The organism is Rania fehmarnensis (assembly GCF_056494185.1).
The window spans coordinates 9,301,723-9,357,046 of sequence record NZ_CM151398.1 but is presented as its reverse complement, the minus strand read 5'-3'; the positions used below and the strand labels follow the sequence as shown (position 1 = coordinate 9,357,046).

The 55,324-nt window shown below is 55.3% G+C and carries 39 protein-coding genes (1 of these 39 cut by a window edge); 21 read left to right on the top strand and 18 right to left on the bottom strand.

Features of this window, described 5'->3' with window-relative positions; all coding sequences use genetic code 11:
- Positions 1–79 precede the first annotated feature (79 nt).
- Together SH573x_RS31620 and SH573x_RS31615 are read right to left on the bottom strand one after the other, a co-directional pair.
- Positions 80–1,258, bottom strand: coding sequence for a cysteine desulfurase family protein (locus SH573x_RS31620; protein ID WP_479352230.1), 1,179 nt, complete (start codon positions 1,256–1,258; stop codon positions 80–82).
- A gap of 2 nt (positions 1,259–1,260) precedes the next feature.
- Positions 1,261–1,986, bottom strand: a complete 726-nt coding sequence (locus SH573x_RS31615; RefSeq protein WP_479352229.1) for a hypothetical protein — start codon at positions 1,984–1,986, stop codon at positions 1,261–1,263.
- 133 nt (positions 1,987–2,119) lie between these two features.
- On the opposite strand from SH573x_RS31615, the gene scpB reads away from it, so the two are divergent.
- The 3 genes from scpB to hemA all read left to right on the top strand — a co-directional run bounded on the left by scpB (position 2,120) and on the right by hemA (position 5,624).
- The gene (scpB, locus tag SH573x_RS31610; RefSeq protein ID WP_479352228.1) at positions 2,120–3,274 is read left to right on the top strand and encodes an SMC-Scp complex subunit ScpB; all 1,155 of its coding nucleotides are present in this window, start codon (positions 2,120–2,122) and stop codon (positions 3,272–3,274) included.
- 176 nt (positions 3,275–3,450) lie between these two features.
- Positions 3,451–4,332, top strand: coding sequence for a hypothetical protein (locus SH573x_RS31605; RefSeq protein ID WP_479352227.1), 882 nt, complete (start codon positions 3,451–3,453; stop codon positions 4,330–4,332).
- Complete coding sequence (gene hemA / locus SH573x_RS31600) at positions 4,320–5,624, top strand: glutamyl-tRNA reductase (RefSeq protein WP_479352226.1); 1,305 nt, start codon at positions 4,320–4,322, stop codon at positions 5,622–5,624. Before SH573x_RS31605 ends, hemA begins: the two co-directional genes overlap by 13 nt.
- A gap of 281 nt (positions 5,625–5,905) precedes the next feature.
- Here hemA and SH573x_RS31595 read toward each other — a convergent pair whose 3' ends face one another.
- The 6 genes from SH573x_RS31595 to SH573x_RS31570 form a co-directional block, all read right to left on the bottom strand.
- Positions 5,906–6,346 (bottom strand): hypothetical protein, encoded by a 441-nt coding sequence (locus SH573x_RS31595; protein ID WP_479352225.1) that lies wholly within the window; start codon positions 6,344–6,346, stop codon positions 5,906–5,908.
- Positions 6,347–7,120: 774 nt separating this feature from the next.
- A complete protein-coding gene (locus SH573x_RS31590; RefSeq protein ID WP_479352224.1) occupies positions 7,121–9,406 on the bottom strand; it encodes an exo-beta-N-acetylmuramidase NamZ domain-containing protein in 2,286 nt (761 codons plus the stop codon).
- A 1,325-nt stretch (positions 9,407–10,731) separates the two neighbouring features.
- Positions 10,732–12,099, bottom strand: a complete 1,368-nt coding sequence (locus tag SH573x_RS31585; RefSeq protein WP_479352223.1) for an outer membrane beta-barrel protein — start codon at positions 12,097–12,099, stop codon at positions 10,732–10,734.
- An 803-nt stretch (positions 12,100–12,902) separates the two neighbouring features.
- The gene (locus SH573x_RS31580) at positions 12,903–13,829 is read right to left on the bottom strand and encodes an ABC transporter ATP-binding protein (protein ID WP_479352222.1); all 927 of its coding nucleotides are present in this window, start codon (positions 13,827–13,829) and stop codon (positions 12,903–12,905) included.
- A gap of 25 nt (positions 13,830–13,854) precedes the next feature.
- Complete coding sequence (locus SH573x_RS31575; protein ID WP_479352221.1) at positions 13,855–16,464, bottom strand: hypothetical protein; 2,610 nt, start codon at positions 16,462–16,464, stop codon at positions 13,855–13,857.
- Between the two features lie 223 nt (positions 16,465–16,687).
- Complete coding sequence (locus SH573x_RS31570) at positions 16,688–20,167, bottom strand: PVC-type heme-binding CxxCH protein (RefSeq protein ID WP_479352220.1); 3,480 nt, start codon at positions 20,165–20,167, stop codon at positions 16,688–16,690.
- A 121-nt stretch (positions 20,168–20,288) separates the two neighbouring features.
- On the opposite strand from SH573x_RS31570, the gene SH573x_RS31565 reads away from it, so the two are divergent.
- Positions 20,289–20,966 (top strand): hypothetical protein, encoded by a 678-nt coding sequence (locus SH573x_RS31565; protein ID WP_479352219.1) that lies wholly within the window; start codon positions 20,289–20,291, stop codon positions 20,964–20,966.
- Positions 20,948–22,360: a vacuolar protein sorting-associated family 26 protein gene (locus SH573x_RS31560; protein WP_479352218.1), complete on the top strand. Its 1,413-nt coding sequence runs from the start codon at positions 20,948–20,950 to the stop codon at positions 22,358–22,360. Before SH573x_RS31565 ends, SH573x_RS31560 begins: the two co-directional genes overlap by 19 nt.
- 641 nt (positions 22,361–23,001) lie before the next feature.
- Here SH573x_RS31560 and SH573x_RS31555 read toward each other — a convergent pair.
- Entirely contained in the window at positions 23,002–24,489 is a 1,488-nt protein-coding gene (locus tag SH573x_RS31555; protein WP_479352217.1) for a vitamin K epoxide reductase family protein, read from the bottom strand.
- Positions 24,490–25,065: 576 nt separating this feature from the next.
- Between SH573x_RS31555 and SH573x_RS31550 the strand changes: the two genes are divergently transcribed.
- Both SH573x_RS31550 and SH573x_RS31545 read left to right on the top strand, forming a co-directional pair.
- Positions 25,066–25,494 (top strand): RrF2 family transcriptional regulator, encoded by a 429-nt coding sequence (locus SH573x_RS31550; RefSeq protein WP_479352216.1) that lies wholly within the window; start codon positions 25,066–25,068, stop codon positions 25,492–25,494.
- Between the two features lie 9 nt (positions 25,495–25,503).
- On the top strand, positions 25,504–26,058 hold the full coding sequence (locus tag SH573x_RS31545) for a c-type heme family protein (RefSeq protein ID WP_479352215.1): 555 nt from the start codon (positions 25,504–25,506) through the stop codon (positions 26,056–26,058).
- Positions 26,059–26,203: 145 nt separating this feature from the next.
- Here the strand turns inward: SH573x_RS31545 and SH573x_RS31540 are convergent, their stop codons facing one another.
- The 4 genes from SH573x_RS31540 to SH573x_RS31525 form a co-directional block, all read right to left on the bottom strand.
- The gene (locus SH573x_RS31540) at positions 26,204–26,665 is read right to left on the bottom strand and encodes a hypothetical protein (protein ID WP_479352214.1); all 462 of its coding nucleotides are present in this window, start codon (positions 26,663–26,665) and stop codon (positions 26,204–26,206) included.
- 121 nt (positions 26,666–26,786) lie between these two features.
- Positions 26,787–27,167, bottom strand: coding sequence for a pentapeptide repeat-containing protein (locus SH573x_RS31535; RefSeq protein ID WP_479352213.1), 381 nt, complete (start codon positions 27,165–27,167; stop codon positions 26,787–26,789).
- 257 nt (positions 27,168–27,424) lie between these two features.
- A complete protein-coding gene (locus SH573x_RS31530; protein WP_479352212.1) occupies positions 27,425–28,066 on the bottom strand; it encodes a hypothetical protein in 642 nt (213 codons plus the stop codon).
- Between the two features lie 179 nt (positions 28,067–28,245).
- Positions 28,246–28,698: a hypothetical protein gene (locus SH573x_RS31525; RefSeq protein ID WP_479352211.1), complete on the bottom strand. Its 453-nt coding sequence runs from the start codon at positions 28,696–28,698 to the stop codon at positions 28,246–28,248.
- A 187-nt stretch (positions 28,699–28,885) separates the two neighbouring features.
- On the opposite strand from SH573x_RS31525, the gene pepF reads away from it, so the two are divergent.
- Positions 28,886–30,685, top strand: a complete 1,800-nt coding sequence (gene pepF, locus SH573x_RS31520) for an oligoendopeptidase F (RefSeq protein ID WP_479352210.1) — start codon at positions 28,886–28,888, stop codon at positions 30,683–30,685.
- A 153-nt stretch (positions 30,686–30,838) separates the two neighbouring features.
- Entirely contained in the window at positions 30,839–31,588 is a 750-nt protein-coding gene (locus SH573x_RS31515) for a sugar phosphate isomerase/epimerase family protein (RefSeq protein WP_479352209.1), read from the top strand.
- A 692-nt stretch (positions 31,589–32,280) separates the two neighbouring features.
- On the opposite strand, the gene SH573x_RS31510 is transcribed toward SH573x_RS31515, so the two are convergent.
- Together SH573x_RS31510 and SH573x_RS31505 are read right to left on the bottom strand one after the other, a co-directional pair.
- Entirely contained in the window at positions 32,281–33,843 is a 1,563-nt protein-coding gene (locus tag SH573x_RS31510) for a transposase (protein ID WP_479352208.1), read from the bottom strand.
- 113 nt (positions 33,844–33,956) lie between these two features.
- Positions 33,957–35,627 (bottom strand): sigma-70 family RNA polymerase sigma factor, encoded by a 1,671-nt coding sequence (locus tag SH573x_RS31505; RefSeq protein ID WP_479352207.1) that lies wholly within the window; start codon positions 35,625–35,627, stop codon positions 33,957–33,959.
- Between the two features lie 711 nt (positions 35,628–36,338).
- Between SH573x_RS31505 and SH573x_RS31500 the strand changes: the two genes are divergently transcribed.
- The 3 genes from SH573x_RS31500 (at position 36,339) to SH573x_RS31490 (ending at position 40,784) form a co-directional block, all read left to right on the top strand.
- Positions 36,339–37,829, top strand: a complete 1,491-nt coding sequence (locus tag SH573x_RS31500) for a hypothetical protein (protein ID WP_479352206.1) — start codon at positions 36,339–36,341, stop codon at positions 37,827–37,829.
- Positions 37,830–38,085: 256 nt separating this feature from the next.
- Entirely contained in the window at positions 38,086–40,320 is a 2,235-nt protein-coding gene (gene recQ / locus SH573x_RS31495; protein ID WP_479352205.1) for a DNA helicase RecQ, read from the top strand.
- A gap of 62 nt (positions 40,321–40,382) precedes the next feature.
- The gene (locus tag SH573x_RS31490) at positions 40,383–40,784 is read left to right on the top strand and encodes a hypothetical protein (protein WP_479352204.1); all 402 of its coding nucleotides are present in this window, start codon (positions 40,383–40,385) and stop codon (positions 40,782–40,784) included.
- 119 nt (positions 40,785–40,903) lie between these two features.
- Here the strand turns inward: SH573x_RS31490 and SH573x_RS31485 are convergent, their stop codons facing one another.
- Entirely contained in the window at positions 40,904–41,671 is a 768-nt protein-coding gene (locus SH573x_RS31485) for a DUF1444 domain-containing protein (RefSeq protein WP_479352203.1), read from the bottom strand.
- Between the two features lie 387 nt (positions 41,672–42,058).
- Between SH573x_RS31485 and SH573x_RS31480 the strand changes: the two genes are divergently transcribed.
- From SH573x_RS31480 to SH573x_RS31455, 6 genes are all read left to right on the top strand, one after another.
- Positions 42,059–44,191, top strand: coding sequence for an SHD1 domain-containing protein (locus SH573x_RS31480; RefSeq protein WP_479352202.1), 2,133 nt, complete (start codon positions 42,059–42,061; stop codon positions 44,189–44,191).
- Positions 44,192–44,415: 224 nt separating this feature from the next.
- Entirely contained in the window at positions 44,416–45,240 is an 825-nt protein-coding gene (locus SH573x_RS31475) for an amidohydrolase family protein (RefSeq protein ID WP_479352201.1), read from the top strand.
- A 147-nt stretch (positions 45,241–45,387) separates the two neighbouring features.
- On the top strand, positions 45,388–46,320 hold the full coding sequence (locus SH573x_RS31470; RefSeq protein ID WP_479352200.1) for an aldo/keto reductase: 933 nt from the start codon (positions 45,388–45,390) through the stop codon (positions 46,318–46,320).
- A gap of 9 nt (positions 46,321–46,329) precedes the next feature.
- Positions 46,330–47,361 carry a zinc-binding alcohol dehydrogenase family protein gene (locus SH573x_RS31465; protein ID WP_479352199.1) on the top strand — a complete coding sequence of 344 codons (1,032 nt, stop codon included), beginning with the start codon at positions 46,330–46,332 and terminating at the stop codon, positions 47,359–47,361.
- Positions 47,362–47,427: 66 nt separating this feature from the next.
- Positions 47,428–48,660, top strand: coding sequence for a cation:dicarboxylate symporter family transporter (locus tag SH573x_RS31460; RefSeq protein ID WP_479352198.1), 1,233 nt, complete (start codon positions 47,428–47,430; stop codon positions 48,658–48,660).
- A gap of 75 nt (positions 48,661–48,735) precedes the next feature.
- Positions 48,736–49,374, top strand: a complete 639-nt coding sequence (locus tag SH573x_RS31455; RefSeq protein WP_479352197.1) for a DedA family protein — start codon at positions 48,736–48,738, stop codon at positions 49,372–49,374.
- A 122-nt stretch (positions 49,375–49,496) separates the two neighbouring features.
- Here SH573x_RS31455 and SH573x_RS31450 read toward each other — a convergent pair whose 3' ends face one another.
- Together SH573x_RS31450 and SH573x_RS31445 are read right to left on the bottom strand one after the other, a co-directional pair.
- On the bottom strand, positions 49,497–51,263 hold the full coding sequence (locus tag SH573x_RS31450) for an FG-GAP repeat domain-containing protein (RefSeq protein WP_479352196.1): 1,767 nt from the start codon (positions 51,261–51,263) through the stop codon (positions 49,497–49,499).
- Between the two features lie 75 nt (positions 51,264–51,338).
- Positions 51,339–52,256: a sugar phosphate isomerase/epimerase family protein gene (locus tag SH573x_RS31445; protein ID WP_479352195.1), complete on the bottom strand. Its 918-nt coding sequence runs from the start codon at positions 52,254–52,256 to the stop codon at positions 51,339–51,341.
- 235 nt (positions 52,257–52,491) lie between these two features.
- On the opposite strand from SH573x_RS31445, the gene SH573x_RS31440 reads away from it, so the two are divergent.
- The 3 genes from SH573x_RS31440 to SH573x_RS31430 all read left to right on the top strand — a co-directional run.
- On the top strand, positions 52,492–52,848 hold the full coding sequence (locus SH573x_RS31440; protein ID WP_479352194.1) for a hypothetical protein: 357 nt from the start codon (positions 52,492–52,494) through the stop codon (positions 52,846–52,848).
- 114 nt (positions 52,849–52,962) lie between these two features.
- Positions 52,963–54,240, top strand: coding sequence for an ATP-binding protein (locus SH573x_RS31435; protein WP_479352193.1), 1,278 nt, complete (start codon positions 52,963–52,965; stop codon positions 54,238–54,240).
- 126 nt (positions 54,241–54,366) lie between these two features.
- A protein-coding gene (locus SH573x_RS31430; protein WP_479352192.1) for an AAA family ATPase crosses the window boundary here: on the top strand, positions 54,367–55,324 show its 5' portion. 56 nt of this gene lie beyond the right edge of the window; only the first 958 of its 1,014 coding nucleotides appear in the window; it begins with the start codon at positions 54,367–54,369; its stop codon lies beyond the right edge, outside the window.

Genomic DNA, 55,324 nt, shown 5'->3' with positions numbered 1-55,324 from the left:
CAATGCGAATCCCGTCCGATATCTCACCGTGACCTAAACACTGTGACATAAATATTGTGGTCAAGATTTACTCGGGTGACTATTTTGTTTTGGAAAAAATGTTGGCAATCCGCTCAACGGCCGAGCAGATCTCAGTTTGTGTCGTCAGATGGCTGAAGCTGAAACGGATGGCTCCAGCTACCCAGTCGGCCGGCAGCCCCATAGCAGTCAGCACATGCGAAGGTTGGCTACTGCCCGAGGCACAGGCGCTACCAGAACTACAGTGAATCCCAGCCAAATCGAGTGCCATCAGCAACGCCTGGCGATCCCAGCCAGGGAAAGCCACAGCGGAGATATGCGGCAGGCGCGGTGCCTGGCCGGCAATTACGTGGGCGGCCGGCACTGTCTGGCATAGCCGCTGTTCAAACTGAAGGCGCAGGTTGTTCAACAACTCGATATCCCCGGAGGAGCGTCTAGCTTCAGCCAATTCGCAAGCCGCAGCCAGGGCGGAAGTCATGAGCACCGACTCGGTGCCGGGCCGAATACCCAACTGCTGACCACCTCCGTAGAGCATGGGCTGAGGCTTGGCCGAGGACCGCACGATAAAAGCCCCCACACCCACCGGCCCGTGCAATTTGTGACCGCTGATCGTCAGCGCATCGACCATGGGCAATAGTGCAGGTACGTCGACTTTGCCAAAGGCTTGAACGGCGTCGGTATGCAACTTGGCCTGGAAGCGGCGACACAGACCGGAAATTCGAGGAATGTCAGCCAAAACACCGGTTTCATTATTACCGATCATGATGCTCACCAGCGACTTCCTCTGCCGGCCAGCTTGCTCGCTCAACAATTGTTCAAGCGCATCGATGTTCGGCAAACCGGTCAGCGGCTCGACCGGCAAGAGCAGCGTCCATGGAGACAGCTCCGGATCCAACTGCGCCGGTGTCAAAACGCTGGGATGTTCGGTAGCCGCCACGATTAAAGGGTCTTCACGGCCCCGTAGTGAGCGCAGGGCAAGATTGTTGGCTTCTGTGCCACCGCTAGTGATGACGATGTGCCAAGCCTGCCAAAGGGCATAGCCGTGAGAGCCTGGTCCCAAGCAAATCGTCTTGATGCGATCCTTGGCATCTTCCAGTTGTGTCAGAGCGCGGCGGCCGGCGGCATGCAGACTGGCCGGATTGGCCCAGGGCTGACTGATCAGCTCGGTCATCTGCCGAGCGATGCTCTCATCCAGCGGTGTCGTGGCCGCGTAGTCCAGATAGATTGACTGACCAGTCATATTTATGTGCTCGGACCAAGCAACTGCTGCAGCTCTTTGGAATTGGGATCATACAGCAAACCCAATTTAGCAGCCCGAGCAGCGGCTTCCGGCTGGCCCGCAGTTGCTTGAGCCCGGGCTTCATCGATGGTCACTTGCACCATAATCGTGTTGAGGGCTGCGCGCAATTTGACCGGGTCGGTTTCTACGCGGGCAGCTTCGAAGAGTTCGGGTAACTGGTCGTAGCGTGGCAAATGAACGCAGTCTCGCACAGCAGCCCACAGGATGGGAGCCGCTTGAGGATGGTCCGAGGTCCACATGGCCCAATAGGGTTGCGAGTTTATATCAGTGGCTTCTAAGTAATCGAGCAGTACTTGGGCGTTACCCGTGGTGAAGGCTGAACCGCGGTAGAGCGATACCAAATCCCAACGATCGAGTTGAGGAGCGAGGCTGCCACCGGCAATATGCGGGGCGATGATAGGATTTAGTTTATAGTCGACTTCATGGTATATGCCGGTAACCTGGAGGCCGGTGATTGGCTCTCTGGTAAAGGAGAAAGTGCGTGTGGACCAAGACAAAGCGCTGAACTCCTTGCCCGAGACGCTGCCGAAGAAGGCTAATAGCATCAGCAAAAATAATCCTAACCCAATCAGGATTAGTAAGATCGCCAAAAAGATCTTCCAGAAGGCGGTGTTCTTTTTGCCGGACGGTTGCCCGCTCTGAAGGACTGCCGTAGCATCACTACTCATAGTGGCGATTCTTTACTGAAGCTAAGCAGAAGTGGGATAGGCGGCTAAAGCCTGTTAACCTGTGGCCGTCCAGCGACCGACGGAGTAGATACAACAACCAGTATAGACTACGAGTATAGGTGGTACGGCCAACATGCAACCATGGAAACCGGCGGGCAATCTGCAACCGGCCTTAAGAAACTGGGTAAATATTTCATCTACCCCAGTTTCCCAGTCTGCTCGGTTTTTTATACACTTTTTGTCGACCGACTCCGAGGTGGCGAGCGTAGCTGAGGAGCCAGCGGTCAGCCAGGCAGAGAAACTGCAAGTGGTGGAGGCCGTGCTGCTGGTATCGAAGGATCCGCTCTCCAGCCGTAAGTTAGCGCAAGTAGCTGGCTTGGCGGATGCTACGGAAGCGCGTACACTGGTCCGACTTTTGAACCACCGCTACGATAGCAGAGGTCGAGTATTTCGAATCGAAGAAGTGGCAGGAGGATTCTGCTTACTGACGCGACCGCAGTTCGCGCCCTGGCTGAGGCGAATGCGGCATGTACCAGGGGAACAACGATTGACTCAATCGGCTATGGAAACCTTAGCGATTGTGGCTTACCGACAACCGGTACCACGGGCGGACATCGAAGCCATTCGGGGTGTTAGTTGCGGCGAATTGTTAAAACAGTTAATGGAACGCGATTTGGTAAGAATTTGTGGGCGTAGCGAAGATCTGGGTCGACCGTATCTTTACGGGACAACTCGGAACTTTTTACAAATGTTTGGTTTGAGAAGTGCCGATCGGTTACCCCGGTCGGAATGGATCAACGCGCCAACCGGCATAGCGCCCTCGGTCAACGTAACAAACATCTCAGAACCTTCTATCGAACATGACTCAGGGACAGGCACAGACGCAAAGGAGTCCACGGTGAAACAGAGTTTTTCGGTTGCTACTCTTCTTGAAGATTCGGTCGCTCAGGCCGACGAGCTGTTGCTCGGCGCGCCATTCATCCGCGCTGTAGATGATGATGACGACGAATTCTTCGATGACGACGAAGAAGATGATTTCGATGACGACGAGGAAGACGACCTCGAGGATGAGGAAGATGACTTGGAAGAGGATGAAGAGGACGTCGAGGGTGAGGAACTAGACGAAGAGGAAGCATTCGAAGACGAAGACGACGAATGGGAAGAAGTCGACGACGAAGAGGAAGAAGATACTGAAGACGACGAGGAATGGGACGACGAAGAAGACGAAGACTGGGATGACGACGATGACGACGTCGAGGAAGACGAAGAAGACGAGGATTGGGACTAGTAGAGACCGCCGGCGTCTTTGCTCAATGGTATTTTGGTAGCCGATCTCGCCAGAGATTGGATGTGACATAGGGTACCCCCGGACTCCATTCCCAGCCATCCAACTGACAAGCATCATCCATGGCCAGTCTTTCACCCTTGAAAGACTGGCCTTTTTCCTTCAGAGATTAGTGTGCCATGACCTTTGGCGTCACAGTTTGGTGCTTTGTACTCAGCTACTTCATCGTAGCCGTGCTCGAGTATTCGCGCCCCCTGTTTGCCTTTCGTGCTCGCCCATACCTGATCATCGGGTGGATGGTTCTGGGTTGGCTGACACACACGATGTTCCTGGCTGACCGCATGTGGTTGGACATGCAAGCCCAAGGTGTGTTGGCTTCGTGGTATCAGTGGGCGCTCTTGGTGGCCTGGGGCATCGCTACGCTCTATATCGTATTATTGCTACGGAGATCCGATAACGCCCTGGGCACCTTCATGTTGCCACTGTTGATGGGGTGCATAGCGCTGGCCTTTTTATGGAAGAATGCCGAACCATTTCAGCGCGAGGCTGCGATCAGTCTCTGGGGACGTATTCACGGATTCAGCTTGTTGGTCGGTACGCTGAGCATCACCTTCGGACTGGGCACGGGCCTGATGTACCTGGTGCAGTCTTATCGGCTGAAACACAAACTGAAAACGGTTCGCAGCTTTCGACTGCCATCGCTGGAGTACTTGCAGTCGCTCAATCGCATGAGCCTGTTTGTTAGCTGCGCTATGCTGACTGCGGGTTTACTCTCAGGCATCGTGCTGAATCTCAATCAAGACGGGCACATTGCCTGGTTGAGCGCGGGCATACTAACACCCTTTGCCCTGTGCGCTTGGTCGGTGATGGCGGTGATCTTGGAATTGACCACCTATCGACCAATCGGTGGCAAACGCACAGCCTATTTGACTTTGGCAAACTTCATCTTCTTGGCCGTGGTGCTGGGTTACTTTTTTATGGCGCCGCACCAGCGTACTGAAACCTCGACGCTCGATCCTGACAGGGCTGATCAAGGAGCGATCATCGCATGCATTGGTTGATGATCGGGTGCAGCCATCATCGAACACCGCTGGAGTTGCGAGAGAAGCTGGCATTCCCGTCGCACAAAGTCTCTGAAGCGCTCATGCAGTTTTCACAGCAGGCGCCCGAGGCGGAGGCCGTGCTGCTCAGTACCTGTAACCGCGTCGAATTCTATGCGGCCGCCGACGCTGCCGAAACACTACCGACCAAAGATGCGGTCACTCAATTTCTAGCCAACTATCATGGGCTGGTCGCGGGTGATATCGGACCGCAGTTGATCGAGCTGCACGGCGAGCAAGCGATCAAACATCTGTTCTCGGTCGCGGCCAGCCTGGACAGCATGATCGTCGGCGAAGCTCAAATACTTTCGCAAGTCAAACAGGCCTACGAGATCGCCTCGGCCAGCCAACGCACCGGCGTGCTGACCAATAGCGTCTTCCAACGAGCGGCCTACGTGGCTAAGCGTGTCCAGAACGAAACCTCAATCCATCGCCGCCGCATCAGCGTCCCCAGCGTGGCTGTCAGCGAAATAGCATCCGAGTTCTTCGAGCGCTTCGATGATAAACGTATCGTGCTGGTCGGTGCGGGCGAGATGGGCCAAGAGACCTTGCGTTACTTGATCGACGCGGGCGCTCATCACATTACAATCGTTAACCGCAATCCCGAACGAGCCAAGGAGTTGGCGGCCGAGTTTCAATCTGGCCCCGCCGGCAACTTTGATATTCGCGTCGCGTCTTGGAGTGAACTGGATCAACATTTGATCTCTGCCGATTTAGTGGTCTCAACCACCAGTGCCACCGAACCGATTGTCACGCTGGATATGTTTCGTGGCATTTGGCAAAAGCGTTCCGCGCGACCTCTGCTGATCCTCGACCTGGCTGTGCCGCGAGACTTTGATTCCAGGATCAGCGAGCTATCCGAAGTTTATCTCTACAGTGTCGATGACTTGCAGCAAGTCTGCGATCGCAATATTCAGTTGCGCCGCGCCGAATGGCCCAAAGCCGAACGGATCATCGACGAAGAGACCAAGAAGTTTTTAGGCGAGATGGTCCATCGCGGTACCGGCTCGACCATCCAGCGCTTGCGCGAACAGGCCGATAAGACTCGCGAAGAAGAGTTATCGCGCTTGCTGAATCGGTTGCAAGCGCATGGCACTGACGAATACACGGAGAAAGAAGTCCGTCAATCCTTCGAACGCCTGGTCAACAAACTCCTCCACCCTCCCCTGCAAGCTCTGCGCGAGCAAGCCGATCAACCTCATCATCATGCCACTCTGCTTGATTCGCTCCGTCGATTGTTCAAACTAGACTAAGCCGAGGGCGCTAGCCGGCGCTAGCCCCGGTTATCTTCGGCCCCACCGAGCTCGTCTCGGTGGACCGATGACTGATTGGCTAGGTCGTCAGGCCCTAGCCCACCAGTCGAGCTTCCACCGACACAAGGTCGGTGGAGAGCAACTCGCGCATAGTTTATGCGTAAAGTATTTGACCGGCCTGAAGGGCCGATACAACCTCTGCCGGTCGCCGTAAGGCACCGGCAGGCCGGCGGCGCAAACGTCGGCACTTTCCTGGTAATTCTGGGATGAGTGTAGGCCAGTTATCGCTTTAGATTTCGTTTCAATGTCAATCGTGCAAAAGGTGAAGCCTTCTCGGACTTGTCAACGTTATCGATTTCCCACGTCCAAGTTTCGCTCGCACGGTCGTATTTGAAAGTGTTGTGAATGCCGCTCCCATCGGCGGATTTCCAAACGAAAGGGATCCGGTCTCCATCTGGTTTTCCATGGCCAACTCCTTCAGGTGCAAAATTGGTCGTGGCCGTGTTGTCTAGCCACATCACCACATACTCAGCGTTTTCTTTGTCCCATGCGATGTGTATCCACGCTTCGTATTCCGGCTGTCCGTCGGCATCCTTCTCGCGTGAGACTTCGTGGATTCGCAAATACTGGCGCTTTAGAATGCAGTCGACATTGACGTCATGTGTCACCTCTTTATCGTCGATGGTTCCCGTCATTACCCATTCGCCACTCATTTTGTCCATGAGGAAGTCAGATCTCGGCGTCGCGGAGTCCTGGGCATGAACGATGGGTGAAGAGAGAGGTATCGACGTTAATACTAGAAAGGTGCACGATAATGAAAGTACGTGTTGGCATACTCGTTGAGTCATTAGAAAGGCTGACCTCTGTTGAAGGGAGTTCTCAGTTATGTCAAGCGGACGAACGGCGGAGATCACCCAGTCGCCGCCAAGAGACTTTGCGTTGAGGAAATGCCCGATCGGCAACTCGGGTGCATTTTTGGGTTCGCATCACCATTTCGTTTCTGTCGAGCAAGGCTCCCATGCGTTGAGTAAAGCATTGTATCAAGGTTTGAGTTGTCTGTCGCTTCAATAACAAAAGGTAACCACGGCCTTCTCCTGCACCGCAGCACTCTGAAGGAACTTGATAAAGCGCGTTCGCAGAGTCTTTCGCCATTTCTCCGAAACCTGTTCAGTACCCTTCGAAAACTTTTCGAACTCGCCTTGCACCTCTTTCGGGGTCAGGTAACTGATGCAGGGGAACCTTCCGCAGTCCTTCCGTGTAATGCGACCCATCACCAACTCCAACGCGGCCTGTTCTGTCGACAACTCATCGTCACTTTCGCTCCAGTCCCCAAGCCACCCAAGGCAGCTCATTTTGGTTTTCGGGTACAGATTCTCGATGAGTAACGGGGCCGCCGCCAATCGACATTGATTTGAAATTCAGCGTTACCGGCGGCCGGAGTTAACGTCACGAACATCCAGTAACCGCGGCTAATAACGCCGTCGGCTTAGTGACACTCAATCGTACAACAGCACAGCTGCCCGACGTTTTAAGAACTCGTTTAGACCAGCTTCGTTTTCGCGCATGATGTCTTCGTACTTGGCTCCGCTGGCGGCCAGGTCGCTGAACTTTTTGTTGACCATCAGCACATCCAGCTTGCTGCTGTCCCAACTCTCCTTGTGCAGTTCCACCAGGCCGCGGGCTACCGTCAGTCCCAGCGCCAGGGCATCGAACTGAGCCATATCGGTAATGACAAACTGAACCCCTGAGCACTCCTGGCCGCTGTGCTTGCTGGCATCAGGTGTTATCTTGCGCGGCACTGCCAAAACGCCAGGCAGCTTCTGAGCGTTCAACCAGAGCGCCAATTTCTGCCCATCCATCCATGGCGCGCCGATCCATTGGAACGGTCGATCGGTGCCGCGACCGACCGAGATGTTGGTCATCTCCAATAGTCCAATACCCGGATACAACATGGCAGCTTCGAGCGTGCGCATGTTGGGTGATGGATTGAGCCACCATAATCCTGTACTGGCAAACGAATCACTGTGCTTCCAACCGCGCACTGGAATGACTGTAGGTTGCATATCCAGCTTGCCTTCGCGGGCGAACATCAAACACAATTCACCCACCGTCATGCCGTGCTGAACAGGCAACTCATGGCAAGCCACAAACGTCGAGCGATCCGGATCACGCATCGGCCCGGCTACGCGTCCACCAATGGGATTAATACGATCCAGAACCATGAATTCCTTGTGCTGCTCGGCACAGGCTTCCAGGCAGTTCTTCATGGTGGCGATGTAAGTGTAAAACCGCGTGCCGATATCTTGGATGTCGTATACCAACACATCAATTTGCTCGAGCTGTTCAGGTTTGGGTTTGCGCGTCTCGCCATACAGACTATAGATAGGCACATTCAGTGAACTATCGCGCGAGTCACCGATCTTGTTCACATCCAGCTTGCCTTCGATACCGTGTTCGGGACTGAATAGCGCGGTCAGTTTGACGTTGGGTGAATTGGAGAGTAGCGAGAGCGTGGTTTTTCCACTGGCATCAATGCCGGTCTGGTTGGTGACCAGACCCACACGCTTGCCGACCAGGTCTCGGAAATCGCGGGCGGCCAGGACGTCGATACCATTCATTACCGGCGCGTCTGAAGCGGTCTGGTGTTTGGCCTCTTTGATTTGTTTCACTGCCAGCGTTGCAATGTTGCCGGCCAACTTATTGACGTTGCCCTTGCCGTCGGGATGCAGACGATTGCTGAGAAACACAAAGAACAAATTCTGATCGGGATCAATCCACAGGACGGTGCCGGTAAAGCCACCGTGACCGAAGGCGGCGCTTGATAGTTCACGGCCGCCGTTGTAACTGTAGCCACTGTGGTGATCCCAACCGCGCGTCCGCGAGACCGGTCCGAACTCATCGCGCGTCTCAATCACATAGGGTCGTGTCATGTGCCAATAGATGTCCGATCGCAGAAAGACCTGGCCATCGGCGAGGCGCCCTTGGCGGAGCATCATTTGCGCATACTGCGAGAGGTCATCGAGCGTCGAAAACAAACCGGCATGGCCAGCGATACCGTTCAAAAGTGCGGCTCGAGGATCATGCACGCGACCGCGCAGCATCTGACCGTCGACCTTTTCCGTGGGGGCAATGCGAGCAGCCAGCTCTTCCCTGGGCACGTAGCCAGAATCCTGCATGCCCAGCGGCTTGAAGATGCGCTCAGCTGAAAAATCTTTTAGCGATTGACCACTGATGGTTTCAACGATTTTGCCGAGTAGTAAAAAGCTGACGTCGCTATAAGCGAACTTCTGCCCCGGTGTGGAGAGAATCTTCATCTTCATCAACCGTCGCCAGGCTTCATCAGGGCCCGACTGATAGTCAGCCAGAGCATTGTCCGGAATCAAACCACCAGAATGTGTCAGCAAATGCCAGACGCGTAAATCATCGCGACCTTCGCCGGTAAAGTCCGGCAAGTAGTCGGTCACGCGTGCATTGAGATCCAAGCGACCATCTTGAACCAGCAGCATGGCGCTGGTGGCCGTGGCCACCGGCTTGGTGATCGAAGCCATATCGAAAACTGTATCGAGCGTCATGGGTTCCTGAGTTGGTTCCACAGCCCGATGGCCGTAGGTTTCGCGCAAGACCCACTGCCCGTCATGCCACAGAGCGACGATTGCGCCCGGTAAATCCCCAGCCTCGATGGCGGCTTGGACCATTTGCTGGACGTCGCTTTTCAAATCGCCACCGCGACTGGGGGAAACCAATGTGGCCAGGGCCAGCAGACAAGCAAATAGATATCGCAAGTTTGTAGTATCCAATTCTCTGTGCCCCGATGAATTTAGGCTGGTAAAGTTTTCCGGTCAGCTAAAGAGTACGTCCAACCAAATTTTCTTTCAACCTAAAAATGTACTACGTCGATAACCACCGGAGTCGAGTCACAGCATACGATTGGCTGAACGCCGATCGAGGTTACTCGCTGCCGGGTTGTTATCAATCTTTATTCACCATAGCCAAGAGATGACGACGGCAAACGACAGGAAGTTTCAGCGCACGCTGGAAAGTCGTTTGAGGTAGCTAGCGAGTAGTTGCTGATTGACGGAACAGAAAAATAGTCTGGCCAGGAATTCGGCCGGACTGGGAACGCGCAGGGACGACGCTGTAAGAAAGAAATTTCGAAAGCGCAGGATTCTAATTATGTTGTCCCTCGAATGGTTCCATGCCATGCTTGGCGCGGTCTTCGTTGGCGTTTGGATTATGGTCGGCCAGATCGTAGCCATGGATCGCTCGTGATCGCTCAACCCGTAGACGCCGGGCGAGGCGCACCTGCTAACCACGGCTTGCGATTACGTGAGCATCCTCGTTTAACCCGTAGCCGCTAGGCGAGGCGCACCTGCTAACCACAGCTTGCTATTACGTGAGCGTCCTCGTTTAACCCGTAGCCGTCAGGCGAGGCGCACCTGCTAACCACAGCTTGCGTTTACCTGAGCGTCCTCGTTTAACCCGTAGCCGTCAGGCGAGGCGCACCTGCTAACCACAGCTTGCGTTTACCTGAGCGTCCTCGTTTAACCCGTAGCCGTCAGGCGAGGCGCACCTGCTAACCACAAGCTTGCGTTTACCTGAGCGTCCTCGTTTAACCCGTAGCCGCTAGGCGAGGCGCACCTGCTAACCACAGCTTGCGTTTACCTGAGCGTCCTCGTTTAACCCGTAGCCGTCAGGCGAGGCGCACCTGCTAACCACAGCTTGCGTTTACCTGAGCGTTTGTTGGCTTAAGGCGATCACGTGTTATGGACGTGCGCTATTTGTTCCTACTCGAACTCGAACTCGAAAAATCTGCGAGTAGGAGTACGAGTAGACCCTTGGCAATTTAATAGTTAATAGCTGTACGATCTTCACAGCTAGCGATTACCTGAGCATTTGCGTGCTTAATCCAAAGACTTTGCACTGAGTATGCACATCTTCGATTGCCTCGCCTTCGGCTACGGGTTAAACGAGGTGGCCGTCGGGACTATGCCACAATTACACAGGCTGGAAGCCTATGCCACACACGAAAAAACCGGCTGGGCGATCTTGCGATCGGCCCAGCCGGCTTAAAGTTTTTCAAGGGAACTTCGTTCAGGCGGTCACCGACTTAGAACGTGAAGACCATGTCGGTACCGAACGAAGTCTGGCTTGGTAGCGGCAGACCGTCGTTGGGGCTGATCTCGTTGTAGCCGAACGATTCCTTGTCCCATACCCAGCGAACTTCTGGACGGAAGGTCAGGTTGGCGTTGGGTTTGTAGTTCACACCAAACGTTTGATTGTAGTTGTCAACGTTGTGGACCGTGTTGTTGGTCAGGTTGAACCATTCCGAACGGCTACCCAACGACCACTTGTCGTTCAGTGAGTAGATGAAGTAGTTGATCATACCGAACGTATTGCGGACAACGTCTTGATTGGCGTTGTGCGTGTTCAGGTAGTCGATCTGATAGATGTGGCTCAGCTTGTCGCTCAGCGAAGTGGTGAGGATCGCGCTGTGGATCTGACCACGTTCGCCAAAGTTGGCGCTGGCACTGTCGTCGTTGAAGCGACCCAAGGCATTGGTGTAGATCAACGAGGTCGAATCGGTCAGCTTGCGCTTGAAACCGCTGATGTACGAATCGCCGTTGTCTTCAAAGCCGCTGTCCCAACCCATAACGTAGCCGTTCCAAAGCACCGTGTCTTCGTCGACGTTGTAGGTCGACAGAATACCGGTGTGAGTGAAAGGCTCAGCGTTGTAGAAGGTGAATTGACGGCTGTAGAAGAAGTTACCGGTCGCTTGAACCACTTCGTTACCAATGATGGTGAAGAAGTGGCCCATCTTGATCGACAGGTCGCCCATGGCCACTTCGCCGTACAATTGAGGAATAGCGTGGCCATAAGCGCCACCATTATCCCACGAATTGTCCCAGTGACGATTGGCGATACCGAAAGATTGAGTGTCAGGAGCATCGGTACCGTACAGGTAGTCGATGCGTGCACCGAAGCCCAGGCCTTCGCTGCCATCAGCTACCTTTTCGGCATACAACCACTGCTGTTGCAACTGAACGCGGTCAGCATAGTTGTTGAAGTTGAGGTTGTTGTTCGCGGTGTGGTAACCAACGTTCGACCAACCGCCAATATTGAAACCCAGCACTGGGCACTGGAACAGTTTCCATGCTTCGCTGCCAGCGGCATCGCAAGCATCGTCACAGGAAATGCTGCCCGTGCCGATGTCGCAGCTGCTGGAGCAAGCTGCTGGAGCAATGTAGCTCATCGAAGGATCAACACTCGGAGTCGAGTGGTTTGAGCCACTGACGATCGGTGCTGGTGTGCCTTCGTCGGCAGCAGGTGCCTGATCGCTGGGCGACTGAGTGTAATAATTCGAATAACCAGTCGAGCGATAAGTAGTCGCTCGTGCATCTCGCACCTGCGCGTCTGCAAAGCTGCCCATTAAGGAGCTCGCAATCGCGGCAGCAAATGCTAGCCTTGAAAGTTTCATTTTTCCATCCTTGAAAAACACTTTTGGATTCAGGAGTAGGCCCCGACGGACCAGAGCTCCGGGCACCGCACGCACCGGAGCCCACTAGTCACACAGGCAATCCAAGACCGCCGTTATGGATCCGAGCCGAACTCCGTCGCCTCGCACCTGTGTCAATGCTGTGCGTATGTATCGGTGCGACAGATGCAACTCTTTGAGCACGAATACGTTGGTGGCACAAATGAGTCTTAATCAGATTTTTAGGCGCCGGTAAAATTTATCGAATTTATGCATTTGAAGGCGCTCCAAGAATGCTAGCTAAACCGAGGGCGTTAGCCCTTGGAGTGCGGTGCCCGCGGCACCGCTTTGATGTAAGTAAAGTCTCATGCCGCAGCTTGAGTCACCCTGAACGCCGGCATCACCAAGTGCATGCAGGCTGCGGTACAGTCGGGTTAGGACATCAAAGCTGTGGCTAACGCCACAGCACTCCATATGGAGTGCGGTGCCATCCGGCACCGCTTTGATGTAAGTAAAGTCTCATGCCGCAGCTTGAGTCACCCTGAACGCCGGCATCACCAAGTGCGTGCAGGCTGCGGTACAGTCGGGTTAGGACATCAAAGCTGTGGCTAACGCCACAGCACTCCATATGGAGTGCGGTGCCATCTGGCACCGCTTTGATGTAAGTAAAGTCTCATGCCGCAGCTTGAGTCACCCTGAACGCCGGCATCACCAAGTGCGTGCAGGCTGCGGTACGGTTGGGTTAGGACATCAAAGCTACGGCTAACGCCACAGCACTCCAAAAAACCGAGGCTGACGCCTACGGCTTAGGTGACCAGGCCTTTGGTGACCATCATGAACACGTCCTCCAACGTCGGCTCTTTGTCGTTGAAGCTGCGCATGGGGATGCCCTGCTGTACCAGGTACTGCATGATCTGGGCGATGCGATCGTCCTCAGCTTCCATCTCTACGACCACGCGGTTACCTTCGATGTCGATCGAGCGCAATTCGGGACATGAACGCAGGATGGAAACCCCCGCTTCGGCTTTATCGATGAACCGAATATCGAGCGTGCGGTTGCGGCGAAGCTGACGATAGACCGATTCGATTGGGCCATGCATCAGCAATTGACCACGTTCGATAATCCCGATCGAAGTACAGCAGTCGGCCAGTTCCGACAGAATGTGACTGCTGATCAAAATCGTCTTGCCCATCCGCCGCAGCTCTTTCAGCAAGGCTTTTACCTCGATGCGGGCACGAGGATCCAAGCCGCTGGTCGGTTCGTCCAGAATCAGTACCGGTGGATCATGCACCAGCGTCTTGGCTAAACACAACCGCTGCTTCATCCCGCGCGACAGACCGTTGACGTAATCCTCGCGTTTGTGCGACAAATCCAGCAACTCCAACACATCGACGATCACTTGCTTGCGCTGCGAACGACCGATCTTGTAGGCTACGGCAAAGAAGTCCAGGAACTCCCAGACTTTCATACCGTCATACACCCCGAAATCGTCGGGCATGTAACCGATGCTGCGGCGCACGGCTAGCGGATCTTTATTGACGCTGTGACCATTGACGGTCGCATCCCCGCGCGACGCCTTCAGCAGCGTGGCCAGGTACCGAATCGTGGTACTCTTGCCCGCCCCATTGGGACCGATGAAGCCGAACATTTCGCCCGCTTCGATCTTCAGGGACAAGTTGCCCACGGCGGTAAAATCACCGTAGTCCTTGCCGAATTCGTACAGTTCAATCATGTGAATTTTCTATCGAGGGGGAGGACTATCTTTCGTCGGGAAATTCATCTTTTAAAGTGCTGTCTTCGATGACGTTTGGCAGCCGGCCAATGACGGCCGTATCGCGAGTAATCGGAGTCCAATCGGCTGGATGCAAGTGAGCCATCACCAGGCAGCGCGTATCCAGCCGGCCATCGTTGGGCTCGGTCTCCATCTTACCTGGTCGGTCATCGGTATAACCAAACAATCTGACTTGCCCGTTGACCAGCGGCACAGAGTCGAGCATCTCCGACAATGGACCACCCACTAACAGCTCATTGGCTTTCGCCCTGGATTCAGCTTCCGTGTCGGTCTGAGTCTCTTCATCTTCAATCGAGGGATGGCGCGTGGTCGCGGATTTATTCCAGTACTCCCAAGGCGTGTCGAGCGTAGCCGTAGCGAACCGCGCGGTGCGCGAGCCGTCATCGGGCATATCGCCAATCCACGCAAACTCAATTCCGTTGGCGGCGGATTTACGAATCACACCGCAGCTCTTTAACTTCAAGCCCGTAGTATTCTTCAGCGCAGCCACCTGCGGATCGCTGGCATCAGGGATGCCATACAGCAAACCGCCCGCCAGGCCGACCATCTGCTCGGCATGCAACATCTCGAGTGAATTGGAACGCACGTTGACCGGTTCCAAGCGAATACCTGCCGAGGTGCCGTATTTCGCACCAATGACTTGCATGCCCGCACCAATGCGCTTGGCCCCTTGGGTTACATTGCCAAAGGGCAGAGCTACGCTGCCGCGCTCAGGGAATTCGAGCGCATAAGGTGTCGAGAGCGAAGTATACAAAGCCGTGTAAGTGGTCACGTGACCGCGCGGATATTCACCTTGTAACTCCAGCAATCCAATCTCGGTGGTCCGCCGCGCAAAACCAATGTCCAGGCGAGCCACTCGCGTGACCACCAGCACACCAGCAATCGCCAAGATGGGCGCCACGACCCAAGCTAGTTCTAGTCGCCCCAGCAGACGAAAAACCAGCCAGTTCAGCGGCACCAGGATCGCCAGGTAAGCACCGATCAGCGTGATGATCGTCGAGCGCGAAGGCAACACGATGCCAGCAGCGTTGCGCAGGGTGGACAAGGCGCTGAAGGCAAACCCAGAAGTATCGGACCAGGCGCAACCATTGGGCGCCCACTGAATATGTTCCGGAGCCGCGGCACCATAACGGCCGAACTGTACCGGTGGGTCTGGTTCGCCAGGAGCCATCAGGTTCCGCGAATTGACGCGACGCTGAATGTCTTCGGTGCTACGCTGTGCGAACTCTTCAGCCACTTCGGACTTTTTGGCGCCCAGTGGCATATCTCGCGACGCGATCCGCAACTGCGAGTTGAACAGCGGATTCTTGCTCTCACGTTGATACGGAGCAGACCACAATTGAATCAGCGATGATTCGCCTTGCAGTTTGGCTACGTCGCGGGCCGGTCGTCTGAGCAGCCCCGTAGAGAAGAAACTCGAATAATACTTCCACCGATACAGCCGCTGTTCGCGCAGCGGAAAACTGGTCATGACAATCCGCCCGCGGCCCACGGCTTTCTCAGCCACCAGCTCTTTGGTGTGAGGCAACCAGGCACCACCGGTGGCCAACTGCATGCTCAGGCCAGCCACCTTGGCACCGACAATTTGCAGAGGCTCTTGAGGCTGACCAGCTCGATCGGGCACAACCCAGTGATTCAAGCCATCCAAATCCTCTGTACCCAACTCCTTCGATTCGGCACTCTGCACGGGGATATAGGGACTGAGAAAACTGTTCTGCAAGCGTGACCAACTGCCAGGTCCGCTGATAATTAATTGTCCTCCCCAGTGCAACCAATCGACCAGCGCCGTCTTTTGATCTTCAGACAAATCATCCGGTGCCAGGTCATCCCACACAATCACGGCCATCGCCGTCATCGTTAGCAGCGATGTAGGCAACTCGATCTTACCTTCCTTGCTGCCGCATAAGATGACGCGATAACTGCGAGTGCGTTCTTCTTGAGCTAAATCGCTACCCCGCCACAGCACTGTATCAGTGGCCGACAGGAATGCATACTCTTGTGGCCGAGGTGAGACAACGGTCAACAAGAATTCACCGTAGCTGAGCTCGGCCGTAGAAAACGGCTCTTGCGTAATTGGCGTCAACAGTGAACGCGACAACAAACTGCTACGCAAGCGCAAGGCGGTCGACACGGGATTAAATTGATCAACCGCAACGGTGGTCGTCGGTACGAAATACTGCAGATCGATCGTCTTGGTTTGTCCTTTGGGCAGGACCGTCGCCCGGGTAAACTCGGTGGATATACTGGTGAAAGGGATATTCATCACGCGGTCTTGGCCACGTAACACATCGCCCGTAGCAATGACTTGCAAGTCTTCGCGATTACTTTTTACTTGCCGAACCGTTTCAACCCAATGTCCAGGTTTGGCCGTCGCAATCTTGATCTCGGTGTCAGCCGGTAATGTCAACAGCGGCGAAGTAACTAAAGCTTCCTTCTGCTCCTTGGCTTTCTTCTCCAATTCTTCGCGCGTCAGTTTCTCTGTATCGCTGCGCAGACAACCTCGACAGCCCACACTGGTTACAAGGCACAACATGCCAACTATCCACAGAGGCAACCAGGTCCAACAGGATTTCATCGCTTATTACCCGTGAGTTGAATATCGAGAGCACCCCAGCATTTTAACGTGATTTGAAGACCACAGGCGCGCGAGCGGCCGATAAAAAGCCGTATGCCGGTAGAGGTAGCGGAAGCCGTCAAGGCTTTCGATTCAGGGCCGGGACCGAAATGCTTGACGCATTCCGCTACGAGCTGGGATCGAAATGCTTGACGCATTCCGCTACGAGTACAAACGCAATCCGTTAGCGCACGATACAGCCGAAACTGGGCGCGACCTCTTTGACGCGCAAACCCAAGACAAACCGATGTGCACCGGCACCTAACTGAAGGGCTTCGTCGGGAGCGGGCAATTTGCGGGGGCGACCATCGACCCACAGCGAAACCGCTTCACCACCAGCGGTCATCTCTAAATGCACCTGCGCCGATTGCTGCAAATCGACATCAAAGCGCACGAAGGCCATCGTGGGCAGGTCGCGAAAGAGCTGAAAGGTCGGCAACTCGGCGATCGGCAAGCGGCCCGATACCAGGCTGGTGATCGGTGCCCAGATCAGTTCCGGAGGACTGGTGGCAACCGTATCGAGACTGGTGCGATTGATCATTTGCGTGGCTGCGGGTGTATTGGTCAGCATCGACCAACTGCGAATGCGCGGCACGGTATCGATCGTATACTTGGGCGACTTGCCAAGCTCGATCAAGAACCGGGTCAGGTCCACCAGCTCCTGTTCCTTCAGCGCATCGACCAAACCGGCAGGCATCAGCGAGCGACCATTCTGAACCGATTCGATCGCCTCGGTGGCCAGCGTCTTGAGCGTGCCGTCGGCCAACAGCAATTGCAGCTGGGCATCGGTCTTCGCTTTCTGCAAACCGCTGATCACCTGCCCATCATCGGTTAGCACAGCCAACGTTTGAAAGCCTTCTTTCAACTTGGCGTTGGGATCGATCAACGATTGCAGAATGTACTCAGGCGTCGAACTGCCACCCAGGCTGACGAGGTTGGGACCAATCGTGCCTCCGGCGGTGCCGATCGCATGACAGCGCACGCATTGCAATTGCCCTTGACGATAGACCGCTTCGCCGCGGGCCGGGTCACCACTGGTATAAGCCTTTTCGATAATTTGCTTGGCCCAGTTGTCCGACCATTTCCAACCCTGCGCAGCCAGACCGGTGGCCGTCATGACTTCGTTCAGCAGTACATCATCGCTGCCGGGCGCATTGCGCAGGGCAGCTACTAAGATGCGCGCGCCATCGGCTTGCCACGTGGGCTGTTCGTGTCTGATGAACTTCCTCAATGCTTCGATGCCCGCTGGTCTGGCGACCAGGGCATTGGCCACCGCTTCGCCATCGCTCAGCTTGTCCGCATCGATCGTGGCCAGAAACGCCAGCGTGGCTCGCGTGGCCTGTTCGGTATCGAACACATGCAGCGCAGACAGAGCTGCAGCCCGTATAGCGCTCTCGGCGGTAACATCTTCGGCCAGTTGACGCACGCGCATGCGCCCTGCATCCTCTGGAATGCGGGCCAGCGCCAGCAAAGCACGCGGCAGCAACGCGCGATCAGGCGCGTCTGGGGCCACGTCTAACCAACGCACGACCAGCGACCCACAGGCCGAGCATTGCCACTGTCCGCTCAGGTCAATTAGCCCTGCCGCATATGCCTGTTGGCCGGCCGCGGGACCGCGCGTATCCGCAGGCAAGCGGTCCAGCAGCGACTGCAAAGCAGTAGCCAGCAGCGGTTCGCTCCGATCAGGTTTTAGATTGCGAGCTGCGGTCACGCGGGCCAATGTTTCCAAGTGCCCTGCCCTGGCTGAATCGCTCAGCATGGTAGCTGGGCCCAGAATCCACTCCAGTAAATCGCTCAGGCCACTGGCATCGGCTTTCTCGGCGACCAGTTCGACCACCGAACCAGAAACGCTCTGGGCCGTGGTTCCGGAGCGCAGCAAATCCAATAATGGACCGGCGATCGCCGATTGCGTCGCCGCGTCGGCCAACAGTCGCAGTTTGGCAAGATCGTTGCGTACATCCAATTGGCCTTCGCTCAATTGCTTCATCCATAAAGTTTCGGTTGCCCGCACCGCATTCCAGAGAGCGAACTTCAGAAACTGATCCTGGGCAGGCCGAGAGGCCACTGCCAGAAGTGGCTCGACGCAGGCGGGCAACTGCAGCTGCCCCAAACCCGTGACGGCTTCCAACACTACCTGGTCATCTGGATCGCTGGCCGCTAGCGTCAGCCACTCGATTGCAGAAGGCAGTTGTGAATGCAAACGACTGATCGTGCGCACAGCGATGGCACGAATCTGCGGTTCATCATCTTGACGCAATTGATCGACCAACTGAATAACATCATCATCCACTTGCCGCGCACTTAGCTTGACCCACAGACTTTCCAGGCGTCGCAGCGAACGCTGGTCAGCTCGACGGGCTCGATCGATGTATTCAGCCAGAGCCGCATCGCGCTTGCTGCGTTGCCGGGTGGCCAGTTCCATCCGCGCGAACTGACGTACCCACAGGGCCGAGTCATGCAGCAAGTTACATAGGGCTTCTTCTTTCAGTTGGTCATAGCGCGGCGGAACCAACGGCGTCTTGCCCTTGGCGGTGATTCTCCAAATGCGACCATGCTCGGTGTCGCGCCGGGGGTCGCGAAAATCGACTTCGCCGTGCTGAATGATCGGGTTGTACCAATCGGCTACATAGATGGCACCATCGGGACCCATCTTGACATCGATTGGTCGAAAGGCGACGTGCTGTGTGCGAATGAGTTCCGGCAACTGAGCGCTGCGATAGCCACTGCCCTGCCGCGCAAGCTCGAATACACACACGCGATGCGAACGAAAGTCGTTGGTGATCATGCGGCCTTGCATCTCGGCCGGCATCGCATCGCCGCTGATGATTTCCAAGCCGCAATGTTTGGGGCTGCCTGGATTCAAACCGGCCAGCCAACGCGTCGCGCCCGGATGAAACACAAAGACCGATTCGGGAAAAGCATAATTGACGCCTTCATAGTAGGCACCGTCGGTTACAAACGATTGACCAAAGCCGTCGATCGCATGTCCCCAAGGATTAACGAAGCCTTTGGCGAAGATCTGCAACTGCGTCGTCGTCGGATCAAATCGCCAGATGCCACCGCCGTCCAGTCGCTTGATACCGTAAGGCGTCTCTATGTGACTGTGAATGTAGATCGATTGATTCAAATGCATCCAACCATCTGGCGCCCAACGCAACGTATGCAACAGATGGTGCGTGTCTTCGGTACCAAAACCGCTCAGGATCGTGCGTCGCTTGTCGGCTCGGCCATCTCCGTCGGTGTCCTGCAGATGAATCAGTTCGGTACTATTGGCTACATAAACGCCACCATCGCCCGGTAACACGCCGGTGGGTATCAACAGGTTATCTGCGAAGACCGTGTGATTATCCGCTACGCCATCGCGATTGCGATCTTCGAGCACCACAACTTGATCGGTCGGTGGCGCGCCGGGTTGGATGTGGGGATAGTTGCGACTGCTAGCGATCCACAAGCGTCCTTTTTCATCAAAGTTCATGTGGATTGGCTTGGCGAACATCGGATCCGACGCGTATAGATTGACTTCGAATCCGTCGCCAACTTGCATGGCAGCTTGTTCGGCCACCGGGTCCGGCTCGGGAATATCGCGCAAGTCGCGCTGCGCCCACAGCGCAGAGTTTAGGCAGATTAGAATCAGCAGCGTAACGAATCGGATAGGAAGCGGCATTATGATCGTAGGCCCATACGAAGTGGTAGAGACCGGGTTATTCTAACGAGCGACCACAGCGTCGACGTAATCGTTGGGCAAAAAATGCCAGAGCCTGGCAGGACTAGGGACCTGCGGAATTATGAATCACTCGCCATTTGCGCGTTATCACCTGTATCGCAATCCGTTCGGCGAACTGACACGTCAGGAGCGAGCCCAACTGGCGGTCGTCGACATCGAACCCTGGGTCGAGTGGCTACATGGACCAAGCAATCGTCCAGCCCGTCATGGTCGCGTGCTGCAAATCATTGGACCCTGCGGCCATGGCAAGAGCACTCACCTGCTCGCCCTCCAGCAAGCCATCTTGACCCGCAGCATGAATGCAGAGTGCCGTTATGTCTATTTCCCTGAAGATGGCACACAACCTCAGCTGCCGCGCACTCGGCCGTTGTTGGTCGATGAAGCCCAGCGCATGAGTTGGTGGCGTCGTCGGCAACTGCTGCGCGTCCCAGGGGCGGTGGTGTTGGGTACCCATGTCGATCTGACCCGAGCCTGTCGGCGCGCGGGATATGAAGTGAAGTCACTCGATCTGAGCCAGCCACTTTCTCCACAACGGTTGCAGCGCGTATTCAATCTTCGCATACTAGCTAGCCTTGAGCGCCCGGCACCTGCTCAGTGGCATCCGCTGTGCCTCTCGCTCGCTCAGGTGGTGGCTCTGCAGCAGCGATTCGGTTCCAATGTGCGGCTCATCGAGCAGTACCTCTACGTCGCGTTCCAAAGCTTTGCTGAAAAAGGTGAGCCATGGCTGCCTGCCAATTGAGAATCAAGTTGGATGATTACGACCCGCGTAGCGGCGGCGCGCCGCTCTCGGGCAGCGTGATCGTTAATGCCGAGAAAGAAACCAACTGCAAAGGTCTGGTGGTCCGGACCCTCTGGAGCACGCACGGACAGGGCAATGTGGATACCGGCCAGGTCGCCGAGCAAACGCTCTTTCAAGGCACCTGGCAAGCTGGTCAAGAATACAGCTATCCATTTAAACTAGAGACAGCCAGCTGGCCACCAACCTACTACGGTTCCTACTTGAACGTTGGGCACTACGTATCGGCCCAAGCCAAGTTGTCATGGGCCATCGATCCCAAAACGCAAGTCGAATATCGCGTGATCGCCCTGGATGCTCCGGCCGATTTGAAACCAACCACGGCAGCCGCCAAGCCGACGGGTATTGTCGTAGGCGCGGTGGTGGTCGTAGTGGTGGCCATCTTCGCCTTTCTATTTTCGCCGATCGTCTTGTTCCTGGCGATCGTGGGTGGTCCGATTGCGGGGCTGGTCTACTTGTTCAAAGTCGTGTTACCCAAACGCGTAACTGGTCCGGTAACCTGTGCCTTGAAATCGCCCAAAGTGCATGCCGGTAACCCGGTCGAAGCCAATTTGACCTTCACGCCCGCTAAGAACTCGACAATCAATGGTATCGAATGGACCGTGCGGTGCGCAGAAGAATGCGTTTCGGGATCAGGCAGCAATCGCAAGACGCACACCAATCAACTCTTTCAACAAACGCTTCGCAGTGCAGAGACATTGAATCTGACGGCTGGTCAGAAGCAATCGTTCGATTTCAGTTTCCCGATCGCCAACACCGCCGCCCCATCGCTCAAGTTCACCGATAATAAAGTGCAATGGACCGTGAAGTGCCGGATCGACATACCTAAATGGCCTGACTGGACCAAGACGCTGGAAGTTGTGGTGGTCCCCGACCCAAAGATACCCCTGGGGACTCAAGCCGGCATTTATGACTACGACGAAGACGAAGATGCCGACGAACCACCCATGATTGCTCCCGCGGTCGCTTCACCTGCCAAGACCGCGGCCGACGACGCGTGGTTGCGTCAGGTGCTCGTACAGATCCAACAATCTCAACACGATGCCGATCAACTGTCGATGGTGTTGGAAGCGGTGGCCGATTTTGAGTTTCCAGTCACGCTGACCATCGAAGAAGAAATCGACACTCCCGAGTTTTCTGAAGAAGCCGAGTTTGGTCATTGGGATGGAGCCGAGTGGTGGAGCGGATTCCTGCCGTCTCACAATATCGATGTGGCCATCGCCTGGCCCGATGGTACACCCAATCACGTCACCGAAGGCTCAACGTGGTCCGGCAAGGTCAGCATCATCGGCTACAACGTAGAGAACAAGAGCGTGCTGCTGGGGGCCAACACGTAGGCGAGTCTCTCCGAGACTCGCAAGCTAAAGCATCGACTGATGACGGTCTAAAGCATTGGACAAAAGAATCGCGGCGGACAATCTATGGCGGTGATGCAACCGAGTCTCGGAGAGAGACTCGGATACATGGGCGAGTCTCCGAGACTCGCAAGCTAATGGATCGGCCGACGATGGTCTAATGCGTTGGACAAAAGAATTGCGGCGGACAATCTATGGCGTTGATGCAACCGAGTCTCGGAGAGACTCGGCTACGTGGATGAGTCTCTCCGAGACTCGCAAGCTAAAGCATCGACTGACGACGGTCTAAAGCATTGGACAAAAGAATCGCGGCGGACAATCTATGGCGGTGATGCAACCGAGTCTCGGAGAGAGACTCGGATACATGGGCGAGTCTCCGAGACTCGCAAGCTAATGGATCGGCCGACGATGGTCTAATGCGTTGGACAAAAGAATTGCGGCGGACAATCTATGGCGTTGATGCAACCGAGTCTCGGAGAGACTCGGCTACGTGGATGAGTCTCTCCGAGACTCGCAAGCTAATGGATCGACCGACGACGGTCTAATGCATTGGACAAAAGAATCGCGGCGGACAATCTATGGTGGTGATGCAACCGAGTCTCGGAGAGACTCGGCTACGTGGACTATTTGGGCTGCTTGTTGATGGTCGAGATCAAAGTCTCGGCCGAAGTCATTTCGCCGGTCATGACTGCGTTGGAAAAGACCAGCTTGGGCACTGGGCCCGCACCCAAGCGTCGATAGATATCGACATGCTTGGGCAGGTACTTGGCAGCAGCAGGCATCTCGGCATTCAGCTTCTCAGCGCCCACCATTTCGGTGGCTTTGGTGCGAGCTTGCGCGGCAGTAGGAATGGAAGGCGTGGTCATCAGCCATTCATGGTACTCGGCAAACTTAGACGGATCGGCTTTCCACACGGCCAAAGCGATCTTCGAGATCTCGCACGACTCGCGATGACCTGAGTGTTCGTTGGTTACGGTGTCGTTGCATTGACGGCTGAGTGGCACGGGCAGCACGATGATGGCCAATTGGTCACCCATCTTTTCGCGGGCACCCTTGATGGCGCGCTGCGTAGCCCGGCAGTGCTGGCAAGTGTAATCGAACAGCTCAACAAAGATGTGGGGTGCGTCGGGTGAACCGACAATCGGCCATTGATGCGGACGCAGCTTTACATTGGCACCCGATAGGTGAACGGTGCGTTCGGCTGGTTTTTCTTCGGCTTTGGGCGCATCTGCTGGCTTGTCATCGCTTTTCTTTTCGTCAGCTACTTGGCTGACCAGGATGATCTGTGGGCTGGCTAGCAGGCCAAAAATCGCGCCCGACTTGACCAGTTGTTGACGAGTCCAAGCGGCCGGACGAACTTGCAAACTGGCCTGTTCGTCAGGAGCCAAGAAGACTTCTTCACCTTCCGAGGGTGCATCGAACATTTCGGCATCATCGGCAGGCTCACCGGCAGCCGGTACCGAAAAGGTTTCGATGGTATACGTCGGCGGTGCGGGTGTCGCTATTTGAATGATGACCATACCCAAGGTTCCCACCGAGCCAGCGGCGGCACACAGACCTTTAATGCGTCCGCTCAACGGGCTGAGGGTCAATGTCGACAGGCACAGCAAAATACCGCAGGTGTGGGCACCCAAGCACCATGGACACAGATGCTCTAGCACAAACACTTGCAACCAGATGAACCACAGGGCGGCCAGACCGGCCGAGACCCCGGCGGCTGTGACGATGCCCCATGTCCATTGGCGGACCTGCGAAGAATGTGACGAAACAGCCGACTTGGCCGAAACCAGCAGCGCAGCCAAGACACTTAGGTAAAGACTGCTAGCCCAGGCTGCCACGGGCACGCCGAGCATGGTGGACCACTTGCTATGCAGCACGTGATCGCAATCAAACAGACCACCACCGCAGCCCAGAATCTTCGAACTGGTAAAAGCGACGTAGCTCAAATAACCCGAAATGGTCAGAGCCGTCGTGCTCAACAATAGCGCAGCGCTGAATAGCCACGGCAAGCGATTCTTGACCGCTGCTTCCGGACGCACCGCAAAGGTGGACGAAGGAGCATAGGAAGCCGCAGGTTGTTTCGACGCCGTCGAAATCTTGGAGGTAGCCATGGTGAGTGTCTATATGTGATTTGGTTTCTGACAGCGCAAGAATGAGAGGGGCTATCAGTGGTCAGAAACGGCAAACGTCGCGCCATTTCTAACTATATGAATGAACCTACCACCGGGCGACAGCAAAATTAATCGAAATACAAGTTTTTCTGTAAATAGCTTTTAAAAATTCTGAGCCGCAATGCATGTAAAGCCGGCTTGGTAAAAGGATCATTCTGAGTCGCCTATTCTCAACGCGAGACAACTAAGCCGAGGGCGTTAGCCCCGGTTACTGGAGTGCCGTAGGCGTTAGCCACAGTTTTGATGTGCTAATCCAGCGTTACCGTAGCCTGCATGAACCACTGGTCATCAGCGCTTTAACGTTCCTACTCCTACTCCTACTCCTACTCCTACTCGAAAAGGAGTACGAGTAGGAGTACGAGTAGGAGTACGAGTAGGAGTACGAGTAGGAGTACGAGTAGGAGTACGAGTAGGAGTAGGAGTTAGCAGGAAACGGACGTCACTGTGTACACTTGACCATCGAGCCTCCTAAAGGTAAAAGAGGTAATAGTGGTACCTGTTTAGCGAGTTTAGTTGATGCGTCTAGCGCTGCATACCGATTACGGATTGAGAACGCTCATGTATCTAAGCGGCATTAAGGAGCGCGCGACAGTGGGGCAGATCGCCGAGTTCTTTCAGATCTCGAAGGATCATTTGTCCAAAGTCGTGCAGAGCCTTACCCGCTTGGGCTTGGTCCGCACGGTCCGCGGTGTCGGTGGCGGTTTGGAACTGGCCACCGGGCCCGAATGCATCACCATTGGCGACGTGATCGAGAAACTGGAAGGGTCAACCCAGTTACTGGAATGCGTGGGAGCCGCCACACAGATCTGCGTCATTCAACCCAACTGCAAACTCAGACGAGTGTTGGCTGAAGCCGAACGCATCCAGATGGAATATCTCCGCTCGGTCAAACTGTCCGATATCGCCAAACCAGGTAGCCAGCTAGTCAACCTCACCAAACCTTAGGAGAGACTTATGGTTTCAAGTTACGCACTTCGCTCGTCGCTGGTTCTCAGCGCAGCTGCCCTGTGGCTGATCACCGGCGGACTGCCCATGTTGGTCAGTCCCGTACACGCTCAGTCAAAAGAGCAACCGCAAGACGCCGCCGTCCAACGGGCCCGCAAGACCGTCAAGATGCTCGACGGCATCTACAAGAACGCCATTGTGCTGGTGACCACACATTACGTCACCGAGAAATCCGACGTGCCAGCCGGCACCGCTTTCAAGAAACTGTTCGAGGTCGCCAAGCAAGAAGGCTGGCATGAAACGCGGTTGATCGACGCCACAGGCGAACCGTACGAACCGGACAACGTTGCCAAGAGCGACTTTGAGAAGAAAGCCATCAAGGAGATCGTCGGCGGCAAGCCTTACGTCGACCAGGTCATTGAAAAAGACGGCAAACGATATCTCTTGGCGGCCACCGCCATTCCAGTCGTCATGAAGAAGTGCGTCATGTGCCACGAAAACTACGCCAAAGTCCCCGAGGGCCAAGCCATCGGCGCCCTCGGTTACGTCGTACCCATCGAGTAAAGCCCCCTCACGTAGGCGAGTCTCTCCGAGACTCGCAATCGAAGGACTTCATTCTTTATCTGCGAACGATAGTCTAATGCGCTGGATTAACTAATCGCGGCGGACAATCTATGGGGCCCTGAAAACGAGTCTCGGAGAGACTCGGCTACGTGGGCCGATTGGTTCGGCGTTTGCCTTCTGACGATATAGCCATAGTATCGCTTCGAGTCAGCGACTTTATGTGCTGCGTTCGTCGGAAACGTAGAGCCGACCAGTCTTCGTCAATCGCGACCTGGCGAACCGGTTCGAAACCCGCATCGCCCAGAACAGTCCAGCCAGTATCGCGATTAAATTCGCACTTGTACTTCTTCGACGAACCTTTGGGATAGGCGATCCAAACAATTGCATCACCTTCTGTCGCTTTGGCGAAGGTCGACGAGACAAGATCGCATTCAGCCTGCGTAATTGCAAAACCAATTGCAAATGGCGTTTTCAATTTGGCCGTTGCTTTACGGAGTAATTTTACTCCGACGAGTTGCGAAAGCTCGGCTTCGAAAGATCCGGGGGCGTTGAGCGCCAGGATTGTATCGCTAACGCCCAGATTAAGCTTCTTGAATAGCGGCGTCATTTCAGTTTCTCTCTGGGCTTGGTTCGCATTGCTTATCGTGTGGATGTTTGCGTTTCAGGTATTCGAAGATCGCAAGATGCGGGTCATCGATCGTATCGAAGTTTTCCATCGAGTCATGCTACTAGCGCCCGCGGCAATTGACAAATTCTACGTTACTCAATTCCGCGTCGTCAAAGTAAGTTCGGCCGCCAATCGCATCGTTACCGAGATCGCAACCAACAAAACGGCAGTCGCAGAGTTTCGCACGCTTGAAGTCGGCCCCACGCAGGTCGCAGTACTCAAAAATCACGTTACACAATTGGGCGCGGAAAAACGACGCCCAGTACAAATCGCATCGTAAAAAAGAAACTCTAGTAAGCTGCGAATCATCGAAGGTCACGCCTTCGGCTGTGCGATCTGCAAATTGCAAATCAGCAGCGATCAGTTCGCTGTGATCGGAGCAGTTCTCAATCGTGAGAGGTGCATTCACGATAAACCTTACCGCTAAAGAACAAACGCTCATCGAGCTAGATGTCTTGTAGTATAGGTCGAAGGCAAACGCCGAACCACGTAGCCGAGTCTCTCCGAGACTCGGATTACTACGCATCAGCGTCACGGAGAGACGCTGCAACGTGAACGTTCAACCTAGTTGCTGCCGACGCAGGCAGAGCCTGCAAGGCAGTGGGTTACCAGGCAGAGCCTGGTAACCAGGCCGCACCACGTAGCCGAGTCTCTCCGAGACTCGGATTACTAGAATCGTAATGTGTGCCTTGAAACACATCAGCGTCTCGGAGAGACGCTGCTACGTGAACGCCCTTGGCTTGGTGGGGCAGCTTTGAAACGCTCGGCTTCGCTCTGTGGTACGGGAACAAGTTGGTTGAAGATGTCCTTTAGCTTATCGTTGGTGTCCAGCCACTCGGCGCCATCGGGGTATTCGAAGCCAAAGTTGCTGCAAGCCCAGCAGAATGTTCCGCAGTAGACGAGCTTAGGGCCCCAGGGCTCGCCATTGGGTTCGTCTGAATAGATACGCACCCCGTGGATTGGGAAATGGCAGAAGGCACCGCCCTGATGTTCCGGCAAGGCGATCTGATTGGCCAATTCAGACAACAGCGGCTCCATTTCCTTTTTGCTTAACTTGCGCTGCGAGATCACCGAGGTCGTAGCTTCGTACGGAGCAACGGGAAATCTTTGCTCTTCGTCGTCCTTCAAGACGTCAACCTTCCGCACATCATCGAATTTGAGCAAGAAAACTTCGACGACTTTAGCTTCGCGAATTTGCTTGGCAATCGCCACGCGATAGTCAGCTCGAGCTTCTCGAATCCGCTCGTCATACACCTTCTTAGGCGACTCGACTTGCGCAATCGCGTCCAAGGACAAACAGAGCGTCAGCAAAACAGGGATGGTCAATTGATTGATGTGCATTGGACTAGTCTCCAACGTGCTCGACTAAAAACTAGAGGTTTGTTAGATGTCTCAAGGGTAGTCGATTTACACGTAGCCGAGTCTCTCCGAGACTCGCGAATACTAATGGAGGATTTTGTTCTGGATCGGCGGATGATTGTCCAATGTGCTGGATGAAACAATCGCGGCCGGGCAATGAGTTACTCTGCCTCGCTGTTGTGTTGAGCACTCGACCCCGCAGGAACATTTTCAATTCCGCCCGACAAGAAGCCGTCCATAGTCTTCTGCCGAAACCAATAATACCATACGTATACAGATGCAAAGACAACGCCGCGGATCATTCGTGACACAGCCATCTGCGCGGCACGGCTGCCTTCGGGGAAATCATTCATGTTCCATGCGTTTGTCGCAGTTAGTCCCAAGTAGTTGATAGCCACGAGCAATCCAAAGATTTTCGCTACAGAGTAGTCTCCAGCAAATACGCGGACGCCGTAGTAAACGATCGCTCCCGACAATGAAATGACACCCAGTGCCGATGGCAGGGAAACGACACCATTTACAACTGCGATCGCCAAAAGCGTTGCCTGTGCTAAGCCAGCAAAAAGTACCGCGTAGGCTGACAGTATTCTTGAACCAACTGGCGATGGCTTCATTGTGCCGCGATTTGCTTAGAAGGAGCTATGAGGGAGTAGGTAATATACCCGATCACTCTCCGCCGCTAAACGAATTAGACAGAGGAAGACAAAAACTCTTTACCCCGAAGCCACCGATTGACTCCAAGGCGATCCTACGCGAAAACGGGACGCTGTTCGTCACTGCCCCGTCTATCAGGAGAGAGCTTTGGCCACTGTAAAGCGTGTTCCGGCCCGTAGCGAAGTCGACCCCAAGGATTGCTGGGATCTATCAAGTCTCTACGCAAACGATTCCGATTGGGAACAAGATCTCAAAAAATTCAAAGAACTTATCGGTGGCTTTGAAAAGTTTCGTGGCCAACTGGCTAGCCCGGCCAAATTGTCCGAATGTTTGAGATTCGATACGCAAGTCGATCTGCTCTCGGAACGCCTGGGCACCTATGTCTTCTTGAAAACCACCGAGGATCAGGCCAACGATCTGTACCAGGGCATGATGGGGCGTTTTCAGAACCTGGCCGTCAAAGCCAGTCAGTTGGCGAGCTACATTCGGCCCGAAATCTTGTCGCTCGATCAAACCACCATCGATGCCATGATGGCTAGCGAAGAACTGGCCGATTATCGTTTGGTGCTCGAGCGCATCGCCCGCTTCAAACCGCATACGCTTTCCGACAAAGAAGAATCACTGCTGGCCATGCAGGGCGAAATGGCTCAAACGGCCAGCAAAATCTTTCGGCAACTAAACGATGCCGATCTGAAATTCGGCTTTGTGACCGATGCCAAAGGCGAAGCCGTCGAGCTGACCAATTCTACGTTCAGTCAACTCTTGATTTCGCCTGATCGCGGTGTGCGGCGAACGGCTTTTCACCAGTACTACGAACAGTTTCATGCTCATGAAAATACCCTCGCCGCTACCTTGGCCGGCAGCATCCATACCGATGCCTATTACGCCAAAGCTCGCGGCTACGCTTCGTCGCTCTCGGCAGCCCTTTTCCCAGATAACGTCCCGCAAGCTGTTTACGACAACTTGATCGGTACGGTGCGGAGCCAATTGCCGGCAGTGCATCGATATCTGGAAGTGCGTCGGTCGAAAATGAAGCTACCGGATCTGCACCACTACGACACCTACGTGCCGATCCTGGCCGACATGGAACAAACCCGCCAGTGGGATCAGGCGATCGAAACGGTTATCGATTCGCTATCGCCGCTGGGTGAAGACTACTGCCGCCAGCTGCGCACAGGGTTAGCTAGTGGTTGGTGCGACCGTTATCCCAACCAAGGCAAGCAGAGCGGAGCCTTCAGCTGCGGCAGCTTCGAAGGCAATCCCTACATCATGATGAATTACAAGCCGACCGTGCTGAACGATCTATTTACGCTCACGCACGAAGCGGGTCACTCGATGCACAGTCATTATTCCGCCGCCAATCAGCCCTTCCAGTATTACAACTACACGATTTTCGTAGCAGAAGTGGCTAGTACCTTCAATGAGCAACTGCTGACGCATTATTTGCTCAAGAGCACCAGCGATACGCGGCTGAAGGCCTACTTGCTCAACCATGAAATCGACAGCATTCGGGCCACCATCGTGCGGCAGACGATGTTCGCTGAATTCGAAAAGCTGACGCACGAAATGGCTGAGCGGGGTGACGGCCTGACCGTGCAGGCGTTCCGCGATTGTTACGGAGAGCTGCTGAAAGCTTACTTTGGCAGCAATTTTGTGATCGACCAGCAGCTGACGCTCGAGTGCTTCCGCATTCCGCACTTTTACCGGGCGTTTTATGTTTACAAATACGCGACCGGTCTGGCGGCGGCAATTGCCTTGTCGCGCCGCGTGCTGGAAGGTGGCACGGCCGAACGAGCCGACTACCTGCGATTTCTCAGCAGCGGCTGCTCCCAAGATCCGCTGGACCTGCTGAAGGACGCGGGCGTCGACATGACCACCCCTGCCCCGATCGAAACCGCCCTGCGGCACTTTGACAGCCTGGTCGCCGAACTGGACGCCTTGCTTTAAGTTCGGGGGCGGGCCATGAACGCTGCACCCCGCAGCGGCTCCCGGCGGCTGAGCACTCCTGGAATTACCGGGTTGCGGGTTTGCGCTTTGATGGCTACCCTTTCTGGCAGCGGACATTGCGTCCAGATCGGTTGAGCTTCAAAGGAGTAGGTTGTGTACATAGCGGTTTCGACGGATTGTTTCCCTGACATTCCCATGCCGGATGTCGTCGAGACTTTCATTGACCTCGAGTTTACGACAATTGAAGTTGCTTTGCACGAAGACGGCGGGTTGCTAAGCCCCAGTCGGTTGCAAAACGAGATGGATGAGGTCGTGCGCGTTGTTCGCGACAGCCATCGCCTGGATCTGTGCAGCTTTGATGTCTATATCAACGCTCAGGGCCAAGACTATTACGCGCAGTTCTCCGACGTGTGCGCACTGGCCAAAGCTACCAAAGTTGTAACCTTAACGGTGCCATCGGGCGAACTGGGCACGCCGTTCAATGAAGAAGTCGAACGGCTGCAAGAGCTCGTGCGCGTCGCCGAAACGCAAGGCGTACGCGTAGCGATGAAAAGCCAGATCGGTCGCCTCAGCGAAGATCCCGATACGGTGAAAGTTCTATGCGACAATGTCCGCGGCCTGGGGCTGACGCTCGATCCGAGCGAATACTACTGCGGGCCGTATCGCAACAAGAACATCGAAAAGATCATGCACTATGTCTTCCACGTCCACCTGCGCGATTCCAAGAAGGATCAATTGCAGGTGCGAGTCGGCCAGGGTGAGATCGAATACGGCAAGCTGATTACCAGTCTGCAGCGCGTCAAATATGACCATGCGCTGAGTATCCAGATCAAGCCGATGCCGGATGTCGATCAGCGCCAGGAGCTACGCAAGTTGCGATTGCTCTTGGATTCGCTGTTGTAATTTATGTCACCTCTCCAAGGCTTTGCCTTGGGGAGGTCGAATCGAGCCCTAGCGAGATTCGGGAGGGGTCTGGGCAGTGAAGGTGGTTAGTACCGCAGGAGTCTTGCCTGGCGCTGTGCCCCCTCCCGCAGACTTCGGCTGAACGCCTCGTCTGCGACCTCCCCCGCTGCGCGGGAGAGGTGACAGTTACCTCTCCAAGGCTTCCCCTTGGGGAGGTCGAATCGAGGCTTTGCGAGATTCGGGAGGAGTCTGGGAAGTAGAGGTGGTTAGTACCGCCGAAGTCTTGACTGGCGCTGTGCCCCCTCCCGCAGACTTCGGCTGAACGCCTCGTCTGCGACCTCCCCCGCTGCGCAGGGGAGGTGACAGTCACCTCTCCAAGGCTTCGCCTTGGGGAGGTCGAATCGAGGCTTTGCGAGATTCGGGAGGGGTCTGGGCAGTGAAGGTGGTTAGTACCGCAGGAGTCTTGCCTAGCGCTGTGCCCCCTCCCGCAGACTTCGGCTGAACGCCTCGTCTGCGACCTCCCCCAGCTGGAGAGCGATGCGATAATAGCAAAGCGTAGTCTCTTATTGATGTGGGGCGGTTGTTTTTTTGCTGACTCAACGCGCTGGGGAGGTTGTTATTTACGAATCCTGGTTCGTCTCGAGGCGAAATTTAGCCCAGACTGCCCAAAGCGGCGATTTGAACGGCTTTTTTCACCCGATTGCGACAGTCGGTGCGCAGCGCTCCACGGCAAGCAGTTTTGCCAGTCGTTTGACGTTCACTGTGAAGCATGTCATCAGTTGTTGGATCTTCACTTTTGCCAGACCGCAGTATCTTGCACAACGACCGCGCCCGTGCCGAGCCACTTCCCCTAACTTCCGTTCGATGGCCGGATGCTCACGCCGGACTTGTTGGTATTGCTCTGTCTTGGACTTCTGACGAGCACGTTTGTATTCTTCTTCATACTCATTCTTATTCACTCGTCGACCTCGACGGCTGGTCTCTTTCATCTTGGGGTTGCACTGCGCGAGCAACGGACAGCCCCAACATTTCTTAGCCGGAAAGTCGAACGTCGTGCGGTTAGGCTTCGTGGCATCTTGAAATCCTTTATTGGATGTGTGGCCAGCTGGACATGTCACATGCTCGCCGTCTGAGGTCAATGCAAACGCCGTCGAAGCAAAGCCTTCATCGTTGCCGAAGTCACGCGGCGGTGTGATCACATCAACTTCCATCCCGCCAGGGCCTTCCAACGTGCGCAGCATTGGCCCGTTAAATCCCGCGCCGTCAAGGGATAGCTGTTCGATCTTGTTGCCATGAGCTTGCTGTTCGCGTTCAATCAGATGAACCGCGTCTTGGGCCTCAGCACCGTTTGCCGGAAGCACCTCAAGTTGAGTGATCAGCTGGCTATCGGCGTCCATCAACACATCGACCAAATAGCCGTCGTAAAACTCGCCATGCATTCCGCGGCGGGCATCGCTATCAACCACGCTCAGCGTGCGATCACCCTGACCTGGGTTCAAGCAATCGCTCACGATCTTTTGAGCGAGCGCACGTACTTCGATGAATCGTTTCCAAGACTCTTGGCAATCACTCTCTTGGGATGGATCGGGCTGCTCGAGCATCCACGTCAGGATGTCGCCGACTAAATCCAGACGAGCATCAAGGCGAATCTCCTCGGATTCTTTCTCGGTTTCGACGCGGCTTCGATCGGTTCGGATACGGAATCCTTGAGCGACCTCAGCATCAATGGGCTCGATAGCAGCGAGCATCTTTTCTCGCAGCTGCGCCAGCAGTTTCAACGTGGTGGGCACAGCAATATTGGCATAGACGTGTGTGGCATCTTTAAGTCGCAACCGATCGCTGACAAGGCCCTTGCTGCGCGCGAAGCTGATCAGTCGGTCGAAAACTTTCTGCATCCCCTCTTCTCCGATGCGACCCCGAAAGCGACTCAAAGTACTTCCGTCCGGCAACTTACAAGTAATCGGCACTTGCAGAAACCAGCGGAACAATAAATCCGAACTGGCTCTTTCTAGGACTTTGCTGTCTGATAGATGATAGAGATATTGCAGGTACAACACCTTCAGGAGGAGGATTACTGGCAGGGTGGGCCTACCTCCCTCACGACAATAATACTTCTCCAGCTCAGGCCGGAAACTTTCCCAGGGGACTATCTCCAACGCATCTAAAAGGGGCGACTTGAGCGGCAGCACACGCTTATAGATCGCCAGATCCGACGCACGAATCTCAAACAAAAAATCGCGATGGTTCGTTAGCATAATGATTGCACCGAGTTGGAACGTCGGCCTCTTCAACCATAATACCCATGCCAGAGCAAATTGGAATTAAATCAGCACTCTCAGCTGCGCCGGGGAGGTGACGAGGTGACGCTTTAGTCAGGCAGTTCGATGTGCTCGGTGGTGGCGGCTTCGCGGAGTTTGCTTAGCGCCCGAGCTTCCAGTTGGCGGATGCGTTCTTTGGTCACACCCATGACTTCGCCGACTTCTTTCAGAGTCAGAGGTTCATGGCTGTGGTCCAATCCGAAGCGACGGATGATGATCTGTTGCTCGCGTTCGTCCAGACGATTGAGGATCGAAGTGATCTGCGACTGACGTTGTTGATGGGCAATTTCCATCGCGAACTGGTCAGCTCGTTCATCTTCGCGGCTGAGCAGCACTTCTTCACCAGCGGTGCGGAAGCGATCCTTGTGCTTATACTCGTCGGGAATTGAGCGGGCAAAGTTCTTCATGATCGCCCAACTGGCGTAGGTGCTGAACTTGTTGCCACGAGCGTAATCGAACTTCTCGACGGCTCGAATCAGCGACATGTTGCCGTCGCTGATCAAACCAAAGAAGTCATCGCTGCCGCCGACATGGCGTTTGGCGATCGAAACCACCAAGCGCAAGTTGGCTTGCACGATTTGGTTCTTGACGTCGACCGATGCCTGATACAGACGATCGATCTCATCCATCAAGGACGTCTTGGGATTGGCACTGTCCAGTTGTTCGCGCAGTTTGGCTGCTTGGAACTTCAGGAAGTTCATCTTGCGGAACAAGTGGTATTCTTGCTCGCGTGTCAGCAATTGCACGTCATACAGCGAAGCCAGGTAGGTCGGCAGACCTGCTGGTGGCTTCATCTTGCGTGGCGGAATGACTGGCTCGGGGGTTGGGCTGAGGATGTCGGCAACCGTGGCGGCGTTGGCGCCTTCGAAGATCTCGTTGGGAATGAATTCCAACGACAGCTCCATCAAGCGTTCTGCTCGCTGCTCGTTCAGGATGCGGACGATGCTACCACGTACGCGACCATAGCGGCGGCACAGTTGACTGATGCTCACACCACGCAGGCTCTGTTGGTAGATCGAACGCTTGTCGTCGTCGGTCAGTTCTGGCCGTTGGTCAGGGAAGACCGCCTGGCTGGGGTGACGACGATCATGATTTTTAAGCGTATACCGAATGGTTTCGACACTCCGATGCACTTCGTTGGCGACGCGTCGGGCAACTTCGGACAGGTTGGCTCCATCGATCGCCAGGTTGCGAGCGCGTTCGATGATCTCGGCGCGTTCATCATCGGAGAGTTGGCTGAAGCGTTCGCCTCGTTTGACGCGACGCAGATTCTTCGATACGAAGCGTTCTACGCTGCTGTGCAGAAAGCCCACGCGCTTGCGTCCGTCGCAAACGAAGCGACGACTGACCAAGCCTTGATCTCGCCAGCGCGAGATGGTCTTGGTCGACACGTTGAACATTCGGCTGAGTTCTTCAACGGTGTGAACCGGTTCGGTAACTTCTTCCAAGCGGAGGTCGAGCGAATCGCTGACGTCTTCGACAAACAGTCGCAAGTCGTGCGCCGCATCGGTTCCGCTGATCATCCGCCGCACGCTGTCGGTGGGCCGATAATCGGTGACACGGAAGAAAATGAACTCGTACGGATATTGACGCTTAGCGTCCAGTTCGCTCAATAGTTTTTCCGCTCGTTCGGCTTGCTCGAGCCGCTTGACGCGGGGGGCATAGCGAACTTGTTGGTCGCGCAATTCACGCAGTAGAGCGATACGATAGTCTTGATGCATGATCAAACCTTATCCCTGCTTGTGAACCAAGTCTTTTTTCAATTCCCTGCGGTTTCCGACCGCCAACTAACGGTTCACGGGCTGGGTTGAACCTCATCATGAGGATCAGCACAAACGCGTCCGACACTTTTTGGTTGGTGCTTGCCAGCCTTCCAGCTTGTCAGTCTAACGCGCCGCCGAGAGCCGAACAAATCCAACCACTTACGAATCCGGGAGGATTCAACCACCAATAAGAGCTAACTCGATCGGAGTCAGCCGCCTTTCGCTTGTTCGGCGAAAGTCTCTACCTATTGGTATAGGGAGGATTTCAAGTCCCTCTTGGGCGCGCCGACCAGCAATTCAGAAGGCACCTTCCATAATTGGCAGTCCAACCAGGACGCGAATCACCCATAGATGCAAACTGGAGGCCGAAAGTTCGCGCAACGGGGTTGACAAACAAAAACAGTGTCATAGCACAAGAAAAACGCCACAAAATATTTTTGCCCCGGCTTTCGTAGGGGCATTTTGCACCAGCCTCGCAGGGAAAAAAGTTCTCGACTGTGTCACTTTTGCTCGCTGTCTATCTCATTTTGGGATGGCTGGGAATTTTTTTTATTTTTTACTAAGCCGAGGGCGTTAGCCCACAGGCTAAGTTGCAGAATGTGGCAAGCTTTGCCGATAAGCAAAGATGTTCTGCTTCGTCTCCGCTCAATCGGCAGGGAGTGCCAGCCCATGTTCCATATCCATGCAACCACAATCCAAACTTTGGACACGCTTGCTAGCAAAAGGTCGCGCCGCCATTTCTTGGCTTTGCTAGCAGCAGGTGTGGTCAGCCTGCCTCATATAAGTTCCGCTCAAGAGCCCAAAGCGATTCGCAAACCGTCCGCCTTGCAAGCTCCCCAAGGCATTGACCAACTGTCCACGCGCACGCGGGTAGTTTTGCAGCTGAGCGGGACGCTGCAAGTGGCGGATCCAGATCCGACCAGCAAGAAGGCTCCGCGGACCGCCGAGGTTAAAGCTGAGTCGACCGTCGACTTCGATGAACGAACGCTGATGGACCAGCAGAATCAAATGACCGCGGCCGCCCGACACTATCACGAAGCCAATGTCAAGACTTGGGTAGCCGGTAACGCGATTAGCCATCAACTGCGAACCCAGTGCGCCGATGCGCGTATGGTCCGCGCCGATGGCGTCTGGCAGCAATACTCGATCAACCGTCCGATGACACCGCGCGAGATCGACCTGGTTCGCTTACCGATCAATAGCGTCGTCGTCGATCAACTCTTGCCAGCTTCGCCGGTGAAAGCCGACGAAAGCTGGACGCCTTCGGAAAAGACCGTCGGCGAAGTCTTTCAACTCGACGCCGTGCACTCGAGCACCGTAACATGCCGCGTTGTCAAAGCTGAGAGTGGTGTAGCGACGATCGAGTGCCTGGGCGACATACAAGGCACCGTCAACAGTGTGCCCACCAAGATCAACGTCAATGGAAATCTACATGCTGAACTGGCTACCAAGTGCGCTATGGTGACTTGGGTTGGTATGTCTTTAACTGAAACTCGCGACATCAGCCAGGCAGAGCCCGGGTTCACTTTGACTGCCCGCGTGAAATTGATTCGCAAGGAAGAAGCCGACGCCTGCAGCGATGTTACGGTCAAAGAGTTAGCCGCCATCGCCAGCAGCAATGATGATTCGCGCTGGCTGATGCAGATCGCTTCGGTTCCTGGCCGTTATCAAATGTTGGCCGATCGCCGTTGGAAGACGATTGTCGATACGGGCGAAGAGGCTATCTTGCGCATGGTCGAACAGAATCAGATCGTGGCTCAGTGCAATATTACCCGCCTGCCAAAACTCTCGGCCGGGCAACAACTCTCGCTGGCCGGTTTTCAAGACGACATCAAACGTGGCTTGGACAAGAATCTCGATTCGCTGCTCGACGCCAGCGAAAAGAAGAATGGCAGCTTGCGCGTGTTACGCGTGACGGCAGTCGGCAAGACGCAAGACGTACCGGTGCGCTGGGTCTATGCTCATATCTCTGATGACACCGGTCGGCGCGTCTCAATGGTCTACACGATGAGCGGTGAAGCCGCCGAGAAATTCGGTATGGCGGATGAGCAAATGATCAGCAGCTTTGAACTGTTGCCCGAAACCAGTTCGCAGTCTCCCACCCCAGCTGAACCGACGGCAGAGTCTGCATCCAAACCCGACGCAACCCGTAGGCGTTAACCACGGCCTGGTTACCAGGCTCTGCCTGGTAACCCACTGCCTTGCAGGCTCCGCCTGCGCCCGCCCAAATGCGGCCGACGCTTAGCCGAGAATCGGCGTCAACTATGTTGAACGTTCGATAACCGGGGCTAATGCCCTCGGTTTAGTGGGAACCGGACCGCACTACTCTTGGCGCGCGTGATTGCTACACTTAGACGACGTCGATGTTGGTCGATGTCGACTTTTGTGATAGCAGCGTTACGGACGGGGCCGAATTGTGAGCGTGGTGGCCGAGGAATTCCTGAATCGAGCTCAGCAGACGCTGCAGAGCGTGTGGGGTTACGAAGCGTTTCGCCCACTGCAACAAGAGGCTGTCAATGCGGCTCTGTCTGGTCGCGATAGTGTGGTGGTTCTGCCCACCGGTGGCGGCAAATCTCTATGCTTCCAAGTGCCCGCCTTGTGTCTGGATGGCGTGGGAATCGTCGTATCGCCACTCATTTCGCTGATGAAAGATCAAGTGGATGCCTTGCACGCCAATGGTGTGGCCGCGGCGTTCATCAACTCGTCGCAATCGATGGACGAGCAACGACGAATCGCGCTGCAAATTCGTCAAGGCGAACTGAAACTGCTCTACGTTGCCCCTGAGCGTTTGTTGACCGACAAGATGCTTAGCTTTTTGCAAACGATCGATGTGTCGATGTTTGCGATCGACGAAGCCCACTGTATTAGCGATTGGGGGCATGACTTCCGCCCAGAATATCGCGGGCTGAAGGTGCTCAAGCAGCGTTTCCCGTCGGTTCCCGTGCATGCCTACACAGCTACTGCGCCGGAACATGTCCGCCAGGACATCGCGCGTCAGTTGGGTTTGGCCGATGCCTTGATGCTGATCGGTTCTTTCGATCGGCCAAACCTGGTCTATCGCATGTTGCCCATCGATGGCCGCTTGGGTCAAGTCATGCAGGTCATCAATCGGCATCGTCATGATAGTGGTGGTCACGAATCGGGCATCGTCTATTGCGTCAGTCGCAAAGAAGTCGAGACCATGGCCGGTTCACTGCGGGAAGTTGGCATCAAGGCCCTGCCCTATCATGCAGGCCTGGACGATGCCACCCGCAAACGCAACCAAGAGGCGTTCATTCGCGATGAGGTCGATGTGATCGTGGCCACGGTGGCTTTCGGCATGGGCATCGATAAACCCGACGTGCGCTACGTCGTGCATGCAGGTATGCCCAAATCGATCGAGAACTATCAGCAGGAAAGTGGTCGGGCAGGCCGCGATGGCTTGGAGTCCGAATGTGTGCTGCTGCACAGCGCCAGCGAAGTGATCACCTGGTTAAAGATGTTCGGCTCGCTCGAAGGCAATGCGCGACAATCGGCTGAGCGGGCACTGCGGGCCATGCAGAAACTGTGCACGGGAGTGGAGTGTCGACATCGATCTCTGTCGGCTTACTTTGGTCAAGACTTACCGAGCGATAACTGCGGGGCTTGCGATGTTTGTTTGAATGAAATTGCCCAAGTCGAAGATCCGACCACGCTCGGGCAGAAGATCCTGTCGTGTGTGCTCAGGCTAGATCAACGCTTTGGCGCCGACCACACCGCGAAAGTGCTCAAGGGCTCGTCCGATCAACGCGTTACGCAGTTGGGTCACGAGCGACTGAGCACGTATGGGCTATTGAAAGATGAATCGCTCAACACAATTCGTGGCTGGATTGATCAATTGGTAGGTCAGCAGTTTTTGGAGCGTGAGGGAGAGTTTCAGTTGTTGCGCGTAACGACAACTGGTCGCCAGTTGCTCAAACGCGAAGCGACTCCGATCTTGACATTGCCACCGCAGCGCAAGGCGGCCACTAAAGCCACCGCCGCCCAGAATCTTTCTTGGGAAGGCGTCGACCGCGGCCTGTTCGAACATTTGCGACAAACACGGGGCGTTGAGGCTCGCAAACGCAACGTGCCAGCGTACGTGGTCTTCGGCGATGCTACATTGCGCGAGTTGGCTCGCAGTCGTCCGAACACCCTGGCCATGTTGCAGCGCGTGCGTGGTATGGGTCATCAGAAGCTGCTCGACTACGGCGAAATTTTTCTCAGCGCTCTCGATCAGTATTGCACTGCGCATAAGCTGGATCGCAACGTCGAGGTGAACTTGGCCGCCTTGGCGCCCGACGCGTTGCCGTTCTCGCCGTCGATTGGGGCGTCCGCGATTTCTGCGTTTGCGTATTGGCGTGAAGGACTTTCCGTTGAAGAGGTCGCAGCCAAGCTCGATCGCGCACGCTCGACGGTGTTTGGATACCTGTGCGAATACCTGCAAGCCGAACGCGTCACGGATTCCAGTCCCTGGGTCAGTCCGGAAGCGGCAGCAGAGATCGTGGCTGCTTTCGCAGCCGCCGAAGATGGTCGGCTCAAACCGGTCTTTGAGTCACTGGGCGGCAAGTACAGCTACGACGAAATTCGGATCGTAAAAATTTGTCAGGCCAACGCAACCACAGCTGGGTTGCCCGCGATAACCAAGAATTGAATGGCACGTTTCGTGCATCGCTCTTGATCCCGTCAGCCCGAATCGAACTGGAGATTTTGAAAATGAATTGGCGAACTGCAATCTGTGGTCTGGGTTTGTTGTGTGGCGCGAGCCTGTTTGCTTCCTCGGCCAGCGCTCAAGTGGTGGTCTTGGGTGGCGGTGTGCCCGTTTACGGTGGCCCCGTCGTGGTGGCTCGACCAGTCGTGCCAGCGGTCTCGGTGCTGCCCGCGGCCGTCCTGCCTTCACCTTACGCGGCTGGCTATGGATCCTATGGTTCGTATGGAGTGTATTCGACTTACCGACCCGTAGTACCGACCGCGTACGTGGCTCCGGCACCCGTCGTGCGTTATTCACCCGTCGTGCCCGCCTACGTGCCGACCTACGTACGCCCCGGGGTGGTCTCGTCGCGCGTGTATTATCCGGGGCAACCAGTGCGTAACGCATTGCGAGTATTAGCGCCGTAAAGCCCACCTCCAACGTAGCGGAAGCCGTCAAGGCTTTCGGCCAACCTGTAGCGGAAGCCGTCAAGGCTTTCGGGACGTGGAATTTGTAGTAACAAGTTCGAAATGCTTAACGCATTCCGCTACAGGATGGCTTCGGTGGTCACATTCAAAATGCGACTGCTGAGAGGATGGGAGCGACTCTGAGTGTCTTCGATCAATTGGGCTGCCATGCGAGCTTGAAAGTCTGGATCGTCGCTGGCGGACCACATGATCAAGAAGTCGCGGTTGGGAATACCTGCACAGAACGGGCTGCCGAGTTTATCGCTCACATAGGCCCGCAGACTGGGCAGTAGGAGTCGAGCGGCGGCGTAACCGTCCGAGGTGTCGATGGCCACGATGGCAGGTGGTCCTGGATAATACGATACCGCCAGGTTCTGAGACGCGGCGGCCAGGTTCTCGCAGGCCGCTTCGTACAGATCGACCAGGCCGACCTCCCAACGCTGAACATCTTCGGTGCGTACGTACGCGTAACCATGTTCCGCATCGACGACAACACTAATCAGCACATCATCGAGAAATGGATAGGTGACGCTGACGCCTGAACGGGCGAAGGCTGATGGCATCAATTGCAAGCGGACCCGAGTTCGGGCTTCGTCCCACGTACTTGGCAGCAGTGCCAGCTCGATATCGGTCAGTTGCACGATGCGTGAGAAATGATCGATGATCGCCTGGCGAACCAGGTCTGGCTGGGTGCGCAGCAGCGAGGCGTCAGCGTGTAGATTGTGCAAACCGATTTCGGTGCTCTTCCACCGAATTGCATCCGCCCGCTCTCCAGCCTCGAAAGGTTCAGTGGGGAAGGCCTGGCTGAGCACCGTCAGCACAAAATCTCGAAAACTTTCCGCATCCATAGTTACGATCTCTGCATCGGGGTAGCTATCCTGGTTTATGGTACCACACCCCGATCACGTAGCAGCGTCTCTCCGAGACGCTGATGGATTTCTGGTTGACATTTCGATCGTAGTAATCCGAGTCTCGGAGAGACTCGCCCACGTAGCCGAGTCTCTCCGAGACTCGGTTTCTGGGCCCTATAGATTGTCCGCCGCGATTAGTTAATCCAGCGGCAATAAAGTATCGTTCACAGATATAGAATGAAGATTGCGAGTCTCGCAGAGACTCGGCTACGTGGAACCGGGGCTAACGCCCTCGGTTTAGTGGCGAAACAATGTTTTTCTCGCTACAATTGTAGAGAAATGATTGTTGGTGCGGGAACGTGAGTTGATCTTCGAGTTGAACTTATGCACTTAACCTCTTTGCGACGGCTGTATCCGATATTTGTACTGGTCTTGTGTGGACTGGTCACAACCGCAGGCTATGGGGCGGAACGATATACCGCTGGTGAAGATGTCGAGATCTACTTTCTGAACGAATGGCGACCAGCGGTAGTGCAAGACAGCAACAAGAAAGGTGTGCTGTGTGCGTACCAGTTCGCTGGCGGTACGCAGGAGAAGATTTTTAGCTACGACGAAGTTCGCCATCTATTCGAAAGTGGCGCGATTGCTCGCGCGCGTACCTGGAGCGATGCTACGGGCAAATACACGGTGCGGGGTGCGCTGCTGAAGATCAGCGGCGGCAAAGTCGAGCTGCGCACCAGCGATATGAAAGAGGTCAAAATTGCCATCGAGAAACTGAGTACGAAAGATCAAGCTTTCGTCAAGCAGTTTCAATCGAAAGCGGGACTGGCGGCTGTGCCGGTGCCCGACCTGCCCCAGGTAGAGGAGTTCTCTGTGGCGACTGCAATCTTGACCAGTGGTATGGGACGTCGCTGGCATGCCAAAGAAGCTGCCACTACCGACACAGCGCAGTTGAATCTGCCTGCGGATCCTATTCGCAAAGGTCTGTTACTGAAACAAGCCGGTGTGGGTTTTCCAGCTAGCAGCGTTCATGAACGACTCAGTTCGCTCATCGCGCTAGGTGGCAATGATAATTGGGTATTAGCGTCGATCGGGGAAGACGACAAGCAGCCGACGCGTCTGATGTGGGTGGCGTTGAACAAGAACGCAGTTAAGCGCATTCAGATGTTACCGATCGGCGAGATGTTGGTTGACTATCATGCCGCTTCGAAGCAACTGCTTACGTTCAGCAAACGCAGCTCAGGTTCGTTTGGTTCCGACGAAAATCCCACGCTGACTGTGTGGCAGGCTGATCCGGCGCTAGAAGAACCCAAGGCCGTCGTATCGTGGAATGCACGCCATGCCAATGACAAGTCATGGCGACATTCGGTTCCCTGGTCGCGCTTTGCTACCGGAGATATGGTGGTACAGCGTACGGACAACCATCGCGTCATGGGGTGGGATATCAAGAACCGCGCTCTGGCGTGGGAGACTGCGCAAGAATCTTTTTTCGCTCCGGAACCGAGGCTATCGTCAGGTGGAAAATACGTGCTCATTCCCGAAGATGGTGGGCTGAGGATCGTGGACGCGCTCAGTGGTAACAATGCGGGACAAGTGCCGATGGATGGTTGTTCGGGCGTGGCGGCTCATCCCGATGGCAAGCGCGTGGCGGTTCTCAATAGCTACAAGCTCTTCGTCGTAGACATAACTGGCCAAGAGGCGACGCGTGAGCTAGCGGCCAACTCGGTCGGCACGCCCTTCAGTGCCAACTTTGATTGGGTCGGTGACGAACTGCTATCGTTCGATGGTCAGGGTGGCGGTTCGATCGTGCTGTTTAGTCTCAAGCTGGAGTTGCCGATCTGGACCTATACCTTTGATTCGAATGCGTATTGGGGCACAGGCCTGTGGGCAGCTCGCAAGCGAGCCATTGTCAATGATCACCTGGTCTATGCAGCGACCTTTGATGTCAAAGGCAAACATGGTCTGGCAGTGGGCGCTGTGGCTTTGCCCGGTAAAAAAGCGGCCGAAGTGATCAGCTCTGCCCAACGCGACGATTTCATGGTGATCAAACCAGGCGCCAAGTGCCGCGTCGAGGTGAATGCGCTGGATCACTCCAGCGAAATACGCCAGGCTCTGATTCAAGAGATCGCCGCTAACGGCTGGGTATACGACGATAATGCCAACAATGTTCTCAAAGCCACGTACAAGCGCGGTGAGACGCGCCAAGTGCAATACGAAATGCATGGCTTTAGCAGAGGCGGTTCGCAAAACCAGACCGCGACGATCACGCCTTATATCGCCGAGCTAAAAATCTTTGTCGGTGCCGATGAAGCCTGGTCATCGATGTCCAGTTCCGGTCCGCCTCCCGTCGTCAGCATGCGCGAAGGCGATTCACTGCAGGCCGAAGTCGACCGCAGCAATGGTCCGACCTGGCAATTCTATTTTACGCTCGACATCCCGTCCGAGATCGTCGATCCCAAAAAACGCGGCGGCGTCGGCCATAGCGCCATCACCAATCGCGGGCTCATCGAGAACTAACGCCGCTCCGTAGCGGAAGCCGTCAAGGCTTTCGGCCCATCTGTAGCGGAAGCCGTCAAGGCTTTCGGCTCGTGGAGATTGAAGTCGCTGGTTCGAAATGCTTGACGCATTCCGCTACGGGCACGAATTCGAAATGCTCGACGCATTCCGCTACGGCGTGAAGCGGTAGAATACAGGGAGTGACTACCGCCCCCAATCGCACTAAGACTTTGCAGATACCAACCATGAGAATCGACGCACATCAGCATTTTTGGCACTATAGCGCCGCAGAATATCCATGGATACCAGCCGATTCGACGCTTCAGCGAGATTTCTTGCCCATGGATTTGCAGCTGGAGTTGGAGAAGTGTGACATGGACGGCTGCATTGCTGTGCAAGCTCGACAATCGCTGGAAGAAACACGTTGGCTCTTGGAATTAGCTGGTTCAACTTCGCTGATTCACGGCGTGGTCGGTTGGGTCGACTTGCGTAGTCCACAGGTGGAGCGACAGTTGGAAGAGTTCAGCCAACATGAGAAGCTGGTGGGAGTTCGGCACGTGGTACAAGACGAGCTGGATGACAATTTTATGTTGGGGCATCAATTCCAAGATGGCATTCGGGCCTTGGCCAAGTTTGATTTGACCTACGATATCTTGATCTATCCCAAACAATTGCCGGCGGCCATTCGCCTGGCGGAAAATTTTCCTGATCAGCCCTTTGTGTTGGACCATATTGCCAAGCCGCTAATCAAAGATGCGGTTCTGGAACCTTGGGCATCGGAGATCCGCGACTTGGCTGCTCATCCGCATGTGATGTGCAAGCTCTCGGGGATGATCACTGAAGCCAAGTTGAACCATTGGAGCCCCGCTGACTTCGTGCCGTATCTCGATGTGATCCTGCATGCCTTTGCGCCGGAGCGGCTGATGTTTGGATCGGACTGGCCGGTGGCCATGCTCTCGGGCAGCTACGAAGATGCATATCGCTTGGTGGCTGATTACATACGCCCCTTGGGCGACGATGTCGAACGCAAAATCTTCGGCGACAATGCTTGCCAGTTTTACGGCATCTAATTTCAGTAGCCACCGTCGCCAGACGGTGGACGCGGTCAGCCAGTGCCAGCCCAGCGGCATTCTCGCTAAACTAGTGCGTCTCGGTGGCTGGCTGAAGCGACCAAGGGGATCAACGAACGACACTATTGGATCAAAGGGATTTTTTAGATGCAGCGTCGACAATTGGGTCGTACGGAATTGGATCTGCCGATTCTCAGCTTTGGAGCTTCATCGCTGGGAGCCGAGTTTCGTAACGTGACGTTAGATGAAGTCTTTTCATCGGTGCGTGTGGCCCTGGAATTGGGCATGAACTTCATCGACACATCGCCCTTCTATGGTCGAGGCATGAGTGAAGTGCTGCTGGGAGTCGCGCTCCGCGATGTGCCGCGCGATAGTTATTCGATCTGTACCAAGCTGGGCCGCTACGATGTCAATCACTTTGACTTTTCTGCTCGGCGGGTAGCGGAGAGCATCGATGTCTCGCTACATCGTTTGGGCTGTGGGCATTTGGACATCGTGTTGTGTCATGACATCGAATTTGTTCCGCTGCAGCAGATCATCGACGAGACCTTGCCAGCGGTCCGCCAAGCGCAGGCAGCCGGTAAGGTGCGCTATGTGGGTATCAGTGGTTATCCGCAAAAAATCTTTCACACGATCCTGGAGCAAACCGATTTGGATTGTGTGCTCAGTTACAACCAATACACGCTGCAGAACACGCGGTTTGCCGACGAGACCATACCGCTGCTGCAAAAACGCGGCGTGGGCATTATGAATGCCGGACCTTTCAGCGCTCGACTGCTGACCAATTCGCAGTTGCCGGTCTGGTTCCGCGATCCACCCGAAGTGCAAGCGGCTGCTCGCGCCGCTGCCGAGCACTGTCAACAGCGTGGCATCGATATCGCCCAATTGGCCTTGCAATTCAGTTTGCTGAACGAAGATATCTCAACTACCGTAGCAGGCAGCGCCAATCCTCAAAACATTCGCAAGTGGGCGACTTGGGCTGCTTTGCCTATCGATCGCACGCTGCTGAAAGAAGTTCAGCAGATCCTCGCGCCGGTGCATAATGTCGGACACCAAGAGGGCTTGCCCGAGAACAACTAGGGCACAACTATGAAAGCGATCTCACTGGACGCACCTGAAAAGTTTCGTCATTGCCAAATCGATGAACCGGCCGCGCCCGGTCCCGATCAAGCGCTAGTGCGCATTCATCGCATTGGCATCTGCGGCACCGATTATGGTGGATACCTGGGCAAAATGCCCTTCTTTTCTTATCCACGCATACCGGGACATGAGTTAGGTGTCGAAGTTTTAGCTGTCGGCTCGGCTGTTACCAACGTAGCTCCGGGTGATACTTGCGCAGTCGAACCGTATATCAACTGTCAACACTGTTATGCTTGTCGACGTGGTCATACCAACTGCTGCGAGAGTCATAAGACGCTGGGTGTGATGTGCGATGGTGGCATGACCGAACGCATGCTCTTGCCGGCTCGCAAACTGCACGTCTCGCGTGAGCTCAGTTACGAGCAATTGGCGTTGGTCGAAACGCTGGCCATCGGTTGTCATGCGATCGATCGCGGCCAGCCCACGGCGCAAGAACATGTGCTGGTGATCGGGGCCGGACCGATTGGTTTATCGGTGATCGAGTTTGCGCGCATTAGCGGCGCGCGGACCATCGTCATGGATACCAATGCAGCTCGACTGGAGTTCGTCCGCGAGCAGATGAAAGTTCCCGACACGATTCTATTGGATACCAACGATCGAGCCGGATCGATCAAACACCTGGCGGAACTGACCGGCGATCAATTGGCCGATGTAGTCATCGATGCCACTGGCAGTCATCACAGCATGGGAGACTGCCTGGCTTACGCGGCTATCCGCGGACGCGTGGTCTACGTGGGGATCTCGCAGCAGAACATCTCCTTTCCGCACGCGCCGATCATGCATCGTCGCGAATTGACGCTCTTGGCCAGTCGCAATGCCTTGGCCCGCGACTTCACGCGTATCATCAGCTTGATCGAAGCTGGCCAGATCGATACGGTGCCTTGGATTACGCATCATGCCGACTTCGCAGAGATGATTGAAAAGTTTCCCAGCTGGCTCGACCCGGCCAGCCGCGTGATCAAGGCCATTGTGACGGTGTAGGATTGTCTCCTTTCGCTCCGCGAAAGGAAATGAATCTATGCCTTTCGCGGAGCGAAAGGAGACACTATGAAACATCTCACTGTGTGGGTATTGCTGGCCGTGGTGGCCGGTGTGTTGATTGGCTGGCTAGCGCCAGAGACCGGCAAGCGACTGGAGCCGTTGGCCTTAGGTTTCGTTGAAGTGCTGAAAGTCTTTGTGTTGCCGCTGATCTTCTTGACGGTCACGCTGGGCATTGCTTCGATGGGTGATCTGAAACGCGTCGGGCAAATCGGTGGCAAGGCGCTGATCTATTTCGAAGTTGTGACCACGTTGGCTTTGCTGATCGGTATCGCCGTGGCCTATATCATTCGGGCTGGCGATGGCGTCTTGCCGCCCAGTGCAGAAGTCGTCGCCAAGCTGGAAGGCAAGATCGCTGAGTATCGTACGCGCGCGGAAGATTTCTCTTGGCTGCATTTCTTGAAAGGCAATCTACCGCTACAGATCTTGCTGGTCTCGATCGTAACCGGGGTCGTTATCACGCTGATGCCTCAGCGCAGAAAAGACCGCGTGCTCGGTTGGCTCAGCCGAATTTCACCTGTCATGTTTTGGTTGTTGCACAAGCTCATGTGGCTCGCACCGCTGGCGGCGTTGGGTGGTATGGCCACGACGGTTGGCAAGTTTGGCCTGGCAGCCCTCATTCCGCTGGCCAAGCTGATGTTGACGGTGTACACGACCATGGCGGTGTTTGTATTTGTGGTGTTGTGGGCATTGATGCGTTACTATCGCGTTAGCCTCTGGCGGTTTCTGGTTTACATCCGGACCGAACTGCTAATCGTGCTGGGCGCATCCTCCAGCGAAGCAGCGTTACCGGCGCTGATGGAAAAGCTGGAGGGAATGGGTTGTGCTAAACCGATCGTCGGCCTGGTTGTGCCTGCGGGTTATTCGTTCAACTTGGATGGCACGACCATTTATCTGTCGATGGCCACGATCTTCTTGGCTCAGGTCTACCATGTCGATTTGAGTTGGTGGCAACTGCTGACGATCATTGGCGTGTTGATGTTAACCAGCAAAGGAGCCGCGGGCGTAGCCGGGATGGGCTTTGTAGTGCTGATCTCGACACTCCAGGCTGTGAAAGTGATTCCCGCCGAGGGAGTGGTTTTACTGTTCGGAGTCGATCGGTTTATGTCGGAAGCGCGGGCTATAACGAACTTTATTGGCAATGGAGTAGCAACTGTGTTCCTCTCCAATCACGAAGGTGCGTTCGACCGGACTATGATGGAGCAGGCCTTCAGCGGCCAATCGCAGGATACTGAAACGTAATTTTGCCGAGTGGGCACGCCCCCGGGCACGCCGCGTTGCGACCATTACCAATCGATCGCAGACAGAAAGACAAGCATGGAAATACTGGACTGGATCATCCACATGGACCAACATCTGGGAGAACTGATCTCGCAGATGGGTGGTTGGTTTTATGGTTTGGTAATAGCAATCATCTTTAGTGAAACCGGCTTGGTGATCGCACCGTTCTTGCCCGGTGATTCGCTGTTGTTTGCTGTGGGCGCGTTTGCAGCCAAGCCCGAATACAACTTGAACATCTACTACCTGGTGCCGCTGCTAATCGTCGCGGCGATCGCGGGTGATGCTGTGAACTACGCGATCGGCAAGTGGGTTGGCCCGCAGATTTTCCGTCGCGACACCGGCTGGCTATTGAACAAGCAACACTTGTTGCGAGCTCAAGCGTTCTACGAAAAGTATGGTGGCAAAGCGATTGTACTGGCGCGTTTTCTGCCGATCTTGCGCACCTTTGCTCCGTTTGTGGCTGGCATTGGCGGCATGGAGTATCGACGCTTTTGGTTCTATAACGTCATCGGCGGCGTCGCTTGGGTCAGCATGTTCCTGTTGGGTGGCTATGCCTTCGGCAACTTAGAAATTGTGAAGACCTATTTTCATTTGGTGATCATCGCCATCATCTTTATCTCCGTCCTGCCGATAGCTTGGGAATGGTGGAACGCCACCCGCAAGGGATCAGAGTAGCCGAAGTCGCCAGACTTTGGACGCGTCACTAATCCTTTTCCAATCTCTGGCGAGATCGGCTACAGGACGCGTCACTAATCCTCTTCCAATCTCTGGCGAGATCGGCCACATGCCAAGCCGCTCTACTTTTTGTTGGCGTGCAGGCGGATGTCGTCGAGACTGGCATAGCCGCCGTCGGGCATGTGATCGACCAGGCGGATGCGGACGGGCATGCCGACGTGGTCCTTTAGTTCCAGCCATTGCCGCTCGAGCGTTTGACTATTGGTGCCGGCAAAGCGACCGAGGACGCGGCCGGAAGTTTCGCTGACTACTTCCACGCATGCCTTTGGATCTTGCCCACCAGCAACCAGCGCGCTCAGGTAAGGCTGCGACAGAATAAACGGCCGACTGATCAGTTCGCCCACCAGTTTGCCAGGTTCTTTCTCCTGCGATGAAGTGCCTGCAAATTGACCTTGAGCACCGGATTGATTCTTGGCGAGCACACCGGCGCTCATCGAACCACGCACTTCCCAATCGCCAGTCTGGCCAGATTCAAAATCGAAGTTCAGTGGATGCTTGGAGTTGATGGCTGGTCGATAGCCGCCGAGATCATCGTTGATCGCTACGCTCTCACTAGCCAGGCGTTGATCAAAAGCATCGGTCTTGACGAACAGTTCTCCAGCGGGACGATTCCCTGGTATTTGCAAGAAGACATAGGCTCCGCGTTTGTTGCCGGATACGATGTCGAGCAGTTTGTCATTGTTGACATCGGTCAGCATGACTTGCGTGCCCACGCCGGCCGAGATGTCGACCACATGCGGCTCGAAGCGCACGCGGCCGGCTGAGCGTTGCGTTTCAAACCAGATCAGCGTAGCAGGTTCTTGCGAACCATCATCGCCTGTACCGTGAGCCCACCAGCGTTTGCCAGTGACGATGTCAGGAATACCATCGCGATTTATATCCGCGATATCGACCGCATGCAGTTGGCCCACTGCAATCCCCACTGGGCTCGTTTTTTCATCAGCGGTCATGATGTCGACTCGTTCCAGTTTGTCATGGGCTGCGTCGAGCACTTTGTAATAGGACAAGCCGTAACCGTGAGCCGATTGACCGGTGACGATTTCATTCTTGCCATCGCCGTCCAGATCGACCGCGAACATTTGCGAGCCGCCGGGTGCCGCCAAGGTTACTTGATGAAACTTCCAGGGTTCGTTCGCGGCCTCGCCCGTGCGTGGTCCCGGGTTTTCCCACCAACCATTGGCTTCTAATAGATCCATGCGGCCGTCGTTATTGACGTCGCCCACGCCGATACCGTGCGTAAAGCGCTGATAGTTATTGTTGGGCGAGATCGCCGTAAACTTCCAAGGTTGCGTGGGGTCCTGGCCAGCCCGCGAAGCGTAGCCGTAACATCCTCGGCTGGAGCACACGAGGTCTTTGATCTTGTCGCCATCCAAATCAACGATCATTGGCGATTCATTATCGGTCACATCCAGGATGACATGTTGTTTCCAAAGTTCGGTGCGAGCTTTGTCTTTGCCTGGGTTGCGATACCACCAGCTCTCCGCCCCAGGGAAACCCAACACGATCGTATCGACCAGGCCATCACCATCAACGTCGTCGCTATACATCAAGAAGTTCTTGGAGTAACCGGCCGGATCGATCGGTTCACCTTCGTAGTATTTTGACTTCTGCTGAAAGTCTGGTCCCCAGTAGATCCAAGGGCCCACGATCACTTCGCCGTGCCCATCGTTATCCAAGTCGGCAGCCGTGCCGCCCTCGGCGTGAAATTCGCGGGTTAATTGAACGCGCTCAAATTTAGGTTCGGCGGCTGAGGCCATGGTCGGCAGTGCAGCAGCAGTCAGGCTGAGCGACAGCAAGCGGGCCAACCAACGGCGGGATACGGTATGCATGGCGGGAAGACTCCAGAGAAGGGTCGAGGGCGGGAGACTCTATTGTAACTCGGTTAAGTTGAACACGGGCCCCGATCACGGATAGTACTTGGCAACCATTTCGCGCAAGAAGGCCAGGCTGGCGGCCATTTCTTCCATGCCGTTCATGCCGTCTTCGATACTGATCCAGCCGCGGTAGTTGTTTTTCACTAGCAGATCGAAAATCGCGGGGTAGTCGTTGGATCCTCGTCCGGTAACGCCGTGTTTGAGCAAGTTGGTGTAGCCAGCGGTGCCTTCGGCGGATTTCAGTTGCTCTTGGGTCGTGCCGGGCACCAGGTAGCGATCGCTGGCATGCATACTAACCACGCGCGGAGCGACGCGCCGCAGCAGTTCGATCGGGTCATCGCCGGCGACCACGGCGTTGCTGGGATCGTACTGCACCCCGAAGTGGGGCGACGGTGGGATCAGATCCAGCAAGTCCAGGAACACATCCATCTTCTGGGCAAACTCAGGGTACAACCAGAAGCCGTCTTTGTAATGGTTCTCCAAACCCAGCACGATGTCCAGCGACCGGGCAACATCGATGCACTCGATGATCGCCGCGCTGCACCACTGCAAGCCAACATCGCGCGGGACTTCGGGCCAACGTTGACCGCTGAGCACGCGGCAAACTGTCCCAGGACCACCCAAGCGATGGGCGACGTGAATCATCTTTTTCTGATAGTCGATGGCGGCGCGGCGCTTGTCGGCATCTGGATGAGTGAAGTCGGGTGAGCAACACAGCATGGGCATGGCAAAGCCGGCATGGCGAATTGCATGGGCGACGCTGTCGATGTATTCATCGTCCAAGCTGGTGAAGAAGCCTTCATACATTTCCAGACCATCGGCATCGAGTTGTTTAGCTTGTTCGATCCAGTCGAACACGGTCATCGTGCGAGCTTGGGAGATGGTGTCCAAGTAACACTTGGGAAAGGCACTGATGAGCGGACGGGTGGCTTTGGCGGTCGTAGACAATTTCTTATGCGGCTCGACGAAAAAAGGAACAAACGGCGAAGGTGCTGAATCCAGCCAGTGATTAACAGATACTAGTCTTTCGTCCGCCTGTGAACAACTCTACACTACAAGTGCAGTTCAAGGTCGAGACCTCGGATGGTCGAAACGTTGATTACTGGGCAGGTGTTCTATGCACAACCAATTGGGTTGCTGCGTATCAGGTTACTGCCAGTCGGCTAACAGGAAAGGCGCTATCATGCGAATTGGATTGACGTTTGACCAAGATTCCCAATCCTCCAGTTCAAGGACAGAACAACTTCTGCAGGAACAGGCTTGCAATGTTGTTAGTATCGGCTGCGCGAAGTGCCTGGTCGACAAGCTGGCTGCGGGTGATCGCTTTGACTTGATCGTGGATGGCTGCAGCTGCGATTCACCAGACTCGCAGACAGTCCAGGCGTTGGCGGCGCTCTACGAGATGCCCGCTGCCAAAGGTTCGCAACTGGTATCAGCGATGGAAGCAGGCAAACGCATCGATGACGTGTTGCGAAGTGATGCTAAGGAGGCTCGCCGACCCCATATGCTCGAAATGGCCGGCGCTAAATCACACGCCTAAAACGTCTAACTTGAGAAATCTGGAGACGTTTAATTTGAAATAAGTCGGCAGAGCTTCTAAATTTAGGAGATTACGTTCGAACAAAGATCGCGCAATTAGGGCCCAATTGCGAACATGAGCTCTGTTGACACTCCTGAAAGCTGCTCGCCTGCTCCACTGCGGGCGACTGAAAGCGTGCGTTTAGAGCTAACTAAACTGACCATTGAGTCCGGCGCATCCTGGAATCAAATCATTCGTCAGACTTGCGAGTCGACCGCCAATGTGCTGGGAATCTCGCGCGTCGGAGTTTGGGTCTTGGTCAATGACCGCCAGACTCTCCAATGTTTGCGTCTGTACGAAGGCGAGACCAAGTCTTGGTCCGAAGGGGCTCTGTTACAGGTGGCAGACTTCCCCGAGTATTTTAATCAGCTCAGCAATCGCAAGATCGTGCCAGCCGAAGCCGCCCTGACCGACCCCAAGACTTCCGAGTTGGTCGAGTCTTACTTGCGACCGCTGGGAATCACCTCGATGCTCGACGCGCCTGTCTTTATCGGAGGCGAAGTCGTGGGGGTGCTGTGCTGCGAACATACCGGTCCGGCGCGAGAGTGGACGACCGAAGAGAGAGACTTTGTCGCCTCGGTGGCCGACTTGATAGCGATCAAGTATAGGGCCACGCAGATTAAGAAGTTGAAGAAGTCGATCGAAACACGCGACAATCGCCTGGTGGCATTGGAGAAATCCGACGCGCTGGCCAAGATGGCTTTGGGTGTGGCGCATGACTTTCGCAATATTCTAGTCAGCATTACCAACAGCTTGTACGTGATTCGTTCGACGGCGACCGACGAGATGCAGTCCGCCATCTCGGTGATCGACCATGCCTGTGAATCCGGCACCAAGTTGATCGCGGAACTGATCGACTACGGTCGCAGCACCAAAGCCAGTCCCGAAGCCCTCAGTCCGGCGGTGGCGGTCGATCAATTTTTACCTGTACTTCAGACGGCGGTCGGCAGTAACTACCTCCTGCAAATCGAACATGCTGACGAGACCGGCAAGGTCCTGATCGATCGCAATCACTTCAATCGAGTTCTATTGAACCTGGTGGTCAACGCTCGCGACGCCTCGCCGCCTGGCAGCAGTATTCAGATTCGAACACATCTAAACGAGCAAGACGAAGAGTCGCCAGGCAACTTCATTACCGTGGAGGTCTGCGATCACGGATCGGGCATGGACGAGCCGACGCAGCAGCGACTGTTCGAGCCCTTTTACTCTACGAAAGATGATGGAACCGGGCTGGGAATGGCGATTGTCCAGCGAATCATCGATCGAGCGGGGGGATTTATTCGCATCGACAGCCAACCGGGCAACGGTACGAAGATCTGCATCCATCTCCCACGCGTATCTGTCAGCGATTAGCATATGGTATGTAGGATAGGCTTGCCGCCTGTCGTCTTCGGGTGGGCCTGGAAGAGTTTTGGCCGGTGCCAGTGCCAAAACTCTTCCAGGACCACCCCACCCTTTTTACCGCCTGGGAGATTCCCTTTGCCTGAAGCAAGTCCTGCGGCCAGCGACCTGGATATTCAGCGTGCCGAACGTTTACGCGAAGCCTGTACCAGGGTTCGCCAGCAAGTTGCCAAAATCGTTGTCGGCCAAGAAGAAGTCATCGAGCAATTGCTGATCGCCATGCTGTCGCGCGGGCATTGTCTGCTGGAAGGCGTTCCCGGGTTGGCCAAAACGCTCATGGTCCGCACATTGGCCGAATCGATGGCCCTGTCGTTCCATCGCATTCAGTTTACGCCCGACCTGATGCCCGCTGACATCACCGGCACGGATATCATTCAAGAATCACCTACCACCGGCCATCGCGAAATGGTCTTCGAACGCGGGCCAGTTTTTACTCAGTTGCTACTGGCCGATGAAATCAACCGCACCCCACCCAAGACGCAAGCCGCTCTGTTGGAAGCCATGCAGGAGCACGAAGTTACCATCGGTGGCAAGACCTATCGCCTGGCTGAACCATTCTTCGTCTTAGCCACTCAAAACCCGATCGAACAAGAAGGCACCTATCCGTTACCCGAAGCCCAACGCGATCGCTTTCTGTTTCAGGTGCTCGTCGATTACCCTTCGCGCGACGAAGAGAGTCTGATTATCGATCGCACCACCACCGGCTTTCAAAGCAAACTTGAGCCCGTGGTGACCGGCGAGGAGATCATTGAATTTCAAAAAACGGTACGCCTGGTACCGCTGCCTGAGAACGTCAAACAAAAAGTGTTGGACCTGGTGCGCAGCTTGCGACCCACCGAAGCCAAGAAAACTCCGTGGGTCAATGAATGGGTGGACTGGGGCCCAGGGCCGCGGGCCAGCCAACAACTGGTCCTAGCCGCCAAGAGCCGAGCCTTGTTGCACGGTCGGTATCATGTCACGCTGGACGATATCACCGCCCTGGCGACACCCGTGCTCCGACATCGCCTGGTGCCGACCTTTTCCGCCGAAGCTGACG

What these genes read in the sequence shown, in the direction of transcription:
- SH573x_RS31575 (WP_479352221.1), bottom strand. Translation starts at nt 16,464, where the DNA reads ATGAAATCCTGTTGGACCTGGTTGCCTCTGTGGATAGTTGGCATGTTG.
- SH573x_RS31545 (WP_479352215.1), top strand. Translation starts at nt 25,504, where the DNA reads ATGGTTTCAAGTTACGCACTTCGCTCGTCGCTGGTTCTCAGCGCAGCT.
- SH573x_RS31475 (WP_479352201.1), top strand. Translation starts at nt 44,416, where the DNA reads ATGAGAATCGACGCACATCAGCATTTTTGGCACTATAGCGCCGCAGAA.
- SH573x_RS31615 (WP_479352229.1), bottom strand. Translation starts at nt 1,986, where the DNA reads ATGAGTAGTGATGCTACGGCAGTCCTTCAGAGCGGGCAACCGTCCGGC.
- SH573x_RS31540 (WP_479352214.1), bottom strand. Translation starts at nt 26,665, where the DNA reads ATGACGCCGCTATTCAAGAAGCTTAATCTGGGCGTTAGCGATACAATC.
- SH573x_RS31550 (WP_479352216.1), top strand. Translation starts at nt 25,066, where the DNA reads ATGCGTCTAGCGCTGCATACCGATTACGGATTGAGAACGCTCATGTAT.
- SH573x_RS31580 (WP_479352222.1), bottom strand. Translation starts at nt 13,829, where the DNA reads ATGATTGAACTGTACGAATTCGGCAAGGACTACGGTGATTTTACCGCC.
- SH573x_RS31500 (WP_479352206.1), top strand. Translation starts at nt 36,339, where the DNA reads ATGTTCCATATCCATGCAACCACAATCCAAACTTTGGACACGCTTGCT.
- SH573x_RS31480 (WP_479352202.1), top strand. Translation starts at nt 42,059, where the DNA reads ATGCACTTAACCTCTTTGCGACGGCTGTATCCGATATTTGTACTGGTC.
- SH573x_RS31505 (WP_479352207.1), bottom strand. Translation starts at nt 35,627, where the DNA reads ATGCATCAAGACTATCGTATCGCTCTACTGCGTGAATTGCGCGACCAA.
- SH573x_RS31555 (WP_479352217.1), bottom strand. Translation starts at nt 24,489, where the DNA reads ATGGCTACCTCCAAGATTTCGACGGCGTCGAAACAACCTGCGGCTTCC.
- SH573x_RS31485 (WP_479352203.1), bottom strand. Translation starts at nt 41,671, where the DNA reads ATGGATGCGGAAAGTTTTCGAGATTTTGTGCTGACGGTGCTCAGCCAG.
- SH573x_RS31620 (WP_479352230.1), bottom strand. Translation starts at nt 1,258, where the DNA reads ATGACTGGTCAGTCAATCTATCTGGACTACGCGGCCACGACACCGCTG.
- SH573x_RS31435 (WP_479352193.1), top strand. Translation starts at nt 52,963, where the DNA reads ATGAGCTCTGTTGACACTCCTGAAAGCTGCTCGCCTGCTCCACTGCGG.
- SH573x_RS31570 (WP_479352220.1), bottom strand. Translation starts at nt 20,167, where the DNA reads ATGCCGCTTCCTATCCGATTCGTTACGCTGCTGATTCTAATCTGCCTA.
- SH573x_RS31560 (WP_479352218.1), top strand. Translation starts at nt 20,948, where the DNA reads ATGGCTGCCTGCCAATTGAGAATCAAGTTGGATGATTACGACCCGCGT.
- SH573x_RS31490 (WP_479352204.1), top strand. Translation starts at nt 40,383, where the DNA reads ATGAATTGGCGAACTGCAATCTGTGGTCTGGGTTTGTTGTGTGGCGCG.
- SH573x_RS31605 (WP_479352227.1), top strand. Translation starts at nt 3,451, where the DNA reads ATGACCTTTGGCGTCACAGTTTGGTGCTTTGTACTCAGCTACTTCATC.
- scpB (WP_479352228.1), top strand. Translation starts at nt 2,120, where the DNA reads ATGCAACCATGGAAACCGGCGGGCAATCTGCAACCGGCCTTAAGAAAC.
- SH573x_RS31565 (WP_479352219.1), top strand. Translation starts at nt 20,289, where the DNA reads ATGAATCACTCGCCATTTGCGCGTTATCACCTGTATCGCAATCCGTTC.
- SH573x_RS31530 (WP_479352212.1), bottom strand. Translation starts at nt 28,066, where the DNA reads ATGCACATCAATCAATTGACCATCCCTGTTTTGCTGACGCTCTGTTTG.
- SH573x_RS31585 (WP_479352223.1), bottom strand. Translation starts at nt 12,099, where the DNA reads ATGAAACTTTCAAGGCTAGCATTTGCTGCCGCGATTGCGAGCTCCTTA.
- SH573x_RS31470 (WP_479352200.1), top strand. Translation starts at nt 45,388, where the DNA reads ATGCAGCGTCGACAATTGGGTCGTACGGAATTGGATCTGCCGATTCTC.
- SH573x_RS31525 (WP_479352211.1), bottom strand. Translation starts at nt 28,698, where the DNA reads ATGAAGCCATCGCCAGTTGGTTCAAGAATACTGTCAGCCTACGCGGTA.
- hemA (WP_479352226.1), top strand. Translation starts at nt 4,320, where the DNA reads ATGCATTGGTTGATGATCGGGTGCAGCCATCATCGAACACCGCTGGAG.
- SH573x_RS31455 (WP_479352197.1), top strand. Translation starts at nt 48,736, where the DNA reads ATGGAAATACTGGACTGGATCATCCACATGGACCAACATCTGGGAGAA.
- SH573x_RS31450 (WP_479352196.1), bottom strand. Translation starts at nt 51,263, where the DNA reads ATGCATACCGTATCCCGCCGTTGGTTGGCCCGCTTGCTGTCGCTCAGC.
- SH573x_RS31460 (WP_479352198.1), top strand. Translation starts at nt 47,428, where the DNA reads ATGAAACATCTCACTGTGTGGGTATTGCTGGCCGTGGTGGCCGGTGTG.
- SH573x_RS31510 (WP_479352208.1), bottom strand. Translation starts at nt 33,843, where the DNA reads ATGCTAACGAACCATCGCGATTTTTTGTTTGAGATTCGTGCGTCGGAT.
- SH573x_RS31465 (WP_479352199.1), top strand. Translation starts at nt 46,330, where the DNA reads ATGAAAGCGATCTCACTGGACGCACCTGAAAAGTTTCGTCATTGCCAA.
- SH573x_RS31440 (WP_479352194.1), top strand. Translation starts at nt 52,492, where the DNA reads ATGCGAATTGGATTGACGTTTGACCAAGATTCCCAATCCTCCAGTTCA.
- SH573x_RS31595 (WP_479352225.1), bottom strand. Translation starts at nt 6,346, where the DNA reads ATGGACAAAATGAGTGGCGAATGGGTAATGACGGGAACCATCGACGAT.
- SH573x_RS31535 (WP_479352213.1), bottom strand. Translation starts at nt 27,167, where the DNA reads ATGAGCGTTTGTTCTTTAGCGGTAAGGTTTATCGTGAATGCACCTCTC.